Origin of the sequence: Gallintestinimicrobium propionicum, from assembly GCF_025567525.1 — a bacterium.
GTDB lineage: Bacteria > Bacillota > Clostridia > Lachnospirales > Lachnospiraceae > Gallintestinimicrobium > Gallintestinimicrobium propionicum.
Genome location: NZ_JAOQJY010000011.1, coordinates 1 through 57671 on the forward strand (window position 1 = coordinate 1; position 57671 = coordinate 57671).

The window sequence follows — 57671 nt, forward strand, 5'->3', positions numbered from 1 at the left end:
TGAGGTGGAAGTGCAGTAATGCATGGAGCTGACAAATACTAATCGGTCGAGGGCTTATCCTGACAGGTTGGGAATGGATGTAAAAGATACAAAAGAGGATTTCAGTGTTCAGTTTTGAAGGTATGAAACAGGGAACTGGACAAATACTTTCAGGTAGGACCCAAGCGAAGGGTCTATTCCTCCTTAGCTCAGTCGGTAGAGCATGCGGCTGTTAACCGCAGTGTCGTTGGTTCGAGTCCAACAGGGGGAGTTAAAAAGCAGCACAGATCGAAAAGACCTGTGTTTTCTTCTGGGAATGCAAATCCAGTGAGAGGTATGTCTGCTTTTACAGTAATCACCTGGCTCCGTGGTCAAGCGGTTAAGACATCGCCCTTTCACGGCGGTAACACGGGTTCGATTCCCGTCGGAGTCATTTCTGACAACATAAGTTGTTTGATTAGGTACCCGTAAGGGTTTTGGACCTTTAGCTCAGTTGGTTAGAGCAACCGGCTCATAACCGGTCGGTCCTGGGTTCGAGTCCCCGAAGGTCCATTTTTGAAATTAGTTAGTTATTTGGCCTAGTGGCTCAGTTGGTTAGAGCGCCGCCCTGTCACGGCGGAGGTCACGGGTTCGAGTCCCGTCTGGGTCGTTTCTTTTAAAAGAAATTATAATTTTATATGCTGGTATGGCGGAATAGGCAGACGCAAGGGACTTAAAATCCCTCGGGGGCAACTCCGTGCCGGTTCAAGTCCGGCTACCAGCACTTTTCTGTAAGGTCTGATTTTGGCATATGCTGAGATTGGATTTTTTTGTTGTTTTATAAAATATAGCATTTTTGAGTGGAGCAAAGGAGCGTTTGTTTCACTTTTTATTCATGACAATAGAATGCTCGCAGAGCGTGCATTCTATTGTCTGTCACAGGAAGATCAAAAAGCCGTCCGAAAGAAAATAGTTTCTGCTCAGACGGCTTTTTATATTAATGATATCTGTTATGAAAATGCCTGTAATTCATACAAGCTGCTTTTACTGAACCGTCCATGCTTCTGCACAGATCGGTGTATCAGCATTGACAGTAATGGTTCCACAGGGACGGTCATCAGGCAGCTCCCAGTAGGCAATGACGGTATCCTGTTTAGCAGAAAGCTCCAGAATGCCGCGGTCAGCGATCAGATGAAGCTCTGTTAAGCCGGCAGGAAGCTGGGTGGCTTTATCTGCACATGTAAAGATACCGGTTGCTGCATCATAGGCGCAGACATTTCCTAAAATGGAGAAGGAAACTTTGCCGGTGCTGCCAAGGGATACGTCAATGCCAACTGCTGCAGGAGAAGTCAGCTCTGCCTGGCAGGATGTGGTGTCAGCTGCGTGGAAGAGTGTGTTCGCTGTTTTTTTTGCATCAAACCATTCATGAACAGGATGCTGTGCAAGAATCCATTCACCATCCTGCTTGATCAGCTCAAGTTCACGGGGCAACGTCAGCATGCCGGTATAGAGACGTTCCGGATTCTGGGTGCGCAGCCACTGAATCAGTACGATGCGGTCAGGTGCGTTATTATAGGTTTGTCCGGCATAAGCGATTTCTGTATAGGAAGCACGTTTGCCGGCGCTGTAGTTGGTAAAGCGGAAGCCGTCAAAATCGCCGATAAAGTATTCACTGGAAGCAGTATAGAAAATCCATTTTTCAGTGCCGTCCGGCGTAGAAATCGGGCGCAGATCGGGGCATTCGTTGGCAGTTTCAAAAGTCAGTTGCTGAGTGATCTCCCAGTGGAGCATATCTGTGGAACGAAGGATGGCATATTCCGTGCCTTTTAAGTAAAGGGACATGATAAATGCTTTGGATTTTTCGTGCCAGTAAACCTTGGGGTCACGGTTGTCTGTTTTGAGAAACGGAACAACTGCTCCCGGAAGCTTCTGCAGAGTGAGACCATGATCGGTGCTGTATGCTGTGTGCTGGGTGTAGTCTTTTCCCTCGCTACAGGCGCTGTCATGGCTGCCGCCGGCTGCGGTATAGAAGAACAGGAGTGCATCCTTGGGAAGGCTTCGATAGAGGTTGCTGTCAGCAACTGCCTGAATTTCATCCCTGTGCTCGTTTGTCAGACCGCAGCCGGAGAAGATGGTTCCCTCTTCATCCGGAAGCATGGCAACAGGAAGCCGTGTCCAGTGGAGCAGGTCTGTACTGGTGGCATGTCCCCAGCTCATATTGTTCCAATTGACACCGAAGGGATTGTGCTGATAATATAAGTGATAGGTTCCATTGTCGTAAACAAGACCATTTGGATCGTTGATCCAGCCTGCGTTGGCTGTAAAGTGGACAGCCGGATGCACTTCGCTGGAGACAGGAAGCTCGTCAGTCTGAGTAACTGCGTCTTCAAAACCTGCAGGAAACTCTGCAGACAGGGTCAGCGTGCGTCCCATCCATTCAGAAACCGGCAGAGGGGAAAGATATTCGTAGGAATAGGTTCCGTTGTCTGCAGCGGCTTCTCCGAAAGGAAAATAAACACATAAAAGAAGCTTTTCGCCGTCAAAAAGTTTCAGGACCCTGGTATCTTTCGGGTGGGATACAACCGGAAGACAGAGAAAAGGATGCTTAATTGTAAGCTGCATATGGAAATCCTCCAATTTTTTTCTTCATCATAAAATGAATGGCGGAAAAAAGTCAATATGGGAAGTGTGGAAAGTACTGTGGGATATCACAGAAAATTGTGAAATAAAAAAGAAGGGTAGAAAACAGGATGAAAACAAAAGGCAAATCCGGTGTTATGGATATGACGCAGGGAAATATGGCGATGCTGATCTTAAGCTTTGCATTGCCGTTGATGTTGGGAAATGTATTTCAACAGTTTTATACGGTGGCTGATACGGCCATTGTGGGAAAAATACTTGGAGTGGATGCGTTGGCAGCACTCGGCACAGTAGAGTCGATAAACTGGCTGGTTCTGGGGACCATTCAGGGAATCACCCAGGGCTTTGGCATCCTTGTTTCCCAGCAGTTTGGTGCCAAAAAAGAGGAGGCGCTTCAGGAAACCATTTTTCATGCGTCTTTTCTGGCAGTAGTGGCGGCGATTTTATTTACCGTTGGTATTCTGATCGGATTACCTGGTTTGGTCGGGATTTTACAGGTTCCTGTTGATATCCGCCCGATCTGTCTGGACTATTTGTATGTGCTCTTTGGTGGTATTCCGCTGATGATGCTCTATAATTTTACTGCGGCTATGCTGCGGGCGTTTGGAGACAGTAAAACACCTCTGACAGCATGTGTTATCGCAGCGCTGTTTAATATTGCGCTGGATTTATATTTTATCCTGGAGCTTGGCTGGGGCGTAAAGGGTGCAGCGCTTGCAACCGTGATCGCCCAGACCCTTGCTTCTGCATATTGTCTGTGGAAGCTGTGCCGGATCGAGGTGCTTGCAGAAAAAAGGAAGGCCGCCAAATGGAGACTTCATGCCGGACTTTGCGGGAAACTGATCTATCTTGGACTACCGATGGCATTTCAGAACCTTGTGATCGCCATTGGAGGCATGATCGTGCAGACTGTGGTAAACAGCTTCGGCGTTGCATTTATCGCAGGCTACACGGCGACGTGCAAGCTTTATGGTATCCTTGAGGTGGCAGCGACCTCCTATGGCTTTGCAATGGTTACCTACACGGGTCAGAACCTCGGTGCGGGAAAAACAGACAGGATCAAGGAGGGAACCAGAATCGGTGTTTTGATCGGTGTGCTGACTTCCTTTGTCATTACCGGACTGATGTTTCTGTTCGGACGAAATATTCTGGGACTTTTCATCTCTTCAGATGCAGCCCAGGGCAGTCAGGCTGCGGTGGTTGCATGGCGCTTTTTGCGGATTATGAGCAGCTTCTTATGGGTACTGTATATTTTACATATCGTCCGCAGCGTGATCCAGGGAATGGGAAATACCGTGATTCCGCTTGTATCCGGAATTTTTGAATTTATCATGAGAACCGGTGCGACGCTGATTTTACCAGTGCTTTTTGGAGAAAATGGAATTTTATTCGCAGAGGTGCTGGCATGGATGGGCGCCGATCTTGTGCTGATTCCGGGATACCTTTATATGCGAAAAAAGCTGCTTTCGGGCAGATCGGACCAAGGTGATGTTCAAAGCGCAGTTTGAAGTTCTGAGAAAGAGAAAAACCAGCCCTACGGCGGGAGGTTCTGACAGGAAGCTCCTGTGCCGCAGGGCTGGTTTTTTTCAGCATCGGTTCTGCTGGTAGTAGCTTAAGAAGTCCGCAATTTTGTCCGCAGATTCCTTAAGTACCTCGATCCGGGGCAGATATACGACCCGGAAGTGGTCAGGCTGCTCCCAGTGGAAGCCTCCGCCATGGATGAGCAGGATTTTTTTGTCGCGCAGAAGATCGAGGGCAAACTGTTCGTCGTTGGTGATATGGAACTTTTTGACGTCGAGCTTCGGGAACATGTAAAAGGCTGCTTTCGGTTTTACAACGCTCAGTCCGGGAATGTCCTTTAATGCCTGATAAATGCACTCACGCTGCTCATAAATCCGTCCGCCAGGCGTTAAATAATTGCTGACGCTCTGGTAGCCGCCGAGGGCAGTCTGGACGATGGACTGCGCGGGAACATTGGAGCACAGGCGCATATTAGAGAGCATGCGGATGCCTTCGATATAGTCCTGCGCGATGGCTTTGTTGCCGCTTAAAATCATCCATCCAATTCGAAAGCCTGCGATCATGTGGGACTTGGACAGACCGCTGAAGGTGACACAGAACAGATCGGGAGCCAGGGATGCGATGGAAATATGCTCGCCGCCGTCCATGACCAGTCGGTCATAAATTTCATCGGAAAAGATGATCAGATGGTGCTGACGCGCGATTTCCACGATTCCTTCCAGAACTTCCTTCGGATAAAGCGCGCCGGTCGGATTGTTGGGATTGATGATGACGATCGCTTTCGTGTGGCGCGTGATCTTTTTTCGAATGTCGGCAAGGTCAGGATACCAGTCTGCCTGCTCGTCGCAGAGATAATGGACGGCTTTGCCGCCTGCAAGCGTTGCGCAGGCAGTCCAGAGCGGGTAGTCGGGGGAAGGGATCAGGATTTCATCCCCGTCGTCCAGCAGGGCGGACATGCTTAAATTGATCAGCTCGCTGACACCGTTTCCCGTGTAGATATCCTCGATGGTGACGTTGGGGATATTTTTTAGCTGTGCATACTGCATGATTGCTTTGCGGGCTGCAAACAGTCCCTTAGCGGGAGAATAGCCTTCGCATTCCGTCAGCTGCTGGCGCATGTCGTAAATGACTTCATCGGGAGTGCGGAAGCCGAAGGGGGCGGGATTGCCGATGTTCAATTTTAAAATCTGAACGCCGGAGGATTCCATCCGTTCCGCTTCATCGACAACCGGACCGCGGACATCGTAAAGAACATTGTTCAATTTGGAAGACTTTTTAAACAGCGTCGGCTGGGAAGCAGACGGAACGGAAAAGTCTGAACCGTCCTGACGGGAAGAAGATTTCTTCTGAACCGAATCGGAACGTTTGGAGAATGCAGAAGATTGAACTGAACCTGCGGCGGAGGAACCGTTGACCGTGTCTGGATGAGGACAAAAATTGAACTCGCTCGAAAGCTTCGTACCGCCTGAGTTCAATTTTTCTGAACTGAAATCCTGTGCAGAACCGGTGCGCCCTGCCAGCCAGTCTGCATCGACCTGGAGGGCATCTGCAAGAAACTGCAGGATCTCAGCGCGGGGCATGGTTTTGCCGTTGACATACTGGCTGATGTGGCTTTTGCCGAGCTTTAAATTCTGTTCTTCCGCGAGATGTAAAAGATCAATCGGTTTCATTTGCTGCTGATTCATGGATTCTTTTAAACGGGATGCAAAAAGTTCATAGGCTATGTTTGACATAGAAGGCTCCTTTCCTACAAACAATAGAATGCACGCTCTGCGAGCATTCTATTGTCATGAATGATACTTGAACATAGAGTTCAAATTGTGAATATAAGTTTAAAAATGAAAAGCAATTTAAATTGAATAAAAGTTCAAAAAAACAGAATACGGAATGATCCATAAAAACCGGATACTGTTGAATTGAATTATAACATAAAATTGAAATGGTTCAAGATAAAAAGCGAAAGTTAAAAATTAAACAAAGGGAACATTCGCAGAAAGATTTGCAGGCAAAAAGTCTTTGCCTTTTGGAATGAAATTTGTTACAATACTAACGATATCAGGTAAACAAAATTTGCTGTAAGAAAGTAATACAGCCGGAAAATCTGCCGGTGTCTTTTGAAGAAGACAGGTAAGTCTCTCCGAAGGGAGCCGGGCGGCAGAAAGACGGAAACGATCGTAACAATTATCGTGATGATCCTTATCAGAATAGGGATAAACCATGGTGGTCACAGGACGATCCGGATCATGAAGAAAAGAATTGCCAGGAAGGGAATTTGTCTTTCAAAAAGACAGGTTCCCTTTTGTTGTGCGAAATTTCGACGATAGAGCAGGTGCAGTTGAACGAAACCGGTGCAGCGGCGGTACGGCAGTTTTTGACATCAGAATAGATTGCAGACAGGAATAAAGTGATGATAAAGGGGAGTAGACTGGGATTTTCCTATTTCTGGGACGGGGAGAGCATTCCGGTATTTGAACAAGCGAATATAGAGCTGAAAGAGGGCGAATGGACGGCGATCCTTGGATGCAACGGCTGCGGAAAGTCCACGCTTGTGCGTCTGATGAATGGATTGCTGCCGCTTCAGAACGGTAATCTTTCTGTAAACGGTATAAATGCAGGAAATCCTGCAAATAAATGGGAACTGTGCAAGATATGTGGCATGGTATTCCAGAATCCGGATAATCAGTTTGTTTCTTCTGTGTTGGAAGAGGATATCGCTTTTGGTCTGGAAAACGCTCAGGTTCCGGAACGGGAGGTTACATCGAAAGTGAAAGCTGCGCTGGAACTGGTCGGGCTGGAAGGGTATGAAAAGCGTTCTCCGTCGAGCTTGTCCGGTGGGCAGAAACAGCGGGCTGCGCTGGCGGGGGTGCTGGCGTTGAACCCGGAGATCCTGATCTTTGACGAGGCGACTTCCATGCTGGACCCGAAAGGACGCCGGGAAGTACTGGCAGAGATGAAAAAGCTGCGCGATTGTGGAAAAACAGTTGTTATGATCACCCATGATGTGGAAGAGGCTGTGTTGGCAGATCAGGTGATTTTGATGGGACGTCCCAATGGACAGAAGGATCCGAATACCGTCCTTGCACAGGGGAGTGTGCGGGAAATTCTGACGGACAGCAGACTGTTGATACAGGCGGGAATTGTACCGCCCATGGCAGTTCGGATGTATGAAGATTTAAAACTGGCGGGAATTGAACTGAACCGATGCCCGCTGACGAAAGAGGAGCTGGCAGAAGCGCTATGCAGATGGAAGTCAGAAAATTAACAGTTGGATATGGAGCAGCCTGGGTGCTGGATCAGGTCAGCCTGCAAATCGGGGCAGGAGAGTTTGTCGGGATCGTCGGGTGCACCGGCTGCGGCAAAACCACGCTGTTAAAGGCGATGGCTGGACTGTTGGAGGTGCAGGACGGAGAAATTCTGCTGGACGGGGAAAATATTTTTTCCAGACGATTCGATCGGGCAGTTCTGCGCAGAAAAGTAGGAATGGTATTTCAGTATCCGGAATATCAGCTTTTTGCACAGACCTTGGAGAAGGATGTGGGCTTCGGACTGAAATACAGCAGACTTAGCCGGGAGGAAAAACAGGAACGCGTCAGATGGGCGCTGGAGCAGATGGGATTTTCCTATGAAGAAATCAAAGATCAGTCGCCGCTTTCTTTATCCGGCGGAGAAAAGCGCAGAGTGGCGATCGCCGGTGTTCTGGCGACAAAGCCGGAGCTTCTGATGCTGGATGAGCCGCTTGCCGGACTGGATCCGATGGCGCGGGAGATGTTTCTGGAATTTCTGGAAGGACTGACAGGGCAGGGCGTATCAGTTGTAATGGTGTCCCACAATGTAGACGCACTGGCACAGCATGCTGCACGGATCATTGGAATGAAGCAGGGCAAAATTGTAATGGATGGAAGCTGTCAGGAGGTATTGGGAGACAGCAGGGCGCTTCGGACGATCGGACTGCTCGGCAGCGAAGCAGCGCAGACCGCGGAGCTTTTGCGGGCAAACGGTGTGCTGCCGGGCAGCGGGCTTCCCGTTACTTATGAGGCGCTGCGGGACGAGATTATCGGTGCGTTGACTGGGGAAAAAGGAGAAAACAGATGATGCAGATGCCGATGGGGCAGTATCGCCCCGGAAATACATTTTTTCATCGGGCGGATGCGAAGGGAAAGCTGCTGGGGCTGTGCCTGGTGATTGCAGCGGTGATCGTGTCCAAAGGGCTGTTTGGCTGTATCGCCGCGGCGGCAGCGGCTCTGACGGTATCGTATCTGGCAGGGATATCCCTGCGGGAGCAGATAAAACAACAAAAAGGGATGTGTCGGTTTTTAGCAGTGATCTTTTTGATGAATGCGTTTTTTTACAGCGGGGAGCATTGCATCTGGGGCTGGTGGATTTTCCGGCTGAGCCGGGAGGGAATCCGGCAGGGGGCGATGGTGGTCGTTCACCTGGTATTGATTTTAGTTTTCTGCATGGTGCTGACGATCACGACAGAGCCGATGGAAATCACGCATGGGCTGGAGGAGCTGCTTTCACCGCTTTCGAAGGTCGGTGTTCCGACGGAAGAAATCGCGATGATTCTGGGGGTTGCAATGCAGTTTATCCCGGTGCTGGGAGAGGAAGCGGAGACAATCCGGATGGCGCAGACTGCACGAGGGGCTCGGTTTGAAAGCAAAAAGCTGACAGAGCGTGCGGCGAGCTTTCTGCCGTTGGTCATTCCGGTGTTTCTGGCAGCGTTTCGTCGGGCGGATGAACTGGCGTGTGCGATGGAGGCGAGAGGTTATCGCGGGCCGGGGCGGCGAACAAAGAAGAAAAAATCACTGCCAAACCGCAACGGGAATGTGGCGATTGCCGCGAGTGCGATTTTTTTGATTATGCAGGTATTCCTGCAAAAATAGAAAATAATGCATGAAAAATCCCATGATGAAATGCAAATCAGAGGGATGAAATCGAAATGAAAAATTACCGCAGCGCAGTCTGAAAAAAGATGAGGGACTGCGTCGTGTGTAATAGATATTTTTTTCAAGGAGGAGAAATGTTATGTCTCAAATGTCTCAGGTAAAACGCGCAATGATTACGGCTGTATGTATTGCGCTGTGTGTGGTGCTGCCGATGGCGTTCCATTCCATTCAGAATGCAGGGGCGATTTTTTGCCCGATGCATATTCCGGTACTGCTTTGCGGTCTGCTGGTGGGCTGGCCTTATGGTCTGCTGTGCGGCCTGGCAGGTCCGCTGTTATCCAGCCTGCTGACCGGTATGCCTGCGATGGGTTATCTGCCCTGCATGATGGTGGAGCTTGGCGCGTATGGCCTGCTTTGCGGTCTGTTCATGAAATTTGTGCGCACCGGAAAAATTTATGCGGATCTGTACATCAGCCTTGTTTGTGGTCTGTTGATCGGTCGTGTGATCGCCGGTCTCTTTAGAGCACTGATCTTTTCGCCGGGAAGCTATTCCCTGGCAGCATGGGCAACCGGATATTTTGTAACCTGTCTGCCCGGTCTGGTGATTCAGCTTGTTTTGGTTCCGAGTATCGTATTTGCGCTGATGAAAGCCAGACTCGTGCCGATGCGCTATCCTGCAAAGCACTGAATATTGAAACAGAAATAAAATGTCATGTGGTTCCCCCAAATGTCAGACACTGCATTGTCCAGAAAATATGAACGAATTTAGAATATTTTTCGTTTGGTTTGCTGATATAGTTGTGGAAGTGCGGAAAAAATAATGTTACAATAATACTGGTTTAAGAGTGACAAAAACGGGGGGACCAACCAGCGAATGAAAAAAAATACAACGAAAGTGATCAAAGAAGCGAACAAATATCTGGTAATGCAGTGCATACAGGCCTTTGAGCCTGTTACGCTGGAAAAAATTGCGGAAAAGACACTGCTGAGTCGTCCTACGATCCTGGAGATCATCAATTCTTTTAAAGAAGAAGGAATTGTAGTAAACGGCGGTTTTCGGGAATCGACAGGAGGACGGCCTCCGCAGTTGCTGTGCATAAATGGAGATTCTGCGTATGCGATTGGAATTGATTTTGAATTTCCGACAATCCGGATCGCGCTTGCAAATGCGAAACGGGAAATTGTGGGCAGACGGAAAATCCTGTTTAAGATAGATACGCAGGCGGAAGAGGTTTTGGCGCGGATGCTCAGGGAGCTTGAGCATCTGCTGGAAGAATTTTCCTCTGTGCGGCCCAGGATCGTCGGGATCGGTGTCGGGATTTGCGGAACGATTCGAAAGACAGAAGGCAGATCCCTGCACATCACGAGAATCCGGGGCTGGGAGCATGTTGAATTGCAGCGGATTCTGCAGGAAAAATTTCATCTTCCGGTTTATGTAAATAATGACGTGCATTTACTGGCGCTTGTAGAAAAGAAGAAGTATATGCGGGAGGACAATTCGGATTTTGTTTATATTGGAATCCGTTCCGGCATAGGCAGTGCATACATGTATCAGAATAAACTGATGGATGGGGTACAGGGCAATGCCGGTTATATCGGGCATACTGTATTGAATGCAGAAGGTTCGATGTGTGTCTGCGGCAATCGCGGGTGTCTGGATGCCTATGCAGGAGAACTGGCATTGAATCGCAGGTATCAGGAACTGACAAATAGTGAAAACGAGTCGTATTATACAATGCGGGATTTTATGAAGCTGTCCCGAAATGGGGATGCAGTCAGCCAGAAAATTTTAAAGGATGCTGCTTTTTATCTCGGGATCACGATTTCGAACCTGATCAAGATACTGGAACCCAAAATGGTGCTGATTGCAAGCTGTGAGCCGTTAAAGGGGACAACATATTGGAATATCATGGAAGAAACCATAAAAAAATATCACATCAACGAGATGGAAACGAAGCTGGAGCTGAGAGAGGCACAGCTTTTAGAGGATGACTATGCATTGGGAGCATGCTGTTATGTTTTCGAATATTTATTTGAAACGCCGCGTTTGTCCCTGGCAATCTTGTGAGGCACAACAATAGAATGCACGCTCTGCGAGCATTCTATTGTCATGAATGAAAAAAGAAAAGCTGTCCTGTGATGAAAAACGGATCACAGGACAGCTTTTTTATCGCAAAGAAAATCCGGCTTCTATAGGATAAAAAACGTTTTGCAGGATGGTCAGGTTTTTGAAAGTCTGGTGCTGCAGGCTTAGTCAATCTTTCCGGCACCAAATTCAGGGAAATCCGAAATCGTGCGTTCGAATCCTCCGCAGACGTTGGTTGCGCTGACGACGAAAAGAGGCAGCTTTTCATAGCCCTCGTTTATGCACTCGAAGGAGCCGTCGGTTTTGAAACAGGAAACCACGTCTTCTAAGGTGCGGACGGCGAGAGCGGGATTTTGCTGTGCAAGACACCAGATCATCCAGCCGGAGGCAGTTGCCCAGTAAGCACCGTTCTGGTAGGTCTCAGGTTCGACATCGATCAGCAGGCGCTCCCAGTATTGTCCTTTTAAGAGGTGGCGAACCTGACCGCGGTAGACGCAGGCATCATAATTTTTTCCCAGAAAAGAGAGAACCGCCTGTTTTTCGTCCGTAGAGCAGGGAAAGCCGATGTAAAGCATGTACGCCATGCCCCAGATGTCGTACTGATGGCAGTCTTTTGTTGCGGCATAAAAAGCGCCGGCAGCAGGATCAAACAGCAGGGAAAGGGAGCGCTCGACAGATTCGGCAGCTTCTGCGAAGTGGTCCGGATTTCCGACACCGTAGGTTTTGCACATGTGTTCCATCATGCGGCAGGCGCGCCAGTAGAGCAGGGATTCCATGTAAAGCGTGCCGGTTTTGCCGATGGTATCGGTGAAGCCGTAAGGAGAATGGGGTTTCTGAACGTCATTGTAGACCAGACCGTTTTCGTCGATGGGCAGCAGGAACAATCCCTGCTCGAGATCGGCCTCCCATTCGGTAAACAGAGGCAGAAAGGCTTCCGGATCCATCCGTCTGGAAAGGCTGTCTACGGTGAAAATCAAAAACGGTGTATTGTCGAGATTCGCTTCTCCGACGGGAGCTGCAGCGATTCCGGCGGCGTAAACAGCCAGACCGTCTGTCGTCACCCGGTCTGGCATCCATCCGTCGGCACGGCGGTGACGGACCGCATAGCGGATGCAGTTTACAATATCCTGATCCGGAATGGCGAAGCCTGCGTATTCCACCATATAGGAAAAATCGCGGAGCCACAGTCCGTCATAGCTGGCAGTGCCGTCCGGGGTATAAATCACAGTGCCGTCTGCAGCTGTGCGGCGGCAGCCATGGACAAGATCGGAGGCGAGAGCACGTAAATATTGTGTCGTATTTGTGTACATTGGTTGAAGGCTCCATTCTAAAGTGTATTTTTATTACTTTAACGTTAAAAGGTGCGGAAGCAGCCGGTCGAGCACCGCTTTGTAGCCGTTTGCGTACATGTGCATCCCTTCTACGGTATATTCTGCTTTTAACTGTCCCTTTTCATCCTTGATGTCATCGTTGGCGTCTATGTAGGCTGCACCGACCTCGGCGGCGAGCTCTTTTACCATCTCGTTGGCGCGGCAGATACAGTCATTGTTGCGGACTTTTAACACTTCTTTCATGCCTGCGGCGGCGACCTCCGGATTGACCGGATAATAGGCGAGCAGAAACAGCTTTGCCTGTGGAAGATGTTCGCGGATGCCGGAAAGAATGGTGCGATAGCGGTTGTGCAGAACGTCTGGCGTGCAGGCGGGATCGTTTAAGTCGTTGGTTCCGATGTTGATAAAAATGTAGGCGGGACGGAGCGCATAAACGCAGTCCTGCATGCAGGCGAGCATTTCCGATGTGGTAAAGCCGCCGACACCGCGGTTATAGATGGTCAGCGGAAGGTCAAAATCCGCGATAAATTCCTGGATGGGAAACTGTTCCATCAGGCTGGAGCCTGCAAACAGGATCTGTCCGGGTTTGACGAACTCGTTGAGATAGCGAAAACGCATAACCCGGTCAATTTTCCCGCATCTCCATGTAGAGCCTGATTCAGTTTGTTGTAAAATTCTATGTCCATGAAAAACCTCCTTAGGATGTATAAAAATAATGTCGCAATGCGGTCATGGAAACGAAAGCAGGATGCAGAGAAACAGCATTCTGGACGCACATAAACGGATTTTTGTGTACGATAAAAAGAAAACCGGGACAGGCTGTAAATAGCGTGTCCCGGAATTGTACAGCCGGTTTATGTTTGACAATAGAAGGTTCGCAGAGTGAACTGTAACTTTTATTATTCATGACAATAGAATGCTCGCAGAGCGTGCATTCTATCGTATTGCAGTGATCGTAACCGCGTGCAGATAGGCGTCGGAGCCAGACGCACAGGTAACGGAAATGCGCTGGTTGGTGACCAGAACCCTGCAGCCGTTGATTGCGTTGACGGAATCGAGCTTGATTTCCATCTGTCCCTGAGGTGTATCGAGGAAAAGCATATTTTCGGTTGAGTTCCCGTTTACCGTGCCGGTGGCGGTCAGCGTGGAAGCGGTATTGACAGAAGCCGAGGAGCTGCTTCTTGCGCCGACTGTGGTAACGGCGTGTAGATAGCCATCATTGCCGTGGTAATAATAAACGGTCAGGGAACGTCCACTTGTCATCATCAGACCCTTTAAGGTGTTTGCATTGTTGTCGATTACAAACTGCATCGTGCCTCCGGTGGTGGAGAGATAGAGCAGGTTGTTGGTCGTTTTGGAATCTACCGTGCCGTTTATGAACGGATAAGCAGAGTTATCGCCGTTTACAGATGCAGAGGTATTGGCTGCAGAAGAAGCGTCCGCGATTTTTACAGCGTGGAGATATGCGTCAGAGCCGCGTCCGCAGGTAATGCGGTATTTGCCGTTTAAAACAAGGAAGGCACAGCTGCCCATCTCGGTAGAAGGATCCAGCCGGATGATCATCTCACCCTGAGGAGTATCCAGATGCAGATCGTTGTCCTTTGTATTTTTGTTGAGGGTTCCGGTGACGTCAACTGTGTTGTTGGTATCTACAATGACATTGCCGATCTGATTGCCGGTGGAAATTTTAGTTGCATGCAGATAGCCGTCGTTGCCGCCGGTAACGGTGACGGAAATTGCCTGATCGGGCAGCAGGATTTTACCGGCAGTGGTGTCAGTGGCATTATCGATCTTAATCTCCATTTTGCCCTGGGGGGTATCCAGCAGCAAAAGGCTGCCGGTGGTGCCGGACATGACTTTACCCTGCACGGTAACTGTATTAGCTGCTTGCGCAGGAAGCAGAAAAGCCGGTGTAAAGAGCAGGGACAGAACCAGACAGGCTGTTAAAACAAGCCCGAAATGTTTGTGCATTTTCATAAGGAAGCCTCCGTTCAATAAAATCCGTGTCAGTACAGGAAAACAGACCTGTATCAAGATAGTTTCATCATATAATAAGCCCATTTAAAAAGCAAGAAAAGTTGTCAGAAAAAAGAGATTCTGGTACACTATGGATTACAAGCTCACTCGTGGCTTTTTACAGGAAGCGGGTGAACGGACGGGCGCGCATGAATGGCGCGGGTGAACGGATTGCCGGGCAAAACAGACTTTGGAAGCAACCGGAAATTTTTTGAGGAATGGGGAACTCAGAATGATCAACAGGGAAGATATGCTGGAACTGACCAGACGGATGACACCGAGCCGCACCTGCATGAATCGGATCGCGGGCGGATATATGGATGAGGACGGCTTTCTGGACGGAAGCTTTAACATACATTTTCTGAAGCTTTCCGGGGAAGAAAAGGCGAAGAACCTCGCGCTTGCAAAGGCGGTTCCTTTTTCGAAGACAAATGAACAGCTAAAAGAATACGAATTTTCACCGACACAGGAAAGGCCCGGAAGCCTGTGGCAGCTGTTGATGGCGATGCGGGAGGCGAGGCTCAAAAATGACGCCCTGAACGAAACGTTTTATGAACTGGTCGGTGAGCATTATCAGAGCGTTGGAAAAGATTACGCGGTCTTTTTGTTTCACGGAACCTATGACGTCCCGCTCAAAGCGTCCGACAAGGAAAGTCTGTGGGAGTCTGAAGAGGTGTACGATTTTTTAGTGTGCACGATCAGTCCGCTGGAGGGCGAATACGAGCCTGGTGAACCGGAGTGGGGCTTTTTGTTCCCTGCCTTTTCTGACCGCAGTACAGAAATCCATCGAATCGATATTTTTCAGAAAAATGCAATGGCATCCCAGACAGAGCTGATGAAAAAGCTGTTTCCTTAGAAAACAGTGACGCAGCAAGCTGCAGTCCGTTCCTGTATGCTGATGATACAGTATTTTATTGTGCTTTGGGAAGCTGCGTAAAGATTGCGTAAAGAATATCTGCGCAGAGCTGCCAGCGGTTGACAGGAGCCAGTAGTTAAGGTATTCTGGGAAAGATGTAATTGGAAAAACGAAAATTTTAGGAGGATATTCATGATTAAAGAAGCAATTGGAGGCTTTTGTATGGCGCTGGCGGACAGCGTTCCCGGTGTATCCGGCGGTACGGTGGCCTTTATTATGGGGTTTTATGACCAGTTTATCGGTTCGGTCCATGACCTTGCCTTTGGCAAGATGGAAGATAAGAAAAAAGCAATCGCCTATCTGATCAAACTGGGTATCGGATGGATCATCGGCATGGGGCTTGCGGTTGTCATCCTGTCAGCGCTGTTCGAAAGTCATATTTATGTGGTAAGCTCTCTGTTTATCGGATTTATTGCGGGCGCGATTCCGCTGATCATCCGGGAAGAAAGGGATGGCTTCAAGCAGTTTGGCAAGGGCATTTTATTCCTGATCCTAGGTATTGTGTTGGTGGCTGGGATCACCTGGTTAAACGGCAGAGCCGGAACCTCTTCGATGGATCTGAGCCACTTCCAGCTCGGAAATGCGATTAAACTGTTCTTTATCGGAATGATTGCGATTTCTGCGATGTTTTTACCCGGTATTTCCGGTTCCACCCTGCTTTTGATCTTCGGTGTATACATTCCGGTGATTTCTGCGATCCGCGCAGCGCTGGGGCTGCAGCTTTCCTATGTACCGAACCTGATCTTCTTTGGACTTGGTATCGTAGCAGGAGCATGTAGTGTTGTAAAGATTATCAAGGTTTGCCTGGAGCGCTTCCGCCCCCAGACGCTGTACTGCATCGTCGGCATGATGGTGGGCTCCTTCTATGCAATCGTGATGGGACCGACAACGCTGGAAGAAGCGCAGGCTCCGCTGACTTTCTCCAGCTTTCATTGGATTGCCGGCATCATCGGACTGGCGCTGGTGCTGGGCATGCAGTTTGCAAAAGAAAAGGGAAAGAAAGCCTGAAAAACAGCGTGCAGCTTGTCTCCGGATAGGAGAAAGGCTGCACGTTTTTTTCATGACAATAGAATGCTCGCAGAGCGTGCATTCTATTGTTTATCACAGAAACGTGTGTCCTGTGATACAAAAGCCCTCCGGACGGGAGACCACTGTAGCGTACATTATCCCCGCCCGAGGATCGCGTCGAGATCCTGTGGCGCAGCGGTGATTGGCGTCAGTGAGTAGCGGTGGACGAGAAGCTGCACGACAGATTCGGACAAAAAGGCGGGCAGGGTCGGACCGAGGTATATATTTTTGACACCAAGGGCAAGCAGGGTGAGCAGGATGCAGACCGCCTTCTGTTCATACCAGGAAAGCACGAGTGTCAGAGGCAGTTCGTTGATGCCGCAGCCAAAGATTTCGGCGAGGGCCTGCGCAACGTAGATCGCACTGTAGGCATCGTTGCACTGCCCCATGTCGAGAATGCGCGGGATGCCGTTGATTTCTCCGAGGTCGAGGTCGTTGAAGCGGTATTTGCCGCAGGCAAGGGTCAGGACGATGGAATCCATCGGTGCTTGTTTGACAAATTCCGTGTAGTAATTTCTGCCGGGATGTGCGCCGTCGCAGCCGCCGACGAGGAAAATGTGTCGGATCGCGCCGGTTTTGATTGCTTCGACAAGCTGCGGGGCGCAGGAGAGGACGGCAGCGTGAGCAAAGCCGGTCGTCAGCATGTGCCCGCCGTTGATGCCGCTCATGCTCTGGTCGCGTTCATAGCCGCCAAGGCGCAGGGCATGACGGATGACCGGGGAAAAATCCTTATGCCCGTGTTCGTCAGCTTCAATATGAGTCAGTCCCTCATAACCAACGACGGAGGTCGTATAAATCCGATCCTGATAGCTGGGACGCTGCGGCATCAGGCAGTTGGTCGTAAACAGCACCGGGGCGGGGATGTCCTGGAATTCCTGCTGTTGGCTCTGCCAGGCGGTGCCGAAGTTTCCTGCAAGGTGCGGATATTGGTTCAGACCGGGATAGCCGTGGGCAGGAAGCATTTCGCTATGGGTATAAACATTGATGCCGGTTCCTTTCGTCTGTTCGAGAAGCTGGTGCAGGTCTTCCAGATCGTGCCCGGAAACAACGATGAAGGGACCTTTTTTGATGTCCGTGTGCACTCGTGTCGGAACGGGATTGCCGAACGCGGTCGTGTTGGCGGTATCCAAAAGCTTCATGCAGCGATAGTTGACCCTGCCGAACTCCATAATCAGGGAAAGCCATTCTTCGGCGGAATGCGTTTTGGTCAGCTCGGTGAGCCCGCGGTAAAACCAGCCGTCCACCTCCGGGTCATGAAAGCCGAGACGAGCTGCGTGATGCGCGTAGGCAGCCATGCCCTTTAAGCCGAACAGAAGCGTGGAGCGCAAGGAAACGGTGTCGGTGTCGCCCTCCCAGAGAGGGGCGATGAAGCGTTCCTTTCTCTCCGATCCGGGGCTGTCAAGGCGCCTGCGCATTGCCCGGACGCGGTCGGTAAAGCGCTTGATGGAAGCGTCATCGAAGTTGACATTGGTAAGGGTGGTAAAAAGACCATCGGCCAAAAGGGCGGTGCAGGAATCTGTCTGCACCCCTGCCTCCATGGCGGCATGCGAAAGGCGGATCAGTTCTTCGACGAGCAGATCCTGCAAAAGCGCTGTGGACGGCTGCTTGCCGCAGACGCCCGTTTTGATGCAGCCGGTATTTCCGGCAGTCTGCTGACACTGAAAACAGAACATATCTGACATAAGCATCTTCCTTTTCTTTTTTCTGAAACGCTGTACGCCAAATGGCCTCAAATTGCAGAGCGTTCGACACACAGCGTTTTGTTTCCGGATTAGTATGAAACGGGAGAAGAAAAATATACGAAATCCTTTATCAGATTGTGTACAGAAAAAGAAAAAACGGGTATAATTCTATGAAAATGGAATTGTTTGAAAAGAAACACAAAGGAGAAAGATTGAAAAATAAAATTTTTCAATCGCGAGATTTGTGTCTGCGCGCACTTGACACAAACTCGGCATGCGCAAAAAGCGTGCGCAGAAATGAGGAGAAAAATGGTAAAGCATGTGATTTTATGGCAGTTAAAGGATTCTTTTACAGAAGAAGAAAAAACGGAAATCAAGGCGGGCATTAAAGCTGGTCTGGAAGGGCTTGCAGGGCAGATTCCCGGTCTGCTTTCCATTCAGGTACATACAGAAGGGCTTTCTTCTTCCAATGCGGATCTGATGCTGGATTCCTGCTTTGCAGATGCAGCTTCCCTGAAAGGCTATTCCGTACATCCGGCCCATGTGGCGGTTGCGGACGGCAAGGTGCGCCCGAACGTGAAATGCCGCGTGTGCATGGACTATGAGGTGACAGAGGCCTGAAAAAGGGATGCAACAATAGAATGCACGCTCTGCGAGCATTCTATTGTCAGGAATAAAAGTGGCAAAATGCCATTGCTTTTTCAAAATTTGATGTTTATAATAATTTATAGTGTTTAGAAATTCAAAGACAAAGGCAGGTGAATGAAATGGATAGCTGCGATGCTCACGGGCGAAGTCGCTGCATAGGATGGGAAGCAGAAAAAGCACAGAGACGCAGCAGATCCGTTTCGTTCTGAGCCTTTTTTCTGTTCAGTTCTTTCTTCTTCATGGCGATAGAGTTTCTATTGTTCCTGTCCTATGGAATCCCAATAGCACGACAAGTCAGGTGAAAAGCAGGTTGCAGAAGATGCCGCAGGCGTGGATCAACGCAAAGGGGCTTCTTTTTGTTGCGTGATTTATGCAGAAGATGGTGTCTCTGTGTGCAAGTTTGGAGAAGAAAGGAGACGGGAGAGATGGAGACAAAGGACTATACTCAAGAAATCATTGACATTATCCGGAGCAATACCTCCCCGGCGGTGATGAGCAGCCGACTGGAGGATTACCATGCCAATGACCTTGCGGAAGTTCTCAAAAAGCTGACGGTACAGGAACGCTGCAAGCTGTACCGGATTCTGGATAAGGATATGCTTTCGGATATTTTAGAATATACGGAAGCAGATGAAGCAGCAGAGTACTTAAAAGAAATGGAACCGCGTAAGGCTGCGGCGATCCTTTCAGGAATGGAGACAGACTCGCTGGCAGAAGTACTGCGCATGCTCGATAAAGGCAAAAAGCGTCTGTTGATCGATCTGCTGGATGACGATGTCCGCCACGATATCGAAGTGATCGCATCCTTCGATGAGGATGAGATCGGCAGCAGGATGACCACTAACTGTATTATCATCCAGAAAAATGTTACCGTGAAGGAAGCAATGAGCAGCCTGATCTGTCAGGCAGCCAAAAACGATAATATTTCTACAATTTTTGTCGTAAGCAGCCAGCAGAAATTTTTCGGTGCCATCGACTTAAAAGACCTGATTATTGCAAGGCAGGATCATCCGCTTGAGGAGCTGGTTGTAACCTCTTATCCGTATGTATATGCGGAGGAAGAGATCGACGAGTGTATCGAACGCCTGAAGGATTATTCTGAGGATTCGGTTCCTGTCCTGGATAACGATAACCGCCTGTTGGGCGTCATCACATCCAGCAGCATCATCGAGCTGGTTGATGACGAAATGGGCGAGGATTACGCAAAGCTGGCTGGTTTGACGGCAGAAGAGGATCTCAAGGAGCCGTTAAAGGAAAGCATGAAAAAAAGAATGCCGTGGCTGTTGATCCTGCTTGCTCTCGGCATGGTTGTTTCGTCGGTTGTAGGCATGTTTGAGACAGTTGTGACGCAGCTGCCGATCATCATGTGCTTCCAGTCCCTGATTCTGGATATGGCAGGTAACGTCGGTACACAGTCCCTGGCTGTGACGATCCGGGTATTGATGGACGAATCCCTGACAGGCAAGCAGAAGGCAGAGCTTGTCTTTAAGGAAATGAGGATAGGCTTATGCAACGGTGGTTTGTTGGGACTGATGTCCTTTGTACTGATCGGACTCTATATTTTTGCAATCAAAGGAAAGACCCTCGTCTTTTCCTATGCGGTATCTGCATGCATCGGTGTCGCCCTGCTTCTGGCAATGCTGATCTCCAGCGCGGTTGGTACGTGTATTCCGCTGTTTTTCAAAAAGATCAAGGTCGATCCGGCAGTTGCTTCCGGTCCTTTGATTACGACCATCAACGACCTTGTTGCGGTAGTGTCCTACTACGGCTTGAGCTGGCTGTTTTTGATCGAGTTCTTCCATATGGCGGGTTAATTCTTACGGAGAATTAAGAAATTCCTTCAGAAAAATAAGCTTTTGTTTAGAAAAAATTTCGGAAAAGCCTCTGCGGCTGTTTGGAATTTGCCTTTATGATAAGGGCAAATGAAACAAACGACTGCGGAGGTTTTTTTATGGATATCGATAGAGAAAAGGAAGGAAAGTGCCTGACGGTGACAGTGCCCTGCTATAATTCGGAAAGCTATCTGGAACGGTGTGTGGAATCCCTTTTAAAAGAGCGCGACGGGCTGGAAATTATTCTGGTGGATGATGGGTCGACGGATAGAACCGGACAGCTTGCAGATCAGTATGCGCGTGCATACCCGGATGTGGTTCGGGTTGTGCACAAGAAAAACGGCGGGCACGGTTCCGGTGTCAACGCAGGGCTGATGCTTGCAAACGGAATTTATTTCAAGGTTGTGGATTCGGACGATTGGCTGGATGAGGCTGCATTTCATAAGCTGATGAGCGTCCTGCGTTTCTGGTGCCGGACAAAGGAGGAAAAACGCCCCGACCTGGTTGTCTGCAACTATGTATACGATCATCTGGAAGAGGGAAAAACGAAAGCAGTCCGCTACGGAAATCTTTTTCCCGAGCAAAAAATCTGCAGGTGGGACGAAATCGGCTGTTTTTCGCCGGAACAGTATCTTGTCATGCATGCGCTGATTTTTCGGACGGGAGTGCTGTATGACTGTGGGTTAAAGCTTCCGGAGCATACGTTTTATGTGGACAACCTGTTTGCAAATTGCCCGCTTCCGTTCGTGCAGCGGATTTATTATCTGAATGAGGATTTGTACCATTATTATCTGGGGCGCGAGGATCAGTCGGTTAACGAAAAAGTGCTCGTGTCGCGCATCGATCAGCAGATTCTCGTGACGCAGCTCGGCAACCGGTTCGTCGGGTCGGACGCGGTGCAGAACACTGAACCGAAGCTGCGCCGCTATCTCTACCGCAACAGCTCGATTATGATGGCGATTTCCACGATCCATCTGCTGATGCTCGGAAAAGAAGGGCGGCAGCGCAGAAAAAAGCTCTGGCAGTCATTAAAAAAAGAGAATCCGAAGCTCTATCGAAGGCTGCGGCTTGGCAGCATCAGCGGTCTGACCTGTCTGCCAGGTGCGCCTGGGGCGGCGGTGGTGATCGGAGGATACCGCATGGCGCGCCGGATCTGGCAGTTTCAGTGAGGGTGCGGCGATGAAGAATAGGAAAAAGCAGGATAATGCTACGGCGCAGTCCGCAATCTACGTTGGCTTTGTAGACACGCCTGGTCTGTTCGCTTCGATCATTCGCCGAGTGATCGGGCAGAATTATGTGCACGTCGTGCTGGGCTTCGATCCGGAGTTGAAAGAAGCCTACAGCATTGGCAGGCGCAATCCGGCGGTTCCGCTGTTTGCAGGTTTTGAACGGGAAAATCGGGAAAAAATTCTGAAAAAATATCCGACCGCGCGCTATCAGGTCTGCCGCGTGGCATGTACGAAAGTACAGAGGGAAGCGCTGCAGCAGGAGGCAAAGACGGAATGGGAACGACGCTTTACCCATCATTATATGGTGATCGGGCTTTTGTTTTTGTTAGCTGGAATCGCCTTTGACCAGAAAAATCACGACACCTGTTCGTCGTGGCTGGCGCGTGTAACCCAGAAGGTCGGCCTGCAGGAATGGCAAAAGCCGTTTCCCCTTGTCACGCCGCGGGATGTGTATGAACAGCTGGGAAAAGACAGCTGTGTGGGAACGCTTGTATTCGAGGGGACACTGGCAGAGCTGGTGGAGGGCAGCGCAGCGGTCGTGGCTTCGGAGGCGGGCTGCGCGGTAGGAACTGCAGCGGCATCGGAATTTGCTGGCACGGGTCGTGACTGGCGGCCGCGTCCGGCGATGAATTGATGGATGTTCGTGCTGCATGCGCAGCAGCGCAGTCATGGCGCGCACATGTTTTGGGGTGCTGCGTGCCTGTAGAATGGAGAGGAATATGAAGGCTCGAAAAAAAGATACGCCTGCAGGCGGACGAAAAAATTATTTTTTGGAGACACTGCTGTTTTTGGCGGTGATGGTACTCACGCTGCGGTTTTGCTTTAGCGGGCAGAAGCCGCAGGAGATCTGGGCAGCGGTAAAGAGTATGCGGGGAATGAGTCTGGCCGGGGCGGTGGCACTCGGCCTTTTCTTTGTCTGTATGGAAGGGACGATCATAAGGATTCTGCTTGGGGCAGCAGGCGGAAAAAGCGGACTTCTGACATGTATCAGCTATTCGTTTCTCGGATTTTTTTATTCCGGAATCACACCGTCCGCGACCGGCGGACAGCCGATGCAGCTCTATGAAATGAAGAAGGATGGAAACAGCGTCAGCAGCAGTACGGTCGTACTGATGGTCACAGCGGTGTGCTATAAGCTGGTGTTAGTTTGTATCGGTACATTTCTGCTGATTTTTCAGGGGAAAATGCTGCGGCAATATCTTGGCGGATATTTCGGTCTGTATCTTCTGGGGCTGTTTTTGAATCTGGCGATCACGTTCGTCGTGACTGGAATGATTGTCCTGCCGCAATGGATAATCGCAGGGGAAAATATTTTTGACCGATTGTTCGTGAAACTGCATTTGTGGAAAGCTTCGGGAAGCGCAGGCAGACAGGAAAAGGTGCGGTGCTTCGTGCAGGAATATCATCGGGCAGTCCTATTTTTAAAAGAGCATCCGGGGCGGCTTGCGGCAGCATTTTCACTGACCTTTGTGCAGAGAAACAGCGCATTTGTGATTACCTGGCTGGTGTACTGCGGAATGGGGCTTTTCGGGACAAATTTGTGGAGCGTCGTCTTTTTACAGGCGGCGGTGACGCTGGCAGTGGACATGCTTCCGGTGCCCGGCGCGCAGGGAATTACGGAGCTCGTGTATCGGAGCGCGTTTGCACAGATTTTCATCGGAGGGACGTTACCTGTGTCGATGATCGTCAGCAGGGCGGCGTCGTTTTATGTGCCGATGGCGGTCGGGCTTGCAACCGTGCTCTGGAGGATGGCGCGTAAGGCAGGAAAGAGCGGGTGGAAGCAGGCTGCGTAAATCAGCCACATCCATATCTCCATAACTGGTGTGCATGGTTTTGCTGGAATGACCGTTTCTGCTGTTGTCTGTTTCTTTGTTACGATAATCATACTTGGAATATCCTAATTCTTCATCCAGTTCCTCGTCCAAAGCACCTTCCAATAGGACAGACATCATGTCACGCATGATGCCATTTACATCGGTGCCGTCTTTGATGCTGATATCATTATTTTTCAGATAATCACGCATCATTTCTCTCATTGCTGCTTTTTGTGGGCTATCTTTTCTTCTTGCCATAAAAATAACCTCCAAAACTGAGTAATTTTATCTTACATCAGTTTGGAGGTTTACACAAACTTTGGGATACTCCCATGAGGTATCTTATATAATGAATTATTATAGAATGAGAGCCGCAAATGCGGCTCTCATTTCATTTCATGGATAAATAAATAATAAAGCTGGAAAAATCTAACGCTGTACGCGACCAGAGCCATCTCCATTTGCCAGTTTTTCTACATCGGAAACACTGACACGGTTAAAGTCACCGATAATGCTGTGCTTCAGGCAGGAGGCTGCAACAGCAAATTCCAGTGCAGCTGATAGTTCCTGATAGTGATTCAGACCGTAAATAAGTCCGCCTGCAAAGCTGTCACCACCACCTACTCGGTCTACGATATCGGTAATGTGATATTTTTTTGATTCATAAAAATGAGCTCTGTTGTTGATGCAGGCTGCCCAATCATTATGATCTGCACTCTTGGATTCCCGTAATGTAATAGCAATAAGCTTCATATTGGGATAGGAAGCAAGCACCTTATCACCAAGGGCTTTGTATTTACTGCGATCAAGGCTGCCGGATTCTACATCTATGTCAACGGTGATTTCCAGAGATTTCTGTACATCTTCTTCATTGGCGATGGCAATGTCCACGTAGCTTGCCAGTTCGCGCATGACCTCAGAAGCTTTCTTGCCATATTTCCATAAATTTTTACGAAAATTCAGATCACAGGAAACTGTAATGCCCTTTTCTTTGGCTGCTTTTACACTTGCAAGGCTTAACTCCATTGCGGTTTCAGATAACGCTGGGGTGATACCGGTAATATGATACCAGTCTATACCATCAAATATCTCATTCCAGTTAAAAAGCTCCGGTTGTGCAATAGCGATAGAGGAACCACTGCGGTCATAGGTGACCTTACTGGGAAGCTGATTTGCACCGCTTTCCAGAAAATAGATTCCCATACGGCCTTCACCGCGTTTTACTTTTGAAACATCAACACCGAACTGGCGAAGCTCTTTTATACATTCATCGCCGATGACATTATTTGGTAAGACAGTGCAATACTGCACATCCATACCAAAGTTTGCGAGTGAAACAGCAACATTGGCTTCACCGCCGCCAAAGGAGGCTTCCATAATGGGAGACTGGAAAAAACGTTCCAGGCCAGGCGGTTTTAAACGCAGCAAAATTTCGCCAAAAGTTAATATTTTCATAGTGTAATACTCCTCGTTTTATTTATTTTTGTAATAAATGGATGGCAAATCCGCCAATTTCCTGCTTTAGATAAAGAGCGACCAATCGGTCATCTTTGTATTTTGCGGTTGATGTATCTGCATAAAAGCCAGCTCTTTCCAGCTCAGGAACTGCACAGAGAATATTGTTGGTTCTGATGGCAATGTGTCCGTACGCTCCCAAGTTAGAGGATTTCAAAATTTCAATATTGGGAGAGGCAAATACGGAGCTGCTGCCGTCTTTGAGGGGGAAATCAAAAGCTGTCTGGAAAAAATTACTTACCTCAGTGGAGGATTCAACATTTTCACAGTTGATTCCCAAATGTGCAAATTCAAAGCCGAGCGCATTTTGACGGGCTTCCCTGCAGAGAGCTGTAATCTTATCAAAATTGCCATCTGCAATGTCTTTGCGGGTACAAATCCAGCTGCCGCCTACTGCGTGGATAAAGGGTGCCGCAATGTAGTCACCAATGTTATGGCTGTTAATACCACCGGTAGGCAGAAACTTTACTCCTGGAAAAGGTGCAGAAAGCGACTTTAAGGCAGTAAGTCCTCCGTATACATTCGCTGGAAAGAACTTTACAACAGAAAGTCCTAATTTTACAGCAGACATGATTTCTGATGGAGCGACACAGCCGGGGGTTACAGTAATACCTGCTTTGATGCAATATTTTATGATTTCTTCATCAAAGCCGGGAGAAACAATAAAGCCTGCACCGGCAGATACAGCAGCTTTGCACTGCTCGAGATTTATGACTGTGCCAGCTCCCACCAGCATATCCGGGCAGGCGGATGCAACAGCAGCAATGCTGTCTTTTGCAGCAGCTGTTCGAAAAGTGATTTCCATAACGTCAATGCCACCGGCAAGAAGCGCTTTTGCGGTTGGCACTGCATCTTCTGCATTGTCCAGTACAACAACGGGAACAATGCAGGCACGTGAAAATCGTTCAAGTGGGTTCATAAGATACCTCCTAAATATAGAATAAATAGCATAAGCGGGGGCACTTCTGTTATTATCCTTTTGAAAATAGAAGGATTTGTATAATGCATGAACAGCAAAATAAGCGGGGGCGTCTTGCTGCTTGCTTTTAGTGTTTCAGAATAGTTGAGCCTGCAATTTGTAAAGGACAGGTCAACCGGGTTTCTTTCTTTGCAACAGAAGGATCTGCAATGCATTCAAGCAGTTTTTGTGCAGCCAGATTCCCGATAAGACGTGGCTGGACTACAATGTTGGTAATGCGGGGCGTCATCAGAGAGAGCAGGATGCTCTGCTCTTCCCAGCCCCAGTCATCAGGACCGCAGAGTCCGATTTCATCTGGAATGTGTATTCCAAGAGAGCGGATTGCATTAAATACATGCAGTACGGTAATGGAGTTGACACAGAATATGGCGGGAAGTTCCTTTTTCCCACAAATATCCTTTAAATGGTGAAGCTGACTGGTGACATTCTGGGTATTGTGAATGTCAATGACGTAGGTTAATTCGTTTGGGTCAACCTCGGGATAATAGAGCTTCACTGCGTCCAAAAAGGAATTGCGCCTTTCGGACCGGACAGAACTTGCAAAATAATTTTCTGTAAAAAAGACAGGAAGTGTATAGCCTTGTTCCTTCAGGTGCTTTACAAGTTCAAAAATAGGGTCTCGGTGATTGGAACCCACAAATTGGAAATTATAGTCATCTATGGTACGGTCACAAAGAACGATGGGAAGTCCGGTGCAGGCCTGCTGTATAAGCAGAGGGTTCTGGCTGGAACAGGTGTTTACGATCAGACCGTCTACATGCCGGCTCATCAGGGATCTGATATAGGACTCTTCTTCTTTGATACTATTGTTACAGCTGACAAATAATGGCATATAATTACTGCTCAGGAGTGTTTCACTGATGCCTTGGATCAGAGCAGCACAGAAAGGCGTTGATATATCCGATACAATAACTCCAATATGATGCGATAAATTTGTCTTTAAAGACTGCGCCATAACATTTGGATGGTAATTGGTCATTTTAATAACTGTTTCGATCCGTTCCCGGGTATCCTTTTGGATCAAGTCCTGTTTCCCATTGATATAACGGGAAACAGTAGTGATAGAAACTCCCGCCGCTTTGGCGATATCTGAAATGGTAACCTTTTCATGGTTCATATGATGTGTTTGGGCCGGTTTGGATACATAACAAGTAATGCAATTGTAAAAATTACTTTAATTTGTACCTGAAACAGCCACGCTCCTTACGTTGTTTTGAAAATATTATAGAATTTTACTTTTTAAATTGTCAAGCAAATATGGAAAACATTTATTAGTTTCTGAAGTTTTGTGTGTAGTGCATAAATGAAAACGATTTCAAATTGTGAAATGTCATGAAATGGGTAGGAATATGTGAAATATATCTTGTAATTGCCAAGATTATGTGATAGATTTGTGGAAAATGATAGTTCAAAACAAGAAAATAGACAAAAATAAAGAAAATAGATGAAATCATTTTCACAATCGAATATAGACACATGATGAATGTGTGATAATGGTGTTTCCGGGAGTTATCCCGTACACATATATAAGCTAAGGTGGGGGCACTGAAATATTCTTAAGAAGAAGGGAGAACAATAAAGAAAGAGAAAAAGAGAAAATTGAAGTAATTGCTTAAAGGACATTAGCGATTTGCATCATACGGGAAGAGAAGGAAGATGCTCTTATATGTGTGAGCGCTACGCACGTAAGCCTGATATGCACAACCAAGGATAGCGCAGAAAAGAGGTAAAGAAGATTATGAAGAAAAAGTTATTGTCGGTAATATTAGCAGGTTTTATGGTGATGGGATGTTTAGCTGGGTGCACATCTAATGATCAAACAGTAGAAAATGAAAAAAATACTTCAGAGACGGAGCAAGCTGAAAGTGGAGAAAAAACAGTTATTACAGTTGCCCGGTGGGGTACAGATAGTGAAAAGGAAGCATTTGAAAACATATTTGCAGAATTTGAAAAGGCACATCCAGAAATTGACGTCCAGTTAGACTTTAGACCATGGGATACCTACTGGGATATGATTAATGTTAATATGTCTGGTGGTATGCTTCCTGATATTGTAAGCGTGAGTACACAACTAGGTTCTAAATATTATATTCCAGGTGTTTTTGAAGATTTGGCTCCGTATATTGAGAGAGATGAAGTGAAAACCGAAGAATTTGCACAGAATGTAATGGATGCATTTACAATGGATGGTAAAGTTTTTGGCTTTCCTAATGATATATCTTTGTATCCATTGTGCTACAATAAAGCATTGTTGGATGAGAGTGGTATTGCATATCCGGCATCGGATAATCCCTTGACTTTTGATGAATATTATGAAATGGCAAAGAAGCTGACCAAAATTGAGGGAAATGCATATACTCAGGTAGGGTTTGCTGATGAAGCCCGTACAGCATTTAGACTGCAATGGTTATTTCCAATGTATGGGGGAAGCATGTTTGACCAGACAGTAAATCCAACCAAAATTACTATTGATACCCCAGAAGGTAGAAAGGGAGTTGAGGCAATAGCAAAGATGGCAGATGTTGTTGCACCTGTTGCAGAATGGGGGAAAAGCTGGGATGGAGGCCTCCAAAATTCTGCAATAGCAACGTGTACATCTGGTATCTGGATGTTTGGTGATTTTAAGAAAGCAGGTGTTGATTTTGGGGTTGCACCGATGCCAGAAGGCATTGAAGGATCGGCGGTTACAGGTTTGATTAATGGTTTTATGATGGCAAGTAACTGTGAAAATAAAGAAGCAGCATGGCAGGTACTAAAATGGCTTTCTAGTAGAGACGGTCAGCTTCAGGTGGCTAAGAATGGAGTGGGAACACCGATTTATTCAGAATTGTGTACAGATCCGGCTTTTGCAAATCAGATAGAGGGTGTGGATCTTTCTGCATACAGTTATATGCTGGATCATTTTCAACCATTAGCAATGATGCCAGATGACTCATTGAATATTTTTATTGAGAATAAGATAAAAGATCTCCTGGAAGGTAAGATTGATGTGAATGGATTTATTGAAGCAATGACCGGAGAGGGTCAAGAGATCTTAGATGCGATGTATCAGTAATAATTACATAGGGTGAGTAATGCCAGGATCATGTAGAAATATACATGATCCTGGTAAGCATAAAATAGGGAGGCTTGAAATGAGCAAGAAAAAGGAAAATAAAAATGCTTTGCATGGTTTCTTACTTGTAATGCCGTGGTTTGTCGGATTCCTTATATTTTATTTGTATCCTATATGTTCCAATATTGGATTAAGCTTTACAGATAAAACAATCTGGGGTGAGGGCAAATTTGTAGGGTTAAAAAATTACTATAAAATATTCTTTGAGGATAAGGTGTTTTGGATTTGCTTGAAGAATACTTTTCTGTGGGTTATTTTTTCTAATGTTATTATGCTTAGTGTGTCTTTGATAATAGCGAATTTGTTAGCAGGAAAAGTTAAAGGGGGCAAATTTTTTCGGACTGTTTTTTATTTTCCTTGTTTACTGCCACCAGTAGCATTTGGTGTGGTTTTGGGATTTATATTCTCGGGGAGTCCAAATGGTTTTGTGAATCATCTATTTGGACTTGGAACTCATGGATGGTTTAGTGATTCAACTTTAGCTATGCCAACGGCAATTGTTTCCAGTATCTGGTATATCGGAACGCCAATGATAATTTTTCTTGCGGCTATTAAGGGAATTAACCCCAGTTACCAAGAAGCTGCATTGATTGATGGAGCAGGAGCAGTTCGAAGATTTTTTTCAGTTACTTTACCTCTGATTTCACAGTCTATTATCTTCAATTTTATAATGGGAATAATAAATGGATGGCAGGTATATGAACATATTATTCCTTTTACGAAAGCGGAGGGAGATGTGATCAAACCATATGGAAGGGATTATGGATTGGGAGTGTTGTTGATCCATATTTATGAGAAAGGGTTCAAGGATTTTGAAATAGCATATGCGGCAGCATTAGGTATAATTTTATTAATCATTGTTTTACTTTGTACATTGGCTGGCTTTGGCTTAATAAAGAAGTTGAAACTGGATTATCAATCTTTTGACTGAAAGGAATGTAGTTATGAAAAAAAGTATTTTAGGAGTATTAAAGTGGATTATATTGCTAATGTTAGCAATAGTTATGCTGGTGCCATTCTTTTGGTTGATTTCTAGTTCCCTAAAAGATAAAACGCAGTTTTATTCTAATCCTCCAGTTTATTTTCCTATTCCGATGCATTTTGAAAATTTTGTAAATGCATGGGTAAACATCGGCTTTTTTAGAGCAATTTTAAATTCCTTGGTATTTGCATTGACTTTTACCATAATTGTGGTATTTAGTTCAGCGTTAGCCGCTTATGGATTTTCAAGATTTAAATTTCCGGGTAAGAAAGTATTATTTGTAATTCTGCTGTTATCGATGATGCTGCCTACACAGATTATGACGATTCCCTTATTTTTGATGTTTAAAAAACTGAATATGATCAATACTATATTACCAATGCTCTTACCATACTGTTTAGGGGTTCCATATCATATTTTTTTAATACGCCAGTTTATGAATGGAATACCGAAAGAAGTGGATGAAGCAGCTAAAATTGACGGTTGTGGAACTATGCAAATATTCTTTTATATCATTGGACCTATGTCAAAACCAACGTTGATTGTGTCAGCGCTTTTGAATTTTATATGGGCATGGAAAGATGTATGGTATTCCAATATTTATCTTGGAAGACCAGAAAGGCAAACAATTTCAGTAAGGCTACTTTCGTTAATTGGAGATAAGAGTGTAGAGTATGGGCAGATGATGGCAGCTACAGTCATGATGATGTTGCCTGTTATTCTTCTATATTTTTGTGCACAAAAGTATTTTGATGAAGGTATTACTATAACAGAATTGAAATAGCTTAAAGGAAGATCAATATGTATCAAATGATGATAGGAACTTATACCAAAAGAGGTAGTGAAGGTATTTATTTGTTGGAAATGGATGATATTTTGCAGCAAGTAAGAGTAATATCAGTTATTGGAGAAAAAAATCCCTCCTATTTGTGTTTGGATTCCGAGAAAAAATGTTTGTATGCTGCTTTGGAAAACGAAGTTGGGGAAGTGGCTGTTTACAATGTTGAAAATCGAAAAGCACCGAAATTTATGGGGAAATATGAGACAGGAGGGAGTACAACATGCCATGTGTCCTTGTCGGTGGATCACAAGTGGCTTTATGCATCTAACTATGAAGATGGATCCTTTACTATATTTGAAGTGGGAGATGCTCTCAGAAAAAGCAGGATAATCTTTAATCAGGCAGGTCGATATAAGGCAAAACCTCATGCACATAGCGTTTTTTCAATTTTGAAGAATGAAGCTATATGCTGCGATAAGGGACTGGATAGTGTTTTGATATATGGGGATGGAGGAGAGATATGCCGCTTTTATTTGAAAGGAAGTAATTTTCGGATTTTGGAAAGTGAGAAACAAAACCTCTATCTTGTAGCGGAGAAGAGTAGTGAAATTGTTGTGATCAGTTATGAACATGGGAAACTGACACTTCAGCAGCGTATATCAACGGTGGAAAAAGGGTTTGCCAAAATTAATTATGCGGCAGCAGTACGTATATCACCCGATCGACAGTATCTTTACACTACAAATCGAGGTGAAGATACTATTGTGATTTATAAGATCCAGAAGGATGGAACCTTAGAGTTTTTAGAACGTCATTACCTACCAGGGCAATTTCCTCGTGATTTTAATATTTCAAAAGATGGAAAAATTTTGGGTGTGGCTTTAGAGTATTCAGATTGTGTAGTTTTTTATGATGTAGATAACAATACTGGGACTATAAGACTACGGAAGGAAATGGTTCGCATTCCGAGTCCTACGGCTATAATTATAGAATAAGGAGAATGACTGTGAGAGAAGAACTATATAATGGAATTAATATTCAGAAGCCTTGGCCACCACGTATGAAAGAAAAGGAACAGGCATTAAAAAAGAATATAGATAGAATACCAGAAACTATTTGTTATCTATCAAACCCTCCGAAGGTAATTCCTATTCATGTTGGAAGGCAATTATTTGTAGATGACTTTTTGATTGACACATCAACCTTGCAACGTAAATATTATTACCCTGAACCCTATGTGGGGAATCCGATTTTAAAACCACAGACAAAAATTGAAAAAAATGAGGGATGTTGTCCAGTGGCAGCTACTTTTACAGACGGTGTTTTTTATGATTCAAAAGATGGACTCTATAAAATGTGGTATCAGGCTGGGTGGTTTGATGGAACTGCATATGCAGAGAGTTTGGACGGACAAAACTGGTATAGACCAGATTTGGATGTTGTACCTGGAACAAATATGGTATTACCTTTTCGTAAGGGGTATAAGCGGGATGGTGCAACGGTATGGATTGATCATGAAACAAAAGATCCAAAGAGCAGATATAAATTATTTGTTTTTTTTAGAAAAAATGAGGTCGAAGAGATAGGGGAACTTTATATTTCCTCAGATGGAATTCATTGGAATGGGCCAACAATAACTGGACCGTGTGGTGATGCGTCTAGCTTCTTTTATAATCCTTTTCGAAAAAAGTGGGTATTCAGCATTAGAAAAGTAGATGTAGAGGGGGATTTTCACTATAGATATAGACAGTATTATGAAACGGAAGATTTTTTGAAAGGTGCAGATTGGGGAAGAAATGATCCTGTTTTTTGGTATGGAGCAGATGATTTAGACAAAAAACATGCGATATACGATTGTACTACACAGTTATATGGTGTTGATTGTGTAGCCTATGAAAGTATTTTGCTAGGAGCTTTTGAGATTTTTAAAGGACCTCATAATAGAATTGCAGAAGAACTTGGAGTTCCGAAACAATGTGATATTACATTGGGTTATAGCCGGGATGGTTTCCATTTTTGCAGACCAGATCGAACAGCTTTTCTTAAGGGTTCTGAGAAAAAGGGGACATGGGATTATGGCTATATTCATGCCTCTGGTGGCTTATGCATTGTAGAAAAGGATCAGTTGCGGTTTTATTATTCTGCGTGGTCTGGGGAGTCACCCAAATATGGAAAACATATGTATGCAGGTGGAGCTACTGGTTATGCTACGTTACGGAGAGATGGATTTGCAAGTGTTGCAGCAGAAAAAGAAGGATTTTTAAAAACTAGAGTGCTGGTTTTTAAAGGGGAATATTTGTGGCTGAATACAATCAGCGACTTGGGAGAGGTACGTGTAGAAGTAAGAACAGCGTCTGATGAACCAATAAATGGTTTTAGAAAAGAAGAATGTGAACCGGTTATTACTGATTCTACAAAAGTAATGGTTCGATGGAGTAGTGGAAACAGTCTAAAACAATTGGAAGGGAAGCCGATTAGATTTGTATTTTGGATTAGGAAGGCAGAAGTTTTTTCTTTTTGGGTAAGTGATGATGAAAGAGGAAAAAGTAGAGGATATATGGGCGCTGGAAGTACAAATTGTGAAGGAATTCGTGATATCTAAGTGATAAAATTGGTGAATTATAGGAGGTGTTCAAGATGAAAACAGCATTGGTTACAGGTGGAAACAGAGGGATTGGAGAAGGTATTTGTAGGGTTTTAGCTGAGAGGGGATACGATATTTTTTTCACCTATAAGGGTGGAATATATGATGGCGAAGAACAGTTTCGTAATGAGATGGAAAAAGCAGAAGCATTAGTTCAAAGTATTTGTAATGAATATAATGTAAAGTGTTTTTGTAAGGAAGCGGATTTTACTAAAGAAGAGGATGTGGAAAAAATATTCCAGACCGCAGTAGAAAAAATGGGAGAAATTCATGTGCTGGTGAATAATGCAGGATATGGAATAGAGGGAAAATTAAGAGATACAAAATCAGAAGATATTGACAAAGAGTATTTTGTGCTTTTGCGAACACCATTACTTTTAATGAAGCATGCTGCAAATCACATGATAGAAAAAGAAATACGGGGCTGTATGGTGAATATTGGATCTGTAAGAGCCAGTCGGGCGTTCCCGATTGACTGTATTTATGGAAGCTTAAAAGCAGGATTAGAAAGAGCTACTCAATCAGTGGCTTTGGAACTAGGACCCTATGGAATACGTGTTAATGCCATTGAGCCAGGATGTATTCAAGTGAGTCCACTGAAAGAAATGGTTCCATTTTATGAGAATATGGGACGTAATATTCCTATAGAAAGAACGGGAACGCCAAGAGATATTGGAAATACGGTGGCTTTTCTTTGCTCGGATGATGCATCTTATATTACTGGACAGACGATACGAGTAGATGGAGGGTTGTTATTGCCAGCAATGCATCAGGGTCCTGATATAGGACCAGACCAGAGATGGAGTCGTGTCCTTTGAGAGCGAAGGTTGAAAAAATAGAGTGACTCAATAGATGGTTAAAAAGTTTGTGAGGTTTATCAGAACAGGTTTTGACATTATAGAATTGGAAAAATACGAGTAAATGAAAATGAGTAAAGAGATAGATATTGTTGCGTTAGGAGAATTACTTATAGATTTCACAGAATCAGGATATAGCAAGAATGGAATGAAGCTATTTGAGCAGAATCCTGGAGGAGCACCTGCGAATCTGCTGATAGCGGCAAGCCATATGGGGTGCAGTACTGCATTTGTTGGAAAAGTGGGAAATGATATGCATGGTCATTTTCTAAAAGAAACACTGAAAAAGGAAGGAATTGATACAAGAGCAGTATTAGAGGATACAGAATATTTTACTACTATGGCGTTCGTGGAGCTGGATGAGAGAGGAGAGCGAAGTTTTTCTTTTGCAAGGAAACCGGGAGCGGATACTATGCTTAGAAAAGAAGAATTGGATGAAAAATTACTTTCAAATTGTAAGATATTTCATTTTGGGTCATTGTCTTTAACAAATGAGCCATCCAGGAGTGCAACGTTGGAAGCGATATCGATCGCTAAAAAGGAAGGAGTGATTATTTCTTATGATCCCAATTATCGGGCATCATTATGGAAAAGTGAGTGTACTGCTGTAGAAGAAATGAAAAAAGTGATATCGCTGGCGGATATAATGAAGGTGTCGGATGAAGAGAGTCTGCTTTTGACAGGTGCGTCCAATTATGAGGATGCATCAGATGAGTTCCTGAAGATGGGAATAAAATTAGTTGCAATTACACTGGGAAAGCAGGGGGTATTAGTGGCAAGAAAGGATCAAAGAGAAATTTTTGATGCGTTCTCTGTTAATACGGTTGATACAACGGGAGCAGGCGATTCCTTTTGGGGTGGATTCCTAAGCAGGCTGTTATCGTATAATCAGGCAATAGAAAAGCTGGAATGGGAAGAAATCAGTCAATGTGCGCTGACAGGCAATGCGGTTGCAGCATTATGTGTACAAAGTAGAGGAGGCATGCCGTCTATCCCGGGCAAGGATGATGTGGAATTATTTATCAAGAATAACAGAAAGAGGTGTTCTTATGATTAAAAACAGAAGGATCGGACATATTGGTATTGCTACCAATGATGTTGCAAGAGATGTGGAGTGGTATGTAAATGTGCTTGGCTTTGAAGTGACTGGCAAATTTCAAAATGGAAATGATACTGTTTATTTTTTGAAAAATGATGATGTTATTTTTGAAATATTTCCATCAGATTCTCGGCTTCCGAATGAGGTTTCCGGGAGAATTGATCATTATAGTTTTGCTTCTGATGATATTGAGTCGGACTATGCATATTGTGTAAAGAACGGATATAAGATCGTTACTGATGGTATTGAAGGTATTGCGGGATTTTGGGACAACGGTATCCGGTACTTCAAGATAGCAAGTCCAACAGGTGAACAGTTTGAGTTCTGCCAGATTTTGTGATGAAAATTATAAATAAAATAAATCCTCGCATTTCAGCATTTAAATTTAAAGATGAAGTGCGGGGATTTTTGATAAATAGCCTGTTAAAAAATGAAAAAATTTTAGCTTTTTACCCTAATTGCTCACTTGATGAAAAGGGACATTCTGCGGTAGGATGGATGGAATATAAAAGGTCAGAGGATTATGGGGAAACATGGTCACAGCCCTATATCTTTCAGCCGTCATTAAAATTGCTACATTCTGAGATGAAATACTCCGCTATGTGTGAAAAGGCAATAGTGAATGAAAAGGGAGATATTATTGTATATCAATTAATATGTGATATATCAAATGATCCACAGTGGCAACCCTATATGGTGCCATCTTATTCAATTAGCCGGGATAAAGGAAGCACATGGAGCAATCTGCGTCAGATAGGAACACGTCGAGGACGTATTTATGATGCGATGTATCAGGAGGGAACAATTTTTCTGCTTTTATTTGTCAATGATGCGACGGTTGATTGGACAGGTCAAACCACGGATCATTATTATTCACTTGTGGTTAGTGAAGATGGTGGAGAAAACTATTATGAAAGAAGCAGAATTCCAATTCCGTCGCTGCATCATGGATATGGAAGCATGATGTTTCTGGAGGATGGCCGTCTGATTGTGTACAATTATAATCTGGATGATGAATATAATCTGTCCTATGTGTTAAGTGAGGATAAAGGAATGTCGTGGGGACAGGCAGGTACAACCTTTGTGGCAAAAAAAATCCGGAACCCGCAGGTTGTAGGCTTTGAACATTTGTATTTTCTTCATGGCAGAAGCGGAAATAATGGCGAACAAGCAGGAAATTTTGTCTTATATTGCTCGGAGGATGGAATTCACTGGGATGAAGGAAGATATTTAAAAGTCCGTACAGAGGGATTAGGGGCTTATTCAAATAATTTGGTCATTGGGAAAGGAACATCCCATGAGAAGCTCCTGATTCAGGCATCGCATGCTTACAAAGATAATCAGACTAATGTTCTGCATTGGCAAATAATTAAAAGAAAGGTGTAAAGATAATGAAATGTATAATGAATCCGAGACCGGATATCCAGGAGGAACTGATCAAACCATATAAAGAAATGGAAGATGTTTATTCCCTTTCCTGCGTTGTAGGGGACGCAATGGAGAGAGAGCAGGTAATGCGACATGATATGAAGCCCAAATCCATCAATAAAAAAATAATTGGTCCGGCTATTACTGTAAAGCTGACAGCAGGAGATATCGTGGATTGCCTGTGTGTATTTGAAATTGCCAGACCTGGGGATGTTATTGTAATTGATGCATTTGGAGAAACGGAAACCTCAATTTGGGGAGGACTTATGTCTGGCCTTGCAAGAAATGCCGGTATAGCAGGCGCTGTGATTGATGGCAGCTGCCGTGATACAGATGAGGCGAAGATGCTGGAGTTTCCGATAACTGCCAAGGCGTCAGGACCTAGAGCAGCGCATACAGCATATTCGGGAAGGAAGGAACCTATTGCGGTAAATGTTCCTGTCTGTTGCGGAGGTGTTATTGTAAATCCAGGAGATTTAATTGTTGCGGATGAAATCGGTGTTGCGGTAGTTCCGTACAATGAGCTGGAAGCTGTATATAAAAAGGCACGCGCTCAGGCAGATCTTGAAATTGCAACAAGAGAAGAAATTCTGAGAGGAGCAACCGTTGATGAATTGCTTGCAAAATTCGGAAGAATATAATCATGAATTGAAATATATCATTACTCTTGATGGTGGTACAACGAATACCCGGGCATATTTGTGGAAACAGGATGGTTCCTTTGTTTCTTCTAAAAAAGAAAGAGCAGGTGTCAGGAATACCGCTATGGATGGATCTGATCAGGTGATCCGTGAAACGGTAAAAAGATGTATTGATGGCCTGATAGAAGAAAGTCATATAGAAGAAAGCCAGGTTCAAGGGATTTTTTGCTCGGGGATGTTAACCTCTAATGTGGGGCTTGAAGAAATTCCATATTTATGCGCACCTGTTGATGAAAGGGCTTTGTGCAATGCAATAGAATGCCGCTTCTTTAATGATATTACCAGAATACCTTTTTACATGATTCCGGGAGTCAGGAACCATGTAGAGAATATCGGAATAGATACGCTGGAGCAGATGGATGTTATGCGTGGAGAAGAAACAGAGGCGGTGGCTTTGTTGAGGGAGCGTGGCAAGGGCGAGGATCTGATTTTTGTTTTACCAGGCTCCCATACTAAAATAATATATGCAAATGAAGAAGGGTTTATCTGCCGTTGTAAGACAACCATGAGTGGAGAACTGCTTGATGCTTTGTTTTTCCATACGTTATTAAAGGATTCACTTCCGGATTTCTTTGTCGGTGAAGAGGAATATGATTATCAGGCGGTGTCAGATGGAGCTCGGACGGCACAGAAGAATTCCTTTACAAGTGCAGTTTTTAAAACACGTATTTATCAAAAATATGTACATAAAGATAAAAAGAAGGCAGCCAATTTCCTGTTAGGGGTATTGATGTATTATGATTGCCTGAGTATATGTGAGTTTAAGAAGACAGAGGCTTTGGAAGAGGTGCAGTTTGTTATTGCAGGTAAGCGGATAATTGCACAGGCTGTTTATGATATATTAACAGATATTATGCAGGAAAAGAAGGTTCATCTTTTGGATGAGGACGAACTGATGGCGGCGAAAGGGGCATTTCGTCTCGCAGAATTATATTATAAATGGAAGGAAGGTGAGTAGGATGATGAGTGACCTGAAGGATAGACTTTTAGAAGAGAAGCTGATTGTTATTCTCAGAGGGTTGGCGGAAGAAAAGCTGATTGCTACAGTAGATATCCTGAAAAATATGGGTATGCACTTTTTTGAGCTGGCTATTGATAATGAATCGGAATTATCAATGGAAAAAAGTCTCCGGAATATTGAAGGCTTAAGAAAGCATTACGGGGATTCCATACATATTGGTGCCGGAACAGTAATAAATAAGCTACAGGTAAAAAGGGTTGCAGAGATCGGAGGAGAGTACATTATTTCTCCGAATTTAAACGAGGAGGTAGTGCGTGCTACTAAAGAAATGGGATTGGTTTCTATACCGGGAGCAGCTACGCCAAGTGAGATCATAAGGGCATATCAGGCAGGTGCAGATATTGTAAAAGTATTTCCGGCAAATTATCTGGGAGAAGCTTATATCCGCGCGATAAAGGCTCCTCTTGACTATATTCCTATTGCTGCTGTGGGTGGAATCCGTCCGGAAGATATACCTGCATTTCAAAGTGCCGGTGTCAGCTGTTTTGGAGTCGGAAAGCAGCTTGTAGATGCCGGTTTGTTTTCAAGCTATTGTGATGAAGAAGTATTTCAGATTATAGAAGACAGAGCAAAAAGATATTTACAGGCGATTCGATAAATAAGGATTAAAGCATATGCTGGAAAGGAATTGTATGGCCAAATTAAAGATTAATCTGCAAAATCCGGTGTGGCTGAGCCTGGGAGCTCTTTTTTGCTGCGTGCTGTGGGGAAGTGCATTCCCATGTGTGAAAATAGCATATCCACTGTTCAAAATTTCGGATACGGGTAGCCAGATTTTGTTTGCAGGAGTTCGTTTTTTTATATCGGGAATAATTACTTTTATTGTCGGGTGCATTTTGGAAAAACAGATTTTACGGGTGAGGAAGCTGTCGATTCCGGGGATTATCAGGCAGGGGTTATTGCAGACTACGATTCAATATACGTGTTTTCACATTAGTCTGGCGTATATTTCATCATCAGAAAGTGCAATTATAAATGCTTCAAATGTGTTTATTTCTGTTATAGCAGCGCATTTTCTACTTAAAAATGAAAGACTATCCTGGGAAACCATCTTTGGATGTATTGCTGGATTAGCAGGAGTGATTCTGATAAATTTAACAGGAATATTAAATGGTAGTTTTTCCTTTAGGGGTGAGGGACTTATGCTGGCGGCTGCTGCATCTTATGGAATCAGTAATGTATATTTGAAAAAAATAGTAAAACAGGAATCGCCGATGGCAATTACGTCATATCAGATATTGTTTGGAAGTCTGCTAATGATAATAATAGGAATCTGCATGGGAGGACGAGTACAGGTATATTCCTTAAAGGCAGCCTGTCTTCTTTTGTATTTGGCAGCACTATCTGCAGCAGCTTTCAGTATATGGACGCTGCTGTTAAAATATAATCCGGTGGGAAAGGTTACAATGTTTGCGTTTTCTATTCCGGTTTTTGGCGTGATAATGTCGGGAATATTTCTCGGTGAGTCCGTTTTTTCTGTGAAAAATATCATAGCACTTGTGCTTGTTAGCGTAGGAATCGGAGTTGTAAATGCTAAACATGGAGAACAACACTACCTATAAATGTTGTTAAAAAAGTCTTATTTATTCCTGGGGCTGTCGCACTAACGTGCGGCAGCTCATTTTATATATCCAACACAAAACGCCGAGCTTCGAAAAGCCCGGCGTTCGTGGTATAATCAGTTTATGCAACTAAACAAAATAATACAAAGAGATTATACCTCATTTTCGCTGGATTATCAAATCAAACTTCCGCTGGATTTAGAGATTTCTATTCCATCTGATGATCCAGTTCGTCTGGTAAGTGCCTTTGTGGAGGAAATGGACCTTTCTGAACTATATAAAACTTATGGCAGGATCAGAAAAAATCAGGCAACGCCGCGTCAGATGCTGAAACTCGTTATCTATGCAGCAATGAATCGAATCTACTCAAGTCGAGATATCCGAAAAGCATGTAAACGGGATATCAACTTTATGTATCTCCTTGAAGGAATGCCTGCTCCTGATCATGCAACGATTGCGCGTTTTATCTCCCTACATTTTTCTGCCTGCGCAAAGGTTCTGCTTGCCCAAATGTCAGATCTGCTCTATCTTCTTGGTGAGATTTCGGGAAAGACCATTTTTATTGATGGCACCAAGATTGAATCGGCAGCCAATCAATATACCTTTGTATGGAAACGGGCTATTACGAAAAATCAGGCCCGGTTATACACAAAACTAACTTCTTTTGTGGCTGAATGCGAAGAACTCTATGGAATCAGGACCGTATACCATGACCAGATATCCATCCACACATTAAAACGGTTAAAAAAGCAGTTGTGCCGCGTCAAAGTACAGGAGGGAATTGTGTTCGTGCATGGAATTGGACGTAGAAAAACACAGTTGCAGAAATCCATGGAACAGCTGGATCAATATCTGGAGAAACGAAAGGAATATACGAAAAAACTGTATACGCTTGGAGATAGAAACAGTTATTCCAAAACAGACCCGGATGCGACCTTCCTGAGAATGAAAGAAGATGCGATGCGGAATGGACAGTAAAAACCTGCTTATAACATCCAGCACGGAGTGGACTCTGAATACATCACATGGATTGATATTAGCCTGCGTCCAACCGATACATGCACCCTGATCCCTTTTTTGAAAGATATGGAGAGTCACTTAGGATTTAAATATTCAGAAATCGTTGCAGATGCCGGATATGAAAGTGAAGAAAACTATCTTTTCATTGAGGGAAACGGACAGACCGCCTATATAAAGCCGCAGAACTATGAGATTTCGAAAACCCGAAAATACAAAAAAGACATCAGCAGAAGAGAAAACATGGAGTATCACGCAGACAGAGACAGCTATATCTGTCGGAATGGAAGGGAACTGACTGTTACAAATGAACGCAGAAGTAAAACAGCCAGCGGATCTGTCAGTGTAAAAACTTATTACAGAAGTCCAGACTGTACCGGCTGTCCTTATAAAACGGAATGTATCAAGGGAAACAACTGCAAAACACCTATGGAAAAACGTAATAAAGTGCTGATGGTCTCGAAGACGATGAGTCAAAAACGTGCAGAAGATCTGGAACGGATCACAAGTGAGTATGGAACGACGCTCCGTATGAATCGCAGTATTCAGGCCGAAGGTTCATTTGTTGATGTAAAGGAAGACATGAATTTTCGAAGATATCTGTACCGAGGAAAAGCAAATGCACTGGCAGAGAGCATCCTTTTGGCGATGGGACGAAATATCAATAAGCTTCATTGCAAGATTCAGACCGGAAGAACGGGGAGTCATCTTTTTTCATTAAAGACAGCATAGATTTTAATGGTTGAAAACAAAACAGTTTGAAATCAGGCATGCCGAAAGGGATGTCTGGGAATGAACTGTGTTTATAAGGGATGGGGGCGAAATCACAACCGATTTCGCCCCCATTTGGGCATAAAGCAGGGCTGCCGCCCAGCAAAAAATATTTGCTAGTGCGACAGCCCCTTTTTCTGTCTGGACAGGAAGCCTTTTGATAAGGTGGAGTTGTCGGAAAGACAAACCAAAACATAAAAGGCGGGAAAATATGAAAAAGAACGGGAAATAAAGTTTACCGATTGGATGGTGCTGGTGGTAGTAGACAGTGTTCTTAATCAGGAAAATAAACTATTGTGTTGTATTACGGCGAATCAATATAGGTGTAATTTGTTTGTGGATGGGTTCGCCCAATGGTTTGGGAGCACGCTTTTTCTGCTCATCCATCTGCCGGACCAGAAGATCCATGGCGGTTTTGGCAATGACATCAATCTGCTGACCAACGGTTGTGATTGGAAGGATTGCTTCGCTGGCAATCGGGGAATCGTCAAATCCAACAATCTCATAAGTGGAAGGAAATGTTCCGTATTTTTGGAAAATTAAATTCAGAAACATATTGGCATAGGTATCATTCGCAAGAAAGATACCTTTTTTTTGATCAGGATATTTGGCTTCTATCTTATCGAAAATTACCCGAATCACATTTAAAATCTCCTGATAAGTATTACCTTCTACACTCAGATCGATATGATATGGAACATGATGTTCTTCACAAGTTTCCTTAAAAGCCCGGATACGGTCATAAGCCGGGACAGATTTTTTCACATTGACATTTATATGAATCAGTATGTCACATTTATCCCGGATCAACAGGGAAGTAGCCTGAAGTGCTCCCATATAGTTATCAGTATTGACGCTGCTGATATGTTCTGCTTCACGTTCAATTGCGATGACAGGAATCTGATAGGAAGCGAGCTTTTCGGATGGAAGCGTGTGACTTAAAACAATCAGTCCCTCAATCTGATAAGATAGAAGCTCTTCAATGTATTGTTGCTCCTCTTCAGCCCCATGTTCGCTGGCGAAAACAAGAAATTTATAATGATAATCTCTGTAGCTGGAAAGAAATTGTGCCAGCATCTCAGAATAATAGTGCAGATAGAGGTTTGGAACGATGATTCCGATAAATTCACTTTTTCCATTCGCCAGGACCTTTGCCAGCTTATTCTTTTTATATCCAAGTATGTCAAGAGCCTGTGAAATCTTTTCCTGGTTTTCTAAGGTAAGAGAATCAGGATGATTGAAGTATCTTGATATTGTAGTCTTTGAAAAATTTGTGTATTCTGCAATATCTGCAAAAGTTACCTGTTTTTTACTCATAAAAGCGGAATCTCCTTTAATATGACGACTAACAGTTTATAATAGTCTTTAGTATAGCAATTCTCATGGAAAAACACAATGGGAAAATAACCGATTACGTAACCGGTTATTTTAACACGCAAAAGTGTTGACAGAATGAGAGGAATAGAGTATTATCAAACTAGAAAGTAACCGGTTACTTAACCGGTTTTGTGCGAAGCGTTAAAGGAATGGAGGGAGTAATGCATGAAAAGAATGCAAAACCAAGCAAAGTCCGCAAGCAAGCGAACCTGGAGAGAAAAGGGGACTTATGTGAAGAAAAACTGGCAGCTATATTTATTCTTCCTGATGCCGGGACTTTTGCTGACAATTATTTTTAAGTATCTTCCGATGGGTGGTCTTCTGATTGCTTTTGAAGACTACAATGTAATCAAAGGAGTTCTTGGGAGTCCCTGGGTCGGACTGGAGTATTTCAGACGATTTTTATCTTCACCGGATTTCATGAGCTATCTGATGAATACATTAAAATTGAGTATCTACGGATTGCTGTGGGGGTTCCCGGTTCCAATTATTCTTGCATTGCTTCTGAATCGTATTCAAAAGACAGGAATCAAGAAGAAAGTTCAGCTTTTGATCTATATGCCGAACTTTATTTCCGTCATCGTACTTTGTGGTATGGTCCGTATGTTTTTATCGCCTGTAGGACCGCTGAATAAAGTACTCGGAATCAGCACAAACTGGATGACAATGCCTTCTGCATTCCGGACAATCTATATTGCAAGCGGAATCTGGCAGGCGGCAGGATGGGCATCTATTATGTACACAGCAGCATTGTCGAATGCCAGCAAAGAGCTGGAAGAAGCAGCTCTTATGGATGGAGCAAATCTTCTGCAGCAAATCTGGTATGTAGAGTTGCCTGCAATTAAAAATATTATTGTAATTCAGTTTATTTTACAGGCCGGAAATATTATGAGTATAGGTTTTGAAAAAGCTTATGCGTTACAGACAGATATGAACTTGCCGGCATCGGAAATCCTGTCTACATATGTATATCGTATCGGACTTTTAAATGGAGATTATGGATATTCTACAGCAGTAGGTCTTTTCAATTCTGTTGTAAATGTTATCTTGCTGGTTTTTGTAAACTGGGTTGTTCAGAAACTGAATGATGGAGAAGGATTATAGGAAAGAGGGAGAAAAGATGGAGAAAATAAAGAATAAAAAATATTCAAGGACAGACAGCGTAATCCTTGGAATCGGATTTACCATTCTTGGTTTATTCGTCCTTTCTATAGCAATACCGATTGTTTATGTGGTACTCGCATCCTTTATGGATCCGAATGTTTTGAATAACCAGGGATTGAGTTTTAAAATCAAGGACTGGACATTAGATGCCTATCGAAGAGTATTAGAGAATGCAATGATCTGGCGTGGATTTTTAAATTCTTTCCTGTATTCACTTGCATTTACAGTTATTTCCGTTTTTGTGACATTGCTGGCAGCATATCCGTTGTCTAAAAAAGAATTTGTAGGAAGAGAATTATTCAATATTATTTTCCTGATCACAATGTTCTTTGGGGGTGGAATGATTCCTACCTTCATTTTGATCAATCAGCTGCACTTGGTTAATACGGTGTGGGCAATCCTGATTCCGGGGGCATTTAATGTATGGAATATGATTCTCGCAAGAACTTATTATCAATCAATTCCGACAGAATTAAGAGAAGCATCTGCGATCGACGGGGCAAATGAGATCCAGCATTTCTTTAAAATCATGATTCAGGTATGTAAGCCGATCATTGCAGTTCTGGCACTCTGGTCCTTCGTTGGAATGTGGAACAGTTATTTCGATGCAATGATTTATTTGAATGATGCAAATCTGCAGCCATTGCAGTTAGTGCTCCGTTCTATTCTGGTACAGAATACACCACAGCCGGGAATGATCGCCGATATCCAGAGTACGGCAGAAATGGCAAAAATAGCAGAACAGCTTAAATATGCAACCATTGTAGTATCAAGTTTACCACTGTTAGTAATGTACCCATTCTTCCAGAAATATTTTGATAAAGGAATTATGGTCGGATCGGTAAAAGGCTAATAAGAAAGGAACGATACAGCTATGAAGAAAAGAAAAGTAAATGCATTACTTGCAATTGGACTATTCTTGACGATGATGGTGGGAATTGCAGGATGTGGAAAAGAGCAGCAGCTTGCAGCTGAAATTGATCCGGATACACCTGTATCGGAAGTGCAGTTTCCATTGAAGGAAACCGCAGAACTTTCCTTTATTACAAGTGCACCGGCTACATCAACACAGGAGCCAAATGAACGAGTGATCTTTCAGCGCATGGAAGAGCAGACAAATGTTCATATTGACTGGACTTGTTTTGTATCAGACCAGTTTTCTGATAAGAAAAACCTGGCACTTGCCCAGTTTGGAAATCTGCCGGACGGATTATTCAATGCCGGAATGAGTGAGTATGACCTGCTGCGTTATGCAAAGCAGGGAATCATCATTCCATTGGAAAACCTGATAGATAAATATATGCCGAATTTACAGGCAGTATTTGAAAAATATCCGGAATACAGGGCGATGTGTACAGCACCGGATGGACATATTTATTCCTTTCCATGGATTGAGCAGCTTGGAGCAGGGAAAGAAGCCATTCAGGCAATCGGAGATATCCCGTATATTAACAAAAAATGGCTGGATTATCTTGGACTTGAGATTCCGACAACAACAGATGAACTGGAACAGGTATTAATTCAATTCCGTGATCATGCAGATGAACTTGAAAAAGAATTTTCCATTGAAGGTGATGTAATCCCGATGTCATTTATTATCAATAATGGAGATCAGGATCCTGCAATTTTGATCAATGGATTTGGAGAAGGTTATGGAGATACAGGGGATCATTTCGCTGTAACGGATGAAGGAAAAGTTATTTACACAACGGTTCAGGAAGGTTATAAAGAAGGTATCCAATGGTTGCATAAGCTTGTAACAGAGGATCTGGTCGACCCGGAAGCATTTACACAAGAGTGGTCCACCTATGTGGCAAAAGGAAAGAATCATCGATATGGTCTCTGCTTTACATGGGATATTGCAAATATCGATAACAATGAAGATTATGTGATGCTGCCAGCGTTGACAGGACCGGATGGAATGAGAAATATCACAAGACAGAACAACAGCGAAACAAGCGGATTCGATCGTGGAAGATGTGTCCTTACATCCAGCTGTCGTGACACAGCACTTGCCGCCGCATGGATTGATCAGATGTATGCCCCCTTTCAGTCACCGCAGAATAACTGGGGAACTTATGGAGAAAAGGATTCTTTTAACATTTTTGAACTGTCCAGGAATAAAGATGGCGGAGAAATGCTGAAGCATATGGATCTTGGAACTCAGTCTCCGGTAGAAGTACGTGAGGCACAATCTGTAAATGGTCCGCTTGCAGTACTGAATGAATATTATGATGTATATGTAACACAGCCAGAAGATGCAAAATGGCGTTTAGACAATATGCATGAAACTTATCTGCAGGATATGAACAGCAAGTATGTTTATCCAAACGTCTTTATGAGCATTGAGGATACCAATAAAGTGTCTCAGTACGATACAGATATTAGAAAATATGCAGAGCAGAAGAAAGCAGACTGGATCCTGAATGGTGGAATTGAAAAAGAGTGGGATTCCTATCTGAAGAAAATGGAACAGTATGGACTTTCTGATTATCTTTCAATTAAACAGAAATACTTTGATCAGTATCAGAAGTCATTGAGTGAAGAAAAATAACGCTACGAACAATAGGAGAATTTACATGAGTGAGATGTTAGAAAAGGCTAGAAAATATGAAGATGAACAGGGAAAGCAGATAAAAGCAGAAGATAGACCGGCTTTTCATGTGAGTCCATATGTCGGATGGATGAATGATCCGAATGGTTTTTCATACTATCAGGGAGAGTACCATCTTTTTTATCAGTATTATCCATACGATACACACTGGAACAGTATGCATTGGGGTCATGTGGTTAGTAAAGATCTGCTTCACTGGAAACATCTTCCAGCAGCTTTGGCACCGGATGAAGATTATGATAAAATTGGATGCTTTTCAGGAAGCGCAATAGAGTTAGAGGACGGAAGACAACTGCTCCTCTATACTGCGGTAGATCAGGAAACAATGGAAGATGGAACTGTAAGGGATATTCAGACACAGGCAGTGGCTGTTGGAGATGGAAAAGATTATAAGAAATATGAGAAAAATCCTGTTCTGACAGCCAAAGATCTTCCGGAAGGTGCAAGTAAAGTGGATTTCCGTGATCCAAAGATCTGGAAAGGAAAAGATGGGAACTTCTATTGTGTTATCGGAAGCAGACCGGCAGATGGAAGTGGACAGATTCTTCTTTATAGAAGCGAAAACGGATTTGACTGGAAATTTGTCAGCATCCTTGCAAAAAATAAGAAACGTTTTGGAAAGATGTGGGAATGTCCGGATTTCTTTGAACTGGATGGGAAACACGTTCTTTTGACCAGTCCACAGGATATGCTGCCGGAAGGCTTGGAATATCATAACGGAAATGGTACTTTATGTATCATAGGAGAAATGGACAAGGATAAATATACCTTAAAAGAGCAGTTTGCGCAGTCTGTGGATTATGGAATTGATTTTTATGCAATGCAGACGTTGGGAACCCCGGATGGACGGAGAATTATGATTGGCTGGATGCAGAACTGGGACACGATTGCTCATCGTTGCAATGACTCAAAATGGTTTGCACAAATGAGTCTGCCGAGAGAATTATCTGTGAAAAACGGAAGACTTTATCAAACGCCGATCAAAGAACTCGATGCGATGCGAAAAGACAGAGTTGAGTACAATAATGTAGTAATAAATAATGATACGATCTCATTGGATAAAATCGAAGGACGAACGATCGATATGGAGCTTGTGATACGTCCGGAAGATAAGGAAAATGTCTATAAGAAATTCGCATTACGTTTTGCACAGAATGAGAGGTTTCATACAGAATTGTGCTTCCGCCCGGATGAGTCTGTCCTGAAAATTGACAGAACATTTTCGGGAAGCGAACGAGCATTGGTTCATCAGAGAAGATGTCTGGTAAATGGAGATGCCAATGAATTAAAGCTTCGCGTGATTTTGGATAGATTTAGCGCAGAAGTATTTATTAATGATGGCGAGCAGGTTATGTCGGCTGTCATATTTACAGAGCAGGAGGCAAAAGGAATTTCATTCTTTGCGGAAGGTGCAGCTAAAATCGATGTGGTGAAATACGATCTGGTTTAGGAAACACATGATAAAACTTACATGGAGTTGGAAAACGCATGGATAATGATAGGGGGATTCCTAAAACGGGAATCCCCTTTGCAGTACAGATGGTGCGTGAAAAAATAGGAGCACTGCGTGTAATGCCAACCAGAGAGGAAATTCAGAAGCTGCTGGCAATCCGCATGCAGACAGGAGCATGACTTGTAGAGTTCACACATTCACACAATCTTCACAAAATAATTAGCACTCACCTCTTGACGTGGCTAATAGCTGGTGTTATAGTAGGATTCAGATGAAGTGTTATAGCTTCACTAGAACAAACAACAGCGGCCGGAAGGTTCCAATAGAGGAGCCGAATGGCGAAACCATGATAGATTGAGTAAGGAGGGAGCTGTGTATGAACATTTCCAAATTTACCCAGAAATCCGTAGAAGCAGTGCAGAACTGTGAAAAGCTTGCCTATGAATACGGCAATCAGGAGATCGAAGAAGAACATCTTTTATACAGCCTTCTGACCATCGAAGACAGCCTGATCTTAAAGCTGATCGAGAAGATGGAAATCCAGAAGGAGCATTTTGTGGACCGCAGCAAACAGGCGCTGGCAAAGCGCGTAAAGGTGCAGGGCGGTCAGGTTTATATCGGCAAGGACTTAAATCAGGTGCTGATCCATGCCGAGGATGAAGCAAAACAGATGGGAGATGAATATGTTTCTGTAGAGCATCTGTTTTTGTCCATGCTGCAGTATCCGAATAAGGAGATCAAGCAGATCTTTACCGAGTACGGCATCACGCGGGAGCGTTTTTTACAGGCATTGTCCACGGTGCGCGGCAATCAGAGAGTCGTTTCGGACAATCCGGAGGCTACTTATGATACATTGGAGAAGTACGGACAGGATCTGGTAGAAAAGGCGAGAGCCCAGAAGCTCGATCCGGTCATCGGCAGGGATAATGAAATCCGTAACGTGGTTCGGATTCTTTCCAGAAAAACGAAGAACAACCCGGTTCTGATCGGTGAACCCGGCGTCGGCAAGACCGCCGTTGTCGAAGGACTGGCACAGAGAATCGTGCGGGGCGACGTACCCCAGGGGCTGAAAGATAAAAAGATCTTCGCACTGGATATGGGTGCACTGGTAGCAGGTGCCAAGTATCGGGGCGAATTTGAAGAGCGTCTGAAGGCAGTGCTGGAGGATGTGAAGAAGAGCGAAGGACAGATCATTCTGTTTATTGATGAGCTGCATACCATCGTCGGTGCGGGCAAAACAGACGGTGCACTGGATGCCGGCAACATGCTGAAGCCTATGTTGGCGAGAGGCGAGCTGCATTGTATCGGTGCAACGACACTGGATGAATACCGCAAATATATTGAAAAGGATGCCGCTCTGGAACGTCGTTTCCAGCCGGTGCAGGTGGATGAGCCTACCGTTGAGGATACCATTTCCATTCTGCGTGGCTTAAAGGATCGTTATGAGGTGTATCACGGCGTAAAGATTCTGGATAATGCATTGGTAAGTGCCGCCGTTTTGTCCAACCGTTATATTTCTGACCGGTTTTTGCCGGATAAAGCGATCGACCTGGTGGATGAAGCGTGCGCACTGATCAAGACCGAGATGGACTCCATGCCTGCGGAGCTGGACGAGCTGCGCCGTAAGGTCATGCAGATGGAAATTGAGGAGGCTGCGCTGAAAAAAGAAGACGACACCCTGAGCAAGGAGCGTCTGGAAGCACTTCAGAAGGAGCTTGCGGAGTTAAAGTCCGAGTACAACAACCGCAAAGCGCAGTGGGATAACGAGAAGAAGAGCGTAGAGAACCTTTCCAAATTAAGAGAAGAGATCGAAGCGGTCAACAATGAAATTCAGATTGCACAGCGCGAAGGCGACCTGGAGAAAGCTGCAGAGCTTTCTTATGGCAAACTGCCGGAGTTGAAAAAACAGCTGGAGCAGGAAGAAGAAAAAGTAAAGAAGGAAGACCTTTCCCTGGTTCACGAAGCGGTAACTGATGAAGAAATCGCCCGGATTATTTCCCGGTGGACAGGTATTCCTGTTGCAAAGCTGACAGAAAGTGAGCGCAATAAGACGCTGCATCTGGATGACGAATTGCATAAGAGAGTCATCGGTCAGGATGAAGCGGTAACGAAGGTGACGGATGCCATTATCCGTTCCAAAGCAGGTATCAAGGATCCGACCAAGCCCATCGGTTCGTTCCTGTTCCTTGGACCTACCGGTGTCGGTAAGACGGAGCTTGCAAAAGCGCTTGCGGCGTCCCTGTTTGATGACGAGAACAACATGGTCCGGATCGATATGAGTGAGTACATGGAGAAATACTCTGTGTCCCGTCTGATCGGAGCGCCTCCCGGATACGTTGGCTATGAAGAAGGCGGTCAGCTGACAGAAGCAGTCCGCAGAAAGCCCTACTCAGTTGTCCTGTTCGATGAAATTGAAAAGGCACATCCGGATGTCTTCAATGTTTTGCTGCAGGTGCTGGATGACGGCCGGATTACGGATTCCCAGGGCAGGACCGTGGACTTTAAGAACACGATTCTGATCATGACCTCGAATATCGGCGCGAACTATCTGCTGGATGGCATCGATGCGGACGGCACGATTAAGCCGGAAGCAGAAGAGCTGGTAACGAAGGATCTGCGCGGTCACTTCCGTCCGGAGTTTCTGAACCGTCTGGATGAGATCATCCTGTTCAAGCCTCTGACGAAGGATAACATCAGCGGTATTATCAATCTGATTGTCGCAGACTTGAATCATCGTCTGGAAGATAAGCAGCTTTCGATCGAACTCAGCCCGGATGCGGAGCAGTTCATTGTAGACAACGCATATGATCCGATTTATGGCGCGCGTCCGTTGAAGCGTTATATCCAGAAATATGTGGAAACGCTGTCTGCAAAGCTGATCCTGGCAGATCAGGTACAGATGGGTGACACGATCCTGATCGCAGTGGAAAACGGCGAGCTGGTCGCAAAGAAAAAGCAGCATAGCGTTTAAAGCTGCAGACTGTAGAAGCACTCGGCGGGAGGAGGTTTCTCCTGCCGGGTGCTTTTTCTCTTTACAAAATCAACTCCTGCGAGTATTGTGATAGATACGGGTCGAAAAACGACCTGAAAAAGCGCATATTGATGCAGATTCTGTGGATAGAAAGGCTTTTACAGGGGAATGGAGAGAGAAAAGAAAACAAAAGCAATAGAAATGACAACAGGTTCGATCTGGAAGAACCTGTTTTTCCTGAGCTGCCCGCTGGTATTTTCCCAGGTGCTGGAAGTGCTGTTTAATATGAGTGACGTAGCGGTGGTAGGGCGCTTTTCGGACTACCGGGCGCTGGGGGCGGTTGGTTCGACAACGCTTCTGGTCACGCTGTTTACCGGCTTCCTGATCGGAATGGGCTGCGGTGTCAATGTGCGGATGGCGCATGAGCTGGGTGCAAGGCGCAGGGAATCCGTGATCAAAACCGTGCATTCCGCCTTTGTAATCTGTCTGATCGTCGGTCTGCTTGTGGGTGCAGCCTGTTTTTTCTTTGCAGAGGGACTGCTTGGAATTCTGCATACCAAAGAAGAGCTGATGGACAGTGCTGTTTTGTATCTGAAAATTTATGCACTGGGCATGCCGGGTATGGCACTGTATAACTGCGGCAACGGTATTCTGAGCGCCACCGGGGATACGAAACGTCCGCTGGTATATCTGTCCATTGCAGGAATTGTAAACGTTATTTTAAATCTGTTTTTTGTTATCGTGTGCCATATGGCAGCAGAGGGCGTGGCCATCGCCAGTGTGATCGGACAGTATTTATCTGCACTTCTGATCGTGATTCATCTGCTGCGACGGACGGACGACTGTGGGCTGCACCCTTCGAAGCTCAGACTGGATCCGGCCTGCGGAAAAGCGATTCTGGTGCTTGGCATACCCACCGGTATCCAGAATGCCATCTTTGCTATCGCGAACCTTTTTGTGCAGTCCGGCGTCAATTCCTTTGATGCGGTGATGGTGTCCGGAAATGCAGCTGCAGCAAATGCGGACACGCTGATTTTTAATATTATGGCAGCGTTTTATACCGGCTGTTCCAGCTTTATCGGACAGAACTGGGGCGCTGGCAACCGGGAACGGATGAAAAAGAGCTATCTCGTCGGGCTGACCTATTCCTTTGCGGCAGGTGCGATCTTTGGCGGACTCCTGCTGATTTTCGGACGACAGTTTCTGTCGCTGTTTGCGACGGAGCCTGCTGTAATCGATGCCGGAATGCAGCGTGTGAAGATCATGGGATTTTCTTATATGATCAGTGCGTTTATGGACTGCAGCATCGCAGCCTCCCGAGGAATCGGAAAGAGCATTGTGCCGATGGTCATCGTTATTTTAGGCTCCTGTGTGTTCCGGGTGATCTGGGTGTATACCATTTTTGTATGGATTCATACGATTCCGGCGCTGTACTCCCTCTACTTTTTCTCCTGGGCGATTACATCTGTGGCGGAGGTGCTCTATTTCAGGCACAGCTTTCGGCAGCTGGAATTTCAGAGCTGAGTCCGGGGACGAGAACCGTCAAAGTCCGGTAGTTCTTCTGCAGACAGATAAGGTTTTGGCGTTGCTGCGCCGTCCTTTCCGAATGATAGAGGGCTTCTGCTGCATAGATTAAAAAGAAGGAACCGGAAAAGGCGGTTTTCCATGGAACATAAAAAAGAGAAACGAAATGAAAGGGCAGCAATTCAACTGGGACTTTTTCTGGTTGGATTGCTGCTTTTTGGAACTGCTGCGGGAGGGCAGCTGACAGGGGAGGAAAAAAACGGGAAGGAAAAGGCAGCAATACAGACTTCCGGCGGTGTATCCGATGCAGTAGAGCCCAAAAAGATTGCCCTTACCTTTGATGACGGCCCGCATCCGGTCTATACGAAAATACTTTTGGACGGTCTGGCAGAGCGGGGCGCAAAAGCCAGTTTTTTTGTTACAGGGGAGAATGCAGAAAAATATCCGGAGCTGATTTTGCGTATGCAGAAGGAGGGGCATCTGATCGGCAACCACACCTATAGTCATATTCAGCTGACAAGCAATAACCGGGAAGCCTTTCGACAGGAGCTGATCTCCACGAATGAGGTATTGAAGGAGATAACAGGAGCGGAAACCATTTTTGTCCGTCCGCCCTATGGAAGCTGGGACAAAGGCTTCGAACAGGAGCTGAATATGTTCCCGGTGCTGTGGACGATCGATCCCCTGGACTGGTGCAGTCAAAGCAGCACCAATGTTGAAAAGCGAATCTTGTCCAAAGCGCGGGAAAATGCGATTATCCTGCTGCATGATGAATATGCTTCCAGTATTGAGGCGGCACTTTTTATTGTGGATGAGCTGCAAAGCCAAGGCTATGTCTTTGTGACAGTCGAAGAAATAATGCTGGTATCCTGAAATTCGCAGTTGGATGAAATCCAACATGTACAGCAGGGAAAATAGTTGTTATAATCAAATGTGGAAGCTTTTGCACCGACCTTGATGCCTGCGGATTGTTCCGTGCTGCGCACTCCAACAATCCTACTTCGTAATCCATGGTCCGGTTTAGAACGAAAGGAAACAGTTACACAGATTGAAAAAAATGTTTCAATCACGAGATTTGTGTCTGCGCGCACTTGACACAAACTCGACATGCGAAAAAAGCGTGCGCAGAAATGAGCGGAAAGAATGCAATACACCTACACAGAACTGGCAGCGTATCTGCTGCTGTACAGCTTTATCGGATGGGCACTGGAGGTTGCCTTTTTTGCAGTAAAAGAAAGAAGATTTTGCAACCGCGGATTTTTCAGTCTGCCCCTTTGTCCGGAATACGGCATAATGATGGATATTCTGATCCTTTTGCTGCCGGAGCAGGGGACAAAATGGCTGCTGCAGTTTCTGACCACTTGGATGGTCGTGTCCGTTGTGGAATATTTTTCCGGAGGGATCGCAGCCAAAATCTGGAAAAAGCATTTGTGGAATTACGAGGATGTGACACTGTTTGGCGGGAAGAAAAAGAGTGTGCTCCTTTCGCTGATCAAGGCAGCAGTTGTGATGACGGCGGTGCTGCTTTTGCATCCTCCGGTCTTTATCCTGTTTTCGATGATTCCGACAATTGTGCTGCGGATCATAGACATAGTCGGCTTTGGGCTGATGGCTGCCGACCTGGTGTCGATTCTGATTGCAGTCAGGAAAAGCAGGAGCCTGACAGAGCTGAAGGAAACCCAGGGGAGACTTCTGCAGGAACAAAAGGAAGTCAAGCAAAAGCTTGGAGGCAAGATCTATCATGCAGTCTGGAAGCGGTTAAACCGTGCATACCCGGAGATGGAAGCTCTGGAGGAGGCAGATCGGGCAGAACGATATGTCTTTGCAAGAGGCGTCTGTGTGGATAAGCTGATCTGGGTATTTATGATCTGTGCATTTCTCGGAGATCTGATCGAAACGCTGTTCTGCAGGGTGACGGGAGGCGTATGGATGAGCCGGTCCAGCGTAATTTACGGCACCTTCAGTATTGTCTGGGGCTTCGGTGCGGTCATTCTGACAGTTGTATTGCAGCGGCTTGCCGGAAAAGAGGATCGTTATATTTTCCTGGCGGGCAGTGTGCTGGGCGGCGTATATGAATATCTGTGCAGCGTATTTACAGAGATTTTTCTCGGGACTACATTCTGGGATTACAGTGACATGCCCTTTAATATCGGCGGGAGAACCAACCTGCTGTATTGCATTTTCTGGGGGATGTTATCCGTTGTCTGGGTAAAAATTTGTTATCCGACGATCAGTGGATGGATCGAAAAGCTGCCGCCCCTTGGAGCAAAAATTGCGACCTGGGCAGTTATCGTGTTGATGAGCTGCGATGCGGTGATTTCAGCAGGCGCCATGGTACGCTATGTGGAACGACAGGACAGCGCGGCGGTGCAGGAGAGCAGTGCGGACGCAGGGACTGCCGCAGGCGTAGAACACGCCGCGAAGGAGGAAAGCGTCGCGGACGCAGGGACTGCCGCGGGCACGGAAAGTACCACAGGAACCGTGCGGGCGGAAAAGAAGAGCGTGATCGACACATTCTTTGACATCAATTACCCTGACGAGCGGATTGAGAAGGTGTGGCCGAACATGAAAGTGGAGGTACAATAAGGGGACATGGATCTTTTCGATTATATGAGACAGACCAATCAGGAAAAGGAAGCGCCGCTGGCGGCAAGGCTGCGGCCCCGGACGCTGGATGAGGTAGTCGGGCAGCAGCACATTATCGGAAAGGACAAGCTTTTGTACCGTGCGATTCAGGCGGACAAGCTTTCCTCCATCATTTTTTACGGACCGCCCGGAACGGGCAAAACGACTCTTGCGAGGGTGATCGCGAATACGACCAGCGCGGAGTTTATGCAGATCAATGCGACTGTGGCAGGCAAAAAGGATATGGAAGAGGTTGTCGCAAAGGCAAAGGACAACCGTGGAATGTTTGGAAAAAAGACGATCCTGTTCATTGATGAGATCCATCGGTTCAACAAGAGTCAGCAGGACTATCTGCTTCCCTTTGTGGAGGATGGAACCCTGATCCTGATCGGTGCGACGACGGAAAATCCGTATTTTGAGGTAAACGGAGCGCTGCTGTCCCGTTCGGTTATTTTTGAACTCAAGCCGCTTTCAAAGGAAGATATCGAAGAACTGATCCGACGGGCAGTCTATGATCAGAGAGGAATGGGTGCCTATCAGGCACAGATAGAGCCGGATGCGTTGGAGTTTCTGGCGGATATTGCAGGCGGAGATGCACGTGCGGCATTGAATGCAGTAGAGCTTGGCGTAATGACGACACAGCGCTCAGAGGATGGAAAAATCCATCTGACCCTGGAGGTTGCCCAGGAATGTATTCAAAAACGTGCAGTAAAATACGACAAAACAGGCGATAATCATTATGATACGATTTCGGCATTTATCAAGAGTATGCGGGGCTCCGATCCGGATGCGGCGGTTTATTATCTGGCGCGGATGCTGTATGCTGGGGAAAGCGTGACATTTATCGCCCGCAGGATGATGATCTGTGCGTCGGAGGATGTTGGCAATGCAGATCCGACAGCGCTGCAGGTAGCGGTTTCTGCATCCCTGGCAGCAGAGCGGGTGGGCATGCCGGAGGCGCAGATTATTCTGGCACAGGCGGCGGCCTACATTGCATGTGCGCCGAAAAGCAACGCAGCGGTCAACGCCATTGCGTCTGCAATGAAGACGGTGGAAGAAACCGGAAATCTGGCGATTCCGGTGCATTTGCAGGATGCCCATTATAAAGGAGCAGCAAAATTGGGACACGGAAAAGATTATAAATATGCACACGATTATCCAAACCACTATGTCAGACAGCAGTATTTACCTTATGAGCTGTCCGGAAGAGAGTTTTATCAGCCAAGTGGGATGGGATATGAAGTAAAAATCAAAGAGCACATGCAGCGGATACGCAGGGAAGCGGCTAAGACAGAGCAAAAGCCGCAGGATGGAGAAGAGCAATGAAACAGATACCAAAGCGGGTCATGATCGTGTCCTTTGATGCGGTCGGAGCAAAGGACCTGGAATATTTACAGACCCTGCCGAATTTTCGGCGCTTTTTTGAACAGGCAGCGCTGTGCAGCCATGTAAACAGTGTGTGTCCGTCCCTGACCTATCCGGCCCATACATCCATTGTGACAGGGCGGATGCCGAAAAATCACGGGATTGTGAACAACACAAAAATCCAGCCCAACCGGAAGGATCCGGACTGGCTTTATCATCGCAAATGGATCCGCAGCACGACGCTTTATGACGAAGCGAAGAAAAAGGGAATGACGACGGCCGGGCTTTTGTGGCCTGTTGCGGCAGGCAGCAGGATGAACTACTATGTGCCGGAGATTATGGTGACACGCAAATGGCAAAATCAGATCCTGATGAATGCGACGAACGGTCCGTTGTTTTATCAGCTGGATCTGAACAAACGCTTCGGACATTTGCGAAACGGAATCGCACAGCCCCAACTGGACAATTTTATTCAGGCA

47 protein-coding genes, 5 tRNA genes and 3 pseudogenes (1 of these 55 running past the window's edge) are annotated in these 57671 nt (G+C 45.4%); 43 read left to right on the forward strand and 12 right to left on the reverse strand.

The genetic code is table 11. The features are described 5' to 3' along the window. Positions 1-177: 177 nt before the first annotated feature. From OCV62_RS09315 to OCV62_RS09335, 5 genes are all read left to right on the forward strand, one after another. Positions 178-250: transfer RNA gene (locus OCV62_RS09315), tRNA-Asn, on the forward strand. 90 nt (positions 251-340) lie between these two features. Continuing rightward, positions 341-412 (forward strand) — tRNA-Glu (locus tag OCV62_RS09320). A 45-nt stretch (positions 413-457) separates the two neighbouring features. Further along, positions 458-531 (forward strand) — tRNA-Ile (locus OCV62_RS09325). A 23-nt stretch (positions 532-554) separates the two neighbouring features. Next, positions 555-628, forward strand: a tRNA-Asp gene (locus OCV62_RS09330). Between the two features lie 30 nt (positions 629-658). After that, a tRNA-Leu gene (locus OCV62_RS09335) sits at positions 659-742 on the forward strand. A 260-nt stretch (positions 743-1002) separates the two neighbouring features. Here the strand turns inward: OCV62_RS09335 and OCV62_RS09340 are convergent. After that, complete coding sequence (locus OCV62_RS09340) at positions 1003-2580, reverse strand: glycoside hydrolase family 32 protein (RefSeq protein ID WP_262586252.1); 1578 nt, start codon at positions 2578-2580, stop codon at positions 1003-1005. A gap of 128 nt (positions 2581-2708) precedes the next feature. On the opposite strand from OCV62_RS09340, the gene OCV62_RS09345 reads away from it, so the two are divergent. Further along, positions 2709-4106 (forward strand): MATE family efflux transporter, encoded by a 1398-nt coding sequence (locus tag OCV62_RS09345; RefSeq protein WP_262586255.1) that lies wholly within the window; start codon positions 2709-2711, stop codon positions 4104-4106. Positions 4107-4184: 78 nt separating this feature from the next. Here OCV62_RS09345 and OCV62_RS09350 read toward each other — a convergent pair whose 3' ends face one another. Further along, positions 4185-5402, reverse strand: coding sequence for an aminotransferase class I/II-fold pyridoxal phosphate-dependent enzyme (locus OCV62_RS09350; protein ID WP_334308294.1), 1218 nt, complete (start codon positions 5400-5402; stop codon positions 4185-4187). A 285-nt stretch (positions 5403-5687) separates the two neighbouring features. Continuing rightward, positions 5688-5852: pseudogene (locus tag OCV62_RS18455) on the reverse strand (aminotransferase class I/II-fold pyridoxal phosphate-dependent enzyme); the annotation flags it as partial. Between the two features lie 674 nt (positions 5853-6526). On the opposite strand from OCV62_RS18455, the gene OCV62_RS09355 reads away from it, so the two are divergent. The 5 genes from OCV62_RS09355 to OCV62_RS09375 all read left to right on the forward strand — a co-directional run bounded on the left by OCV62_RS09355 (position 6527) and on the right by OCV62_RS09375 (position 11073). Further along, complete coding sequence (locus OCV62_RS09355; RefSeq protein WP_262586261.1) at positions 6527-7381, forward strand: ATP-binding cassette domain-containing protein; 855 nt, start codon at positions 6527-6529, stop codon at positions 7379-7381. Next, entirely contained in the window at positions 7363-8211 is an 849-nt protein-coding gene (locus OCV62_RS09360; protein ID WP_262586263.1) for an energy-coupling factor ABC transporter ATP-binding protein, read from the forward strand. The genes OCV62_RS09355 and OCV62_RS09360 overlap by 19 nt, the downstream gene beginning before the upstream one ends. Continuing rightward, entirely contained in the window at positions 8208-9002 is a 795-nt protein-coding gene (locus OCV62_RS09365; RefSeq protein WP_262586265.1) for an energy-coupling factor transporter transmembrane component T family protein, read from the forward strand. The genes OCV62_RS09360 and OCV62_RS09365 overlap by 4 nt, the downstream gene beginning before the upstream one ends. 142 nt (positions 9003-9144) lie before the next feature. Beyond that, entirely contained in the window at positions 9145-9693 is a 549-nt protein-coding gene (locus tag OCV62_RS09370) for an ECF transporter S component (RefSeq protein WP_262586267.1), read from the forward strand. A 186-nt stretch (positions 9694-9879) separates the two neighbouring features. After that, complete coding sequence (locus tag OCV62_RS09375) at positions 9880-11073, forward strand: ROK family protein (protein WP_262586269.1); 1194 nt, start codon at positions 9880-9882, stop codon at positions 11071-11073. Positions 11074-11255: 182 nt separating this feature from the next. On the opposite strand, the gene OCV62_RS09380 is transcribed toward OCV62_RS09375, so the two are convergent. From OCV62_RS09380 to OCV62_RS09390, 3 genes are all read right to left on the reverse strand, one after another. Next, the gene (locus OCV62_RS09380; protein ID WP_262586271.1) at positions 11256-12401 is read right to left on the reverse strand and encodes a hypothetical protein; all 1146 of its coding nucleotides are present in this window, start codon (positions 12399-12401) and stop codon (positions 11256-11258) included. A gap of 33 nt (positions 12402-12434) precedes the next feature. Next, the gene (locus OCV62_RS09385) at positions 12435-13040 is read right to left on the reverse strand and encodes a GDSL-type esterase/lipase family protein (RefSeq protein WP_262586273.1); all 606 of its coding nucleotides are present in this window, start codon (positions 13038-13040) and stop codon (positions 12435-12437) included. A 318-nt stretch (positions 13041-13358) separates the two neighbouring features. Continuing rightward, a complete protein-coding gene (locus OCV62_RS09390; protein ID WP_262586275.1) occupies positions 13359-14399 on the reverse strand; it encodes a hypothetical protein in 1041 nt (346 codons plus the stop codon). Between the two features lie 271 nt (positions 14400-14670). Between OCV62_RS09390 and OCV62_RS09395 the strand changes: the two genes are divergently transcribed. Next, positions 14671-15294 carry a DUF4317 domain-containing protein gene (locus tag OCV62_RS09395; protein WP_262586277.1) on the forward strand — a complete coding sequence of 208 codons (624 nt, stop codon included), beginning with the start codon at positions 14671-14673 and terminating at the stop codon, positions 15292-15294. Positions 15295-15486: 192 nt separating this feature from the next. Beyond that, entirely contained in the window at positions 15487-16362 is an 876-nt protein-coding gene (locus tag OCV62_RS09400) for a DUF368 domain-containing protein (protein ID WP_262586279.1), read from the forward strand. 155 nt (positions 16363-16517) lie between these two features. Here OCV62_RS09400 and hcp read toward each other — a convergent pair whose 3' ends face one another. Further along, positions 16518-18095, reverse strand: coding sequence for a hydroxylamine reductase (gene hcp, locus OCV62_RS09405; protein ID WP_334308295.1), 1578 nt, complete (start codon positions 18093-18095; stop codon positions 16518-16520). Positions 18096-18413: 318 nt separating this feature from the next. Between hcp and OCV62_RS09410 the strand changes: the two genes are divergently transcribed. The 5 genes from OCV62_RS09410 (at position 18414) to OCV62_RS09430 (ending at position 23606) form a co-directional block, all read left to right on the forward strand. Next, the gene (locus OCV62_RS09410) at positions 18414-18725 is read left to right on the forward strand and encodes a Dabb family protein (RefSeq protein WP_262586423.1); all 312 of its coding nucleotides are present in this window, start codon (positions 18414-18416) and stop codon (positions 18723-18725) included. 452 nt (positions 18726-19177) lie between these two features. Continuing rightward, complete coding sequence (gene mgtE / locus OCV62_RS09415) at positions 19178-20566, forward strand: magnesium transporter (protein WP_262586282.1); 1389 nt, start codon at positions 19178-19180, stop codon at positions 20564-20566. 137 nt (positions 20567-20703) lie between these two features. After that, positions 20704-21753 carry a glycosyltransferase family 2 protein gene (locus tag OCV62_RS09420; protein ID WP_118497525.1) on the forward strand — a complete coding sequence of 350 codons (1050 nt, stop codon included), beginning with the start codon at positions 20704-20706 and terminating at the stop codon, positions 21751-21753. A gap of 10 nt (positions 21754-21763) precedes the next feature. Then, entirely contained in the window at positions 21764-22447 is a 684-nt protein-coding gene (locus OCV62_RS09425) for a hypothetical protein (RefSeq protein WP_262586284.1), read from the forward strand. A gap of 85 nt (positions 22448-22532) precedes the next feature. Next, a complete protein-coding gene (locus OCV62_RS09430; RefSeq protein WP_262586286.1) occupies positions 22533-23606 on the forward strand; it encodes a lysylphosphatidylglycerol synthase transmembrane domain-containing protein in 1074 nt (357 codons plus the stop codon). A gap of 3 nt (positions 23607-23609) precedes the next feature. Here OCV62_RS09430 and OCV62_RS09435 read toward each other — a convergent pair. The 4 genes and pseudogenes from OCV62_RS09435 to OCV62_RS09450 all read right to left on the reverse strand — a co-directional run. Beyond that, a pseudogene (locus tag OCV62_RS09435) lies at positions 23610-23885 on the reverse strand (transposase); the annotation flags it as partial. A gap of 171 nt (positions 23886-24056) precedes the next feature. Beyond that, positions 24057-25082 carry a sugar kinase gene (locus OCV62_RS09440; RefSeq protein ID WP_117962447.1) on the reverse strand — a complete coding sequence of 342 codons (1026 nt, stop codon included), beginning with the start codon at positions 25080-25082 and terminating at the stop codon, positions 24057-24059. 22 nt (positions 25083-25104) lie between these two features. Continuing rightward, positions 25105-26061 (reverse strand): bifunctional 4-hydroxy-2-oxoglutarate aldolase/2-dehydro-3-deoxy-phosphogluconate aldolase, encoded by a 957-nt coding sequence (locus OCV62_RS09445; RefSeq protein WP_117962445.1) that lies wholly within the window; start codon positions 26059-26061, stop codon positions 25105-25107. A 127-nt stretch (positions 26062-26188) separates the two neighbouring features. Further along, entirely contained in the window at positions 26189-27238 is a 1050-nt protein-coding gene (locus OCV62_RS09450) for a LacI family DNA-binding transcriptional regulator (protein ID WP_117962443.1), read from the reverse strand. A 621-nt stretch (positions 27239-27859) separates the two neighbouring features. Between OCV62_RS09450 and OCV62_RS09455 the strand changes: the two genes are divergently transcribed. The 14 genes and pseudogenes from OCV62_RS09455 to OCV62_RS18670 all read left to right on the forward strand — a co-directional run bounded on the left by OCV62_RS09455 (position 27860) and on the right by OCV62_RS18670 (position 42060). Then, positions 27860-29176, forward strand: coding sequence for an ABC transporter substrate-binding protein (locus OCV62_RS09455; RefSeq protein WP_262586309.1), 1317 nt, complete (start codon positions 27860-27862; stop codon positions 29174-29176). A 79-nt stretch (positions 29177-29255) separates the two neighbouring features. Further along, positions 29256-30167 (forward strand): carbohydrate ABC transporter permease, encoded by a 912-nt coding sequence (locus OCV62_RS09460; RefSeq protein WP_262586312.1) that lies wholly within the window; start codon positions 29256-29258, stop codon positions 30165-30167. 13 nt (positions 30168-30180) lie between these two features. Beyond that, on the forward strand, positions 30181-31002 hold the full coding sequence (locus OCV62_RS09465; RefSeq protein ID WP_117962437.1) for a carbohydrate ABC transporter permease: 822 nt from the start codon (positions 30181-30183) through the stop codon (positions 31000-31002). Positions 31003-31019: 17 nt separating this feature from the next. Then, positions 31020-31994, forward strand: a complete 975-nt coding sequence (locus OCV62_RS09470; protein WP_262586316.1) for a lactonase family protein — start codon at positions 31020-31022, stop codon at positions 31992-31994. A gap of 11 nt (positions 31995-32005) precedes the next feature. Beyond that, the gene (locus tag OCV62_RS09475; RefSeq protein ID WP_117962433.1) at positions 32006-33601 is read left to right on the forward strand and encodes a hypothetical protein; all 1596 of its coding nucleotides are present in this window, start codon (positions 32006-32008) and stop codon (positions 33599-33601) included. A 35-nt stretch (positions 33602-33636) separates the two neighbouring features. Continuing rightward, the gene (locus tag OCV62_RS09480; RefSeq protein WP_117962431.1) at positions 33637-34461 is read left to right on the forward strand and encodes an SDR family NAD(P)-dependent oxidoreductase; all 825 of its coding nucleotides are present in this window, start codon (positions 33637-33639) and stop codon (positions 34459-34461) included. Between the two features lie 109 nt (positions 34462-34570). Beyond that, positions 34571-35557, forward strand: a complete 987-nt coding sequence (locus tag OCV62_RS09485; RefSeq protein ID WP_262586425.1) for a carbohydrate kinase family protein — start codon at positions 34571-34573, stop codon at positions 35555-35557. Next, entirely contained in the window at positions 35550-35939 is a 390-nt protein-coding gene (locus OCV62_RS09490) for a VOC family protein (RefSeq protein ID WP_117962429.1), read from the forward strand. Before OCV62_RS09485 ends, OCV62_RS09490 begins: the two co-directional genes overlap by 8 nt. Further along, the gene (locus tag OCV62_RS09495) at positions 35939-36985 is read left to right on the forward strand and encodes a sialidase family protein (protein ID WP_118763585.1); all 1047 of its coding nucleotides are present in this window, start codon (positions 35939-35941) and stop codon (positions 36983-36985) included. The genes OCV62_RS09490 and OCV62_RS09495 overlap by 1 nt, the downstream gene beginning before the upstream one ends. A gap of 5 nt (positions 36986-36990) precedes the next feature. After that, the gene (locus OCV62_RS09500) at positions 36991-37668 is read left to right on the forward strand and encodes an RraA family protein (RefSeq protein ID WP_117633140.1); all 678 of its coding nucleotides are present in this window, start codon (positions 36991-36993) and stop codon (positions 37666-37668) included. Beyond that, positions 37637-38686, forward strand: a complete 1050-nt coding sequence (locus tag OCV62_RS09505; protein WP_117962424.1) for a 2-dehydro-3-deoxygalactonokinase — start codon at positions 37637-37639, stop codon at positions 38684-38686. Before OCV62_RS09500 ends, OCV62_RS09505 begins: the two co-directional genes overlap by 32 nt. A 1-nt stretch (position 38687) precedes the next feature. Next, positions 38688-39347 (forward strand): bifunctional 4-hydroxy-2-oxoglutarate aldolase/2-dehydro-3-deoxy-phosphogluconate aldolase, encoded by a 660-nt coding sequence (locus OCV62_RS09510; RefSeq protein WP_117962422.1) that lies wholly within the window; start codon positions 38688-38690, stop codon positions 39345-39347. 34 nt (positions 39348-39381) lie between these two features. Then, positions 39382-40311 carry a DMT family transporter gene (locus OCV62_RS09515; protein WP_262586319.1) on the forward strand — a complete coding sequence of 310 codons (930 nt, stop codon included), beginning with the start codon at positions 39382-39384 and terminating at the stop codon, positions 40309-40311. Positions 40312-40434: 123 nt separating this feature from the next. Then, positions 40435-42060 (forward strand): annotated as a pseudogene (locus tag OCV62_RS18670) (IS1182 family transposase). Between the two features lie 330 nt (positions 42061-42390). Here OCV62_RS18670 and OCV62_RS09525 read toward each other — a convergent pair. Next, on the reverse strand, positions 42391-43416 hold the full coding sequence (locus tag OCV62_RS09525; RefSeq protein WP_262586321.1) for a LacI family DNA-binding transcriptional regulator: 1026 nt from the start codon (positions 43414-43416) through the stop codon (positions 42391-42393). Positions 43417-43641: 225 nt separating this feature from the next. On the opposite strand from OCV62_RS09525, the gene OCV62_RS09530 reads away from it, so the two are divergent. From OCV62_RS09530 to OCV62_RS09580, 11 genes are all read left to right on the forward strand, one after another. Then, positions 43642-44580 carry an ABC transporter permease gene (locus tag OCV62_RS09530; RefSeq protein ID WP_117962418.1) on the forward strand — a complete coding sequence of 313 codons (939 nt, stop codon included), beginning with the start codon at positions 43642-43644 and terminating at the stop codon, positions 44578-44580. A 16-nt stretch (positions 44581-44596) separates the two neighbouring features. Continuing rightward, positions 44597-45493, forward strand: a complete 897-nt coding sequence (locus OCV62_RS09535) for a carbohydrate ABC transporter permease (protein ID WP_021915143.1) — start codon at positions 44597-44599, stop codon at positions 45491-45493. A 21-nt stretch (positions 45494-45514) separates the two neighbouring features. Continuing rightward, the gene (locus tag OCV62_RS09540) at positions 45515-47194 is read left to right on the forward strand and encodes a type 2 periplasmic-binding domain-containing protein (protein WP_262586323.1); all 1680 of its coding nucleotides are present in this window, start codon (positions 45515-45517) and stop codon (positions 47192-47194) included. Between the two features lie 25 nt (positions 47195-47219). Then, positions 47220-48704, forward strand: coding sequence for a glycoside hydrolase family 32 protein (locus OCV62_RS09545; RefSeq protein WP_262586324.1), 1485 nt, complete (start codon positions 47220-47222; stop codon positions 48702-48704). A gap of 38 nt (positions 48705-48742) precedes the next feature. Then, positions 48743-48886, forward strand: coding sequence for a hypothetical protein (locus OCV62_RS09550; RefSeq protein WP_262586325.1), 144 nt, complete (start codon positions 48743-48745; stop codon positions 48884-48886). 197 nt (positions 48887-49083) lie between these two features. Beyond that, a complete protein-coding gene (clpB, locus tag OCV62_RS09555) occupies positions 49084-51678 on the forward strand; it encodes an ATP-dependent chaperone ClpB (RefSeq protein ID WP_262586327.1) in 2595 nt (864 codons plus the stop codon). A gap of 168 nt (positions 51679-51846) precedes the next feature. Then, entirely contained in the window at positions 51847-53202 is a 1356-nt protein-coding gene (locus OCV62_RS09560; RefSeq protein WP_262586328.1) for an MATE family efflux transporter, read from the forward strand. Positions 53203-53343: 141 nt separating this feature from the next. Then, a complete protein-coding gene (locus OCV62_RS09565) occupies positions 53344-54075 on the forward strand; it encodes a polysaccharide deacetylase family protein (RefSeq protein ID WP_262586331.1) in 732 nt (243 codons plus the stop codon). 270 nt (positions 54076-54345) lie between these two features. Next, positions 54346-55788 carry a putative ABC transporter permease gene (locus OCV62_RS09570; RefSeq protein WP_262586334.1) on the forward strand — a complete coding sequence of 481 codons (1443 nt, stop codon included), beginning with the start codon at positions 54346-54348 and terminating at the stop codon, positions 55786-55788. 6 nt (positions 55789-55794) lie between these two features. Beyond that, on the forward strand, positions 55795-57153 hold the full coding sequence (locus tag OCV62_RS09575; protein ID WP_262586336.1) for a replication-associated recombination protein A: 1359 nt from the start codon (positions 55795-55797) through the stop codon (positions 57151-57153). Beyond that, positions 57150-57671, forward strand: the beginning of a protein-coding gene (locus OCV62_RS09580; protein ID WP_262586337.1) for an alkaline phosphatase family protein. 774 nt of this gene lie beyond the right edge of the window; only the first 522 of its 1296 coding nucleotides appear in the window; the start codon lies at positions 57150-57152; the stop codon falls past the right edge of the window. The genes OCV62_RS09575 and OCV62_RS09580 overlap by 4 nt, the downstream gene beginning before the upstream one ends.

Bases quoted from the DNA above. Each gene is read 5' to 3' on its own strand.
- OCV62_RS09340 (WP_262586252.1), bottom strand. From the start codon at position 2,580: ATGCAGCTTACAATTAAGCATCCTTTTCTCTGTCTTCCGGTTGTATCC.
- OCV62_RS09345 (WP_262586255.1), top strand. From the start codon at position 2,709: ATGAAAACAAAAGGCAAATCCGGTGTTATGGATATGACGCAGGGAAAT.
- OCV62_RS09355 (WP_262586261.1), top strand. From the start codon at position 6,527: ATGATAAAGGGGAGTAGACTGGGATTTTCCTATTTCTGGGACGGGGAG.
- OCV62_RS09360 (WP_262586263.1), top strand. From the start codon at position 7,363: ATGGAAGTCAGAAAATTAACAGTTGGATATGGAGCAGCCTGGGTGCTG.
- OCV62_RS09365 (WP_262586265.1), top strand. From the start codon at position 8,208: ATGATGCAGATGCCGATGGGGCAGTATCGCCCCGGAAATACATTTTTT.
- OCV62_RS09370 (WP_262586267.1), top strand. From the start codon at position 9,145: ATGTCTCAAATGTCTCAGGTAAAACGCGCAATGATTACGGCTGTATGT.
- OCV62_RS09375 (WP_262586269.1), top strand. From the start codon at position 9,880: ATGAAAAAAAATACAACGAAAGTGATCAAAGAAGCGAACAAATATCTG.
- OCV62_RS09380 (WP_262586271.1), bottom strand. From the start codon at position 12,401: ATGTACACAAATACGACACAATATTTACGTGCTCTCGCCTCCGATCTT.
- OCV62_RS09385 (WP_262586273.1), bottom strand. From the start codon at position 13,040: ATGCGTTTTCGCTATCTCAACGAGTTCGTCAAACCCGGACAGATCCTG.
- OCV62_RS09390 (WP_262586275.1), bottom strand. From the start codon at position 14,399: ATGAAAATGCACAAACATTTCGGGCTTGTTTTAACAGCCTGTCTGGTT.
- OCV62_RS09395 (WP_262586277.1), top strand. From the start codon at position 14,671: ATGATCAACAGGGAAGATATGCTGGAACTGACCAGACGGATGACACCG.
- OCV62_RS09400 (WP_262586279.1), top strand. From the start codon at position 15,487: ATGATTAAAGAAGCAATTGGAGGCTTTTGTATGGCGCTGGCGGACAGC.
- hcp (WP_334308295.1), bottom strand. From the start codon at position 18,095: ATGTTCTGTTTTCAGTGTCAGCAGACTGCCGGAAATACCGGCTGCATC.
- OCV62_RS09410 (WP_262586423.1), top strand. From the start codon at position 18,414: ATGGTAAAGCATGTGATTTTATGGCAGTTAAAGGATTCTTTTACAGAA.
- mgtE (WP_262586282.1), top strand. From the start codon at position 19,178: ATGGAGACAAAGGACTATACTCAAGAAATCATTGACATTATCCGGAGC.
- OCV62_RS09420 (WP_118497525.1), top strand. From the start codon at position 20,704: ATGGATATCGATAGAGAAAAGGAAGGAAAGTGCCTGACGGTGACAGTG.
- OCV62_RS09425 (WP_262586284.1), top strand. From the start codon at position 21,764: ATGAAGAATAGGAAAAAGCAGGATAATGCTACGGCGCAGTCCGCAATC.
- OCV62_RS09430 (WP_262586286.1), top strand. From the start codon at position 22,533: ATGAAGGCTCGAAAAAAAGATACGCCTGCAGGCGGACGAAAAAATTAT.
- OCV62_RS09440 (WP_117962447.1), bottom strand. From the start codon at position 25,082: ATGAAAATATTAACTTTTGGCGAAATTTTGCTGCGTTTAAAACCGCCT.
- OCV62_RS09445 (WP_117962445.1), bottom strand. From the start codon at position 26,061: ATGAACCCACTTGAACGATTTTCACGTGCCTGCATTGTTCCCGTTGTT.
- OCV62_RS09450 (WP_117962443.1), bottom strand. From the start codon at position 27,238: ATGAACCATGAAAAGGTTACCATTTCAGATATCGCCAAAGCGGCGGGA.
- OCV62_RS09455 (WP_262586309.1), top strand. From the start codon at position 27,860: ATGAAGAAAAAGTTATTGTCGGTAATATTAGCAGGTTTTATGGTGATG.
- OCV62_RS09460 (WP_262586312.1), top strand. From the start codon at position 29,256: ATGAGCAAGAAAAAGGAAAATAAAAATGCTTTGCATGGTTTCTTACTT.
- OCV62_RS09465 (WP_117962437.1), top strand. From the start codon at position 30,181: ATGAAAAAAAGTATTTTAGGAGTATTAAAGTGGATTATATTGCTAATG.
- OCV62_RS09470 (WP_262586316.1), top strand. From the start codon at position 31,020: ATGTATCAAATGATGATAGGAACTTATACCAAAAGAGGTAGTGAAGGT.
- OCV62_RS09480 (WP_117962431.1), top strand. From the start codon at position 33,637: ATGAAAACAGCATTGGTTACAGGTGGAAACAGAGGGATTGGAGAAGGT.
- OCV62_RS09485 (WP_262586425.1), top strand. From the start codon at position 34,571: ATGAGTAAAGAGATAGATATTGTTGCGTTAGGAGAATTACTTATAGAT.
- OCV62_RS09490 (WP_117962429.1), top strand. From the start codon at position 35,550: ATGATTAAAAACAGAAGGATCGGACATATTGGTATTGCTACCAATGAT.
- OCV62_RS09495 (WP_118763585.1), top strand. From the start codon at position 35,939: ATGAAAATTATAAATAAAATAAATCCTCGCATTTCAGCATTTAAATTT.
- OCV62_RS09500 (WP_117633140.1), top strand. From the start codon at position 36,991: ATGAAATGTATAATGAATCCGAGACCGGATATCCAGGAGGAACTGATC.
- OCV62_RS09505 (WP_117962424.1), top strand. From the start codon at position 37,637: ATGAATTGCTTGCAAAATTCGGAAGAATATAATCATGAATTGAAATAT.
- OCV62_RS09510 (WP_117962422.1), top strand. From the start codon at position 38,688: ATGATGAGTGACCTGAAGGATAGACTTTTAGAAGAGAAGCTGATTGTT.
- OCV62_RS09515 (WP_262586319.1), top strand. From the start codon at position 39,382: ATGGCCAAATTAAAGATTAATCTGCAAAATCCGGTGTGGCTGAGCCTG.
- OCV62_RS09525 (WP_262586321.1), bottom strand. From the start codon at position 43,416: ATGAGTAAAAAACAGGTAACTTTTGCAGATATTGCAGAATACACAAAT.
- OCV62_RS09530 (WP_117962418.1), top strand. From the start codon at position 43,642: ATGAAAAGAATGCAAAACCAAGCAAAGTCCGCAAGCAAGCGAACCTGG.
- OCV62_RS09535 (WP_021915143.1), top strand. From the start codon at position 44,597: ATGGAGAAAATAAAGAATAAAAAATATTCAAGGACAGACAGCGTAATC.
- OCV62_RS09540 (WP_262586323.1), top strand. From the start codon at position 45,515: ATGAAGAAAAGAAAAGTAAATGCATTACTTGCAATTGGACTATTCTTG.
- OCV62_RS09545 (WP_262586324.1), top strand. From the start codon at position 47,220: ATGAGTGAGATGTTAGAAAAGGCTAGAAAATATGAAGATGAACAGGGA.
- OCV62_RS09550 (WP_262586325.1), top strand. From the start codon at position 48,743: ATGGATAATGATAGGGGGATTCCTAAAACGGGAATCCCCTTTGCAGTA.
- clpB (WP_262586327.1), top strand. From the start codon at position 49,084: ATGAACATTTCCAAATTTACCCAGAAATCCGTAGAAGCAGTGCAGAAC.
- OCV62_RS09560 (WP_262586328.1), top strand. From the start codon at position 51,847: ATGGAGAGAGAAAAGAAAACAAAAGCAATAGAAATGACAACAGGTTCG.
- OCV62_RS09565 (WP_262586331.1), top strand. From the start codon at position 53,344: ATGGAACATAAAAAAGAGAAACGAAATGAAAGGGCAGCAATTCAACTG.
- OCV62_RS09570 (WP_262586334.1), top strand. From the start codon at position 54,346: ATGCAATACACCTACACAGAACTGGCAGCGTATCTGCTGCTGTACAGC.
- OCV62_RS09575 (WP_262586336.1), top strand. From the start codon at position 55,795: ATGGATCTTTTCGATTATATGAGACAGACCAATCAGGAAAAGGAAGCG.